Below are 57,671 nucleotides of genomic sequence, written 5' to 3'. Positions count from 1 at the left end.
CCGTGGACGGCGCGGGGTGGTGGTACACCTTCCGGCGCCTGACGCTGCCGATGCTGTGGCCCTATGTGCTGGTCGCGGTGATCTTCCGGTTCATGGACTCGCTGAAGGTGTTCGACATCATCTACGCCCTCACCGAGGGCGGGCCGGGCGACTCGACGGTGGTGCTCCAGATCCGGGCGTACCTCGAAGCCATCCGCTTCCAGAGGTACTCCTTCGGGATCAGCTACACGATCGTGCTGTGGGCCGTGGTCTACCTGGCCGCGATGGTGCTGGTGAAGCACCTGGGGAAGATCCAGCGGAAGGCCGCGGAGGTGACCACATGAGGAAACGCCTGGTGGGGTGGCTGTGCGACACCGCCCTGATCCTCTACTTCGTCTTCGCGCTGTTCCCGATCGCCTGGATGGTGATCCTGTCGCTGAAGCCGGCCGACCAGCTCTTCTCCACGTACTTCTCCTTCTCCCCCACCCTCGACGGCTACCGGACGGTCCTCGGCGACAGCGAGGGCATCCCGTTCGTACGGTTCTTCGTCAACAGCCTGGTGGTGTCGGTCGGGGCGGTCGTGCTGTCGCTGGTGGTGGGGCTGCCGGCCGCCTACGCCTCGGCCGGCTGGCGGTTCAAGGGCTCCGAGAACCTGATGTTCACGCTGCTGTCGTTCCGCTTCGCACCCGAACTGACCGTGATCATCCCGCTGTTCGTGCTCTACCAGAAGCTCGGTCTGTTCGACACGTACGTCGGCATGGTGTGGGTGCTGCAACTCGTCACCCTGCCGCTCATCGTGTGGATCATGCGGTCCTACTTCGCCGACCTCACACCCGAGCTGGAGCAGGCCGCCCTGCTCGACGGCTACACCCGCAAGCAGGCGTTCTTCAAGGTGGCGCTCCCGCTGGTCAAGCCGGGCATCGCGGCCGTGTCGCTGCTGGCGTTCATCTTCGCCTGGAACAACTTCGTCTTCCCGCTGATCCTCACCTCCAACGAGGCCCAGACGGTGACCGTGGGCGCGCTGTCGTTCCTCGGCGGGGACCGGCCCAAGTACAACCTCACGGCCGCCGCAGCGCTGGTGTCCGTCGTACCGCCACTGCTGCTGGCGCTGACGATCCAGCGGTACCTGGTGCGGGGCCTGTCGTTCGGGGCGGTGAAGTCGTGATCAGGCTCAGCGGGATCCGGAAGGCGTACGGGAAGACCGTCGCGCTCGACGAGCTCGAACTGGAGGTGCGGGAGGGCGAGTTCTTCTGCCTGCTCGGCCCGTCGGGCGCGGGGAAGACCACGACTTTGAAAACCGTCGCCGGGCTCGAACAGCCCGACTCCGGCACGGTCGTGCTCGACGGCGAGGACATGCGGGGGGTCGAGCCGTACGACCGGGGTGTGGCGATGTGCTTCGAGAGCTACGCCCTCTATCCGCACCGCTCGGCCTACGACAACCTGGCCTCGCCGCTGCGCTCGCCCCGGCACCGGCTGCCCGCCGCCGAGGCCCGGCAGCGGATCGGCGCGATCGCCGAACTGCTCGGCATCTCCGGGCTGCTGGACCGGCCCGTCGGTCAGCTGTCCAACGGCCAGCGACAGCGCGTCGCCCTCGGCCGGGTCCTGGTCCGTCCCGCCCGGGCCTTCCTGCTGGACGAGCCGCTCTCCCACCTCGACGCCAAGCTCCGCCAGCAGATGCGGGCGGAACTGAAGGCGATCGGGGCCGTGCAGCACACCACCACCCTCTACGTCACCCACGACTCGGTCGAGGCACTGGCGCTCGGCGACCGGATCGGGGTCATCCGTCAGGGCCGGATCGTGCAGACGGGCACGCGGGAGGAGATCTGGTACGAGCCGTACGACACGGAGGTCGCGCGGGCCTTCGGCCGGCCCCGGATCAATCTGCTGCCGGGCGTGGTGACGGAGAGCGGCGTGCGCGCGGACGGCGGTGTGGAACTGCCGGTCCGGGCGCAGGCCGCACCGGGCACGGAGGTACTGGTGGGCCTGCGTCCCCGGGACATCGCCCTGCACGCAGACGAGGGCCACGGGCTGACCGGGGCCGTGTACGTCACGGAAGTGCTCGGCCGGTCCGTGGAGGTCACCGTCCGGCTCGGGACCGGGGAGCAGCGGGTGTCGCTGGTGGCCCCGCGGGCGGACGCGGCGCGCCTTCGTCCGGACGATCCGGTACGGCTCGTCGTCCGGCCTGAGAACCTGCTGCTGTTCGAGGCCGACCGGCCGGAGCGACCGGGACGACGGATAGAGACGCAGTCATGAGCAACAGCAGTGGTGGACAGCAGGGGCCCGCGGCACGGCAGGCGGCCATGGCCGAGCAGGTGCTGGCCGACGGCTCGGCGACGGCGGCGGAGCTCGCCGAGCGGTTCGGGGTGAGCCTGATGACCATCCACCGTGACCTCGACGAGCTCGAACGGCAGGGCATCGTACGGAAGTTCCGCGGCGGGGTGACCGCGCAGCCGTCCGGGGTCTTCGAGTCGAACGTGCAGTACCGGCTGAAGACCATGCGCGCCGAGAAGGCCGCCGTCGCCGAGCACGCGCTGCGGTGGGTGGAGCCCGGGATGGCGATCCTGCTGGACGACTCGACGTCCACACTGGAGATAGCCAGGCGGCTGCGCACGGCCGAGATCACACCGCTGACGGTCGTCACCAACTTCCTGGAGGCGATCAACCTGCTGTCCGGCCAGCGGGGCATCCACCTGATGGCGCTCGGCGGCGACTACGACCCGCTGCACTCCTCGTTCCTCGGGGTGTCGTGCGTGGAGGCGGTCGAGCAGCTGCGGGTGGACGTGTGCTTCGCGTCGACGTCGGCCGTGCACGGGGGTTACGCCTACCACCAGGAGCAGCACATCGTGTCGGTGAAGCGGGCGATGCTCGACGCGGCGGCACGGAACGTCCTGCTGATCGACCACACCAAGCTCGGCCGGGTCGCCCTGCACCGGGTCGTCCCGCTGTCCCGCTTCGACACGCTCCTCGTCGACGACGGGGCGTCGCCGGAGGCACTGCGGGATCTGGACGAACACAAGGTCCGTTACGAGGTTTGCGCGATGAAGGGCGGCCATGACGGGACTGGAGCTACGTGAGCTGCGGAAGACCTATCGGTCGCGGGGGCGGCCAGGGGTGGAGGCCGTCCGCGGAATCGATCTGACGTTGCGGTCCGGGGAGCTGCTCGGGCTGCTCGGGCCGTCCGGATGCGGCAAGTCGACCACCTTACGGATGATCGCCGGTCTGGAGTCCGTCACCGGCGGGGACATCCTCGTCGGTGGGGCGTCGGTCGTCGAACGGCCCGCCCAGCAGCGGAACATCGGGGTGGCGTTCGAGAACTACGCGCTGTATCCGCCGCTGTCGGTCGCGGAGAACCTTGCGTTCGGGCTGAAGGCCCGGCGGGGGGCCGCCCGCCGTTCCAGGGGCGACGTCGAGCGCAAGGTGAAGGACATCGCCGAGCGGGTGGGCCTGACCGACCTGCTCGACGCCCGCCCGGCCGGCCTGTCCAGCGGCCAGAAGCAGCGCGTCTCCCTGGCCCGGGCCCTGATCCGCGAACCCGACGTCCTGCTCCTCGACGAGCCGCTCTCCCACCTGGACGCGGCCCAGCGTGACTCCACCCGCCGCGAACTCAAACGCATCCAGAAGGACTTGGGCCACACCACCATCCTGGTCACCCACGACCAGGAGGAGGCCCTCTCGCTCGCCGACCGGATCGCCGTGATGAAGGACGGCGTCATCCAGCAGCTCGGCACCCCCTACGAGATCTACGACAGCCCGGCCAACGTGTTCGTCGCGGACTTCGTCGGTGAACCCGCGATCACCCTGCTGCCCGGCATCTCCGGCGGCGACGGCCACGCCCGCCTCTCCGACACGGTGCGGGTCGCCCTGCCCGTGCCGGTGGACCGGGGGCGGGAGGTGGTGGTCGGCATCCGCCCCGAGGACGTCCGGCTCACCGCCGAAGACGGCCTGCCCGCCCGGGTCGTCGCCCATGAACCACTCCTGGAGTCGGGCCTGGCGACCCTCGCCCTGGACGGCGTCGAACGGCATCTGGTCGTCCTCACCGACCCCGAGGTGCGGCTCGCCCACGACGACCGGGTCCGGGTGACCGCCGACCCGCAGCACACCCATGTCTTCGACGCCGAGTCAGGGGAGGCCCTGCGATGACTGACGGAAACAGCGTGCGTGTCGTGGCCGCCGGCGACCACTTCGTCCTGCCGTCCCTGATCACGCGGGCGGTGGAGCACGAGGTGGAGCGGGCCGACGTCCGCGAAGTGCGGCTCGGGTGGCCGCTGGAGCCGTTCGGGCCGGTCGCCGAGGTGCAGGAGGCCAGTGACGCCGAGGACGAGCTGATCGAGGCGCTGGCCGGGGCGCAGGTGCTGGTCACCCAGATGGGACCGGTCACCGGGAAAGTCCTCGCCGCCTGCCCGGACCTGAGGCTGGTCGTGGTCTGCCGGGGCGGGCCGGTCAACGTCAACCTGGACGCGGCGAAGAACCGTGACGTGCGGGTGTGCTTCGCGCCGGGCCGCAACGCCGCTGCCACCGCCGAGTTCACCGTCGGCATGATGCTGGCGGCCCTGCGCCGCATCCCCCAGGCCCACGCACCGCTCGCCGGGCGGGGCAGCTGGGAGGGGGCGACGTACTACACGTACGAGCGCAGCGGACTGGAGCTGGAGGACCTGCCTGTCGGCCTGGTCGGGTACGGGGCCGTCGGCAGCCGGGTCGCGCGCGTGCTGTGCGCCTTCGGGGCCCGGGTGATGGTCTACGACCCGTATGTGCACGGCGAGATCCACGGCCTGCGCGTGACCTCGCTCGACGACCTCCTGCGCCGCTCCCGGGTGATCACCCTGCACGCCCGGCTCACACCCGAGACGCGGGGGCTGATCGGCGCCCGTGAGCTGGGGCTGCTGCCGTCCGGCGCGGTGGTGGTGAACGTGGCCCGGGGACCGCTGGTGGACGAGGGCGCGCTGTGCGACGCGCTGGAGAGCGGCCGGGTGTCGGCGGCGGCGCTGGACACCTACGAACGCGAACCGCTGCCGGCGCAGTCCCGGCTGCTGGGACTCGCCGACCACGTGGTCCTCACCCCCCACCTGGGCGGGGCGTCGCGCGCGGTCGCGGAGAAGGCCGCCCGGATCGCCGCCGAAGAGGTGGGCCGCTGGGTGCGCGGGGAGCCGCTCGCGCACTGCCTGACCTGAGACCGGGAGGAAAGCCGCATGTACGTGGGGATCGACGTGGGCACGTCCATGGTCAAGGCGGCGGCCTTCGACGCCATGGGCCGCCAACTGGCGGTGGAGTCACGCCCGGTGGGCCTGGAACTGCACGGCGGGCTGGTCGAACAGGACATGGAGGAGGTGTACGGGGAGGTCGTCGCGGTGCTCGAAGCGCTGACCTCCGCCGTGGCGGAGCCCGTCGAGCTGGCCGGGCTCACGGGGCAGGGCGACGGGGTGTGGCTGGTCGACGGCGAGGGGCGGCCGGTGCGGCCGGCCGCCTCCTGGATGGACGGGCGGGCGCACCAACTGGTCGACCGGTGGCTGGCGGACGGCACCTTCGAGACGGTGTTCCGGCGGACCGGCGGCGCGATGTTCCCGGGCTCCCCGGGCCCGCTGCTGGCGTGGCTCGAACGTCACGAACCGAAGGCCCTGGATGCCGCGAAGGCCGCCCTGTACTGCAAGGACATGGTGTTCCAGCGGCTGACCGGCGCCGGCCCGACGACGGATGTGTCGGACGCGTCGATGCCGTTCCTGGACCCGCGGACCCGGACGTACGACAACCGGGTCGTCGAACTGCTGGGGCTGGCGCACCGCAGGGGGCTGCTCGCCCCGGTCAGCGACCCGGTCGCGACGGCCGGGGCGCGAGGCGAGGGCCTGCCGCCCGGGACCCGGATCGCGAACGGGCCCTACGACCTGCCGGCCTGCGCGCTGGGCGCCGGGGTGACGTCCCCGGGGGACGGTCTGCTGATCGTCGGCACCTGTCTGGCCAGTCTGGTCGCCACCACCGAGCTCGACCTGACCGGCGAACCGGCCGGCCTGTACATCTCCACGGACCGGCCCGGGCACTGGCTGCGCGCCATGCCCGCCATGGTCGGCACGGCAGCGCTGGACTGGGTGCTGTCGACGACGGGCGTGCGGCACGACGAGGTGGACGGCCTGCTGGCCGGGACGCCGCCGGGCGCGAACGGCGTCCGGGTGCTGCCGTACTTCGCGCCCTCCGGTGAACGCGCCCCCTTCGTCGAACCGCGCCTGCGCGCCGAACTCACGGGCGTGTCCCTGGAGTCGGGCCGGGGTGATCTGGTCCGCGCCACCTGCGAGGGCATCGGGTACGCGGCCCGGCACTGCCTGGCGGCGGCGGGCCTCACCGGGAGCCTGGCCGTGTGCGGCGGCGGCACCCGCAGCTCCGCCTGGATGCGGCTGCTGGCCGATGTGCTCGGGCGGCCGTTGCGGGTCGTGGAGGGCGAGGTGGGCGCGCGGGGCGCGGTCCTGGCGGCGGCCGAGCGGTACGGGGTGCCGCTGGACGCGGAGGAGTGGACGCGACCGACGGCGGTCGTCGAGCCGGACCCGGAGCGGGCCGCGTTCTACACCAGGGGCTACGAGGAGCACCTGGACCGGCTGGCCGGGGCACGGGCCCGGGCACGGAAGTGAACCTGGTGTCGACGAAGAGGAGTCCTATGCAACTCGGACGGAGATCCCTCCTGCTCGCGGCGGCCGCGGGAACCGGCGCAGCCGCCACGGCGGGCCCGGCGGCGGCCGGGCCCCGCACGGGCGGCGGCCCGGTCGTCATCGGCCACCGCGGTGCGGCCGGCTGGCGCCCGGAGCACACGGCCCCCTCCTACACGTACGCCGTGCAGACGGGCGCCGACTGGATCGAACCGGACCTGGTGCCGACGAAGGACCATGTGCTGGTGGTCCGGCACGAGAACGAGATTTCCCAGACGACCGACGTGGCCCGCCACCCGGAGTTCGCGGACCGCCGGACGACGAAGACGGTCGACGGGCGGCAGGTGACCGGCTGGTTCACGGAGGACTTCACGCTGGCCGAGCTGAAGACGCTGCGGGCGGTGGAGCGGCTGCCCGCGGTCCGCAACCGCAACACCGTCTTCGACGGGCGTGCGGAAATCATGACCTTCCAGGAGGTCGTGGACCTGGCGCGGAAGCTGTCGCGGGAGCACGGCCGCACGATCGCGGTCTTCCCGGAGACCAAGCACCCCACGTACTTCCGCTCGATCGGACTGCCGTTGGAGCCGAAGCTGGCGGCCGCGATCCGCCGCAACCGGCTGGGGCGGCGCGAGTGCGTCGTGCAGTCCTTCGAACCGACGAGCCTGCGGCGCATGACGGATCTGGACGTGCCCCTGTGGCAGGCGCTGGGGACGACGGGCGGACCCTACGACCTGCCCTCGGTGACCTACCGGGACATGATGACGCCGGCGGGGCTGGCGGGGATCGCTCAGTACGCGGACTGGATCGGGCCTGACAAGTCCTCGGTGGCGGGCACGACGCTCGTCGCGGACGCGCATGCGGCGGGGCTGCGGATCGGGCCGTACACCTTCCGCGCGGAGAACCAGTTCCTGCCGGAGCGGTTCCGGCGCGGGAGCGGAGCGAACGATTTCGGGGACGCGTTCGCGGAATACGCGCTGTACTACCGCATGGGGGTCGATGCGGTCGTAACCGACTTCCCGGACTTGGCGGTGATCGCGAGGAGGAGCTGATGACGGTGAGCCGGGCGTGCCGGACCTGCGGCACCATGCAGGAGTTCCGGATGTTCAACGCCGCCGAGCGGGCGGCGGTCCGGGCGGAGAAGGGGCACGGGCACTTCGTGGACGACTACTGGCGCTGCACCGCGGTCGGCTGCCGGTGGTACCAGCGCTACCTCAACCGCGGTGAGGACGGCCTGCTCCCGGAGGAACTCAAGATCCAGGCCGTCCCCGCCGAGTGAGCCCTACAGGTTGGAGAAGTCCGGGCCCTTGGTGCGGGAGCGCTTGATCTCGTAGAAGCCGGGGACCGAGGCCACGGCGAGGGTGCCGTCCCAGAGGCGGCCGGCCTCCTCGCCCTGCGGGGCCGGGGTGACGACCGGGCCGAAGAAGGCGATCTGCTCGCCGTCGGAGCCGGGCACGGCGATGACCGGGGTGCCGACGTCCTGGCCGACCTTGTCGATGCCCTCCTTGTGGGAGGCGCGCAGCTCGGCCTCGTACGGGGTGGCGTCCCAGTGCTCCAGGAGCGACTCGGGCAGGCCCGCGTCCTTCAGGGCGGCGGCGACCGTCTCCTTGCCGGGGCCCTCGGACCGGTTGTGGATGCGCGTGCCGAGCGCGGTGTAGAAGTCGCCGAGGACCTCGGGGCCGTGCTCCTGCTGCGCGGCTATGACGACCCGGACGGGGCCCCACGCCTTGGTCTCCAGCAGTTCGCGGTACTCCTCGGGCAGTTCGTCCAGCTTGTCCTCGTTCAGGACGGCGAGACTCATGACATGCCAGCGGACCTCGATGTCCCTGACCTTCTCCACCTCCAGGACCCAGCGGGAGGTCATCCAGGCCCAGGGGCACAGCGGGTCGAACCAGAAGTCGACGGGTGTCTTGTCCGGCATGTCTCTCCTCACGAGGAAACCGTTTCTCCGGCAACGCCGGTGTGCGCTCCCGTCATTCCCGGCTGCCCCGTGTCAGGGGCACGTGGCAGGATCAGTCCTGTTCAGCCGTGCCCCACGACATCCGAGGAGTGCCGCCCGTGCCCGGTGAGAATCTGTCCCGCGACGAGGCCCGGGAGCGGGCCGCCCTGCTGAGCGTCGACGGGTACGAGGTGTCCCTCGACCTGCGGTCCGCGGTCGGTGAGGACCCGGGGGACGGGCCCCGCACCTTCCGCTCCGTCACGACGGTCCGCTTCCGCTGCAACGAGCCCGGGGCGAGCAGCTTCGCCGACCTGATCGCGCCGAGTGTGGCGGCCGTCTCGCTCAACGGCCGTGATCTGAACCCCGGCGAGGTATTCGACGGCTCCCGGATCACGCTGGAGGACCTGGCCGCGGACAACGAGCTGGTGGTCGACGCCCGGTGCGCCTACTCGCGCACCGGCGAGGGCCTGCACCGCTTCGTCGACCCCGAGGACGGCGAGGTGTACCTGTACACGCAGTACGAGCCGGCCGACGCGCGCCGGGTCTTCGCCAACTTCGAGCAGCCCGACCTGAAGGCCCCGTACCGCTTCGAGGTGCGGGCGCCGGAGGGCTGGACGGTGTGGAGCAACGGGCCCGGTGAACAGACCGACGGGGTGTGGCGGTTCGCCGAGACCAAGCCGGTCTCGACGTACATCACCTGTGTGGTGGCGGGCCCGTACCACTACGTGACGGACTCCTACTCGCGTACGTTCTCCGACGGCACGACCCTGGAGATCCCGCTCGGCGCCCTGTGCCGCAAGGGCCTCGCGCCCTACTTCGACGCCGACGACGTGTTCCTCGTCACCAAGCAGGGCCTGGACTTCTTCCACGACCACTTCGACTACCCGTACCCGTTCGGGAAGTACGACCAGGCGTTCGTGCCCGAGTACAACCTGGGCGCGATGGAGAACCCGGGTCTTGTGACGTTCCGGGAGGAGTTCATCTTCCGCGGGAAGGTGACGCAGGCGTCCTACGAGGGCCGGGCCAACGTCATCCTGCACGAGATGGCGCACATGTGGTTCGGCGACCTGGTCACCATGGAGTGGTGGGACGACCTGTGGCTGAAGGAGTCCTTCGCGGACTTCATGGGCGCGTTCTCGCTCGTCGGCGCGACCCGCTTCGCGGGCGGCTGGATCACCTTCGCCAACCGCCGCAAGGCCTGGGCCTACCGCGCCGACCAGCTGCCCTCCACGCACCCGATCACGGCGGACATCCGCGACCTCCAGGACGCCAAGCTCAACTTCGACGGCATCACGTACGCCAAGGGCGCGTCGGTGCTGAAGCAGCTCGTGGCGTACGTCGGCGAGGAGGCGTTCCTGGAGGGCGCCCGGCGCTACTTCAAGCGGCACGCCTACGGCAACACCCGCCTCGGTGACCTGCTGTCGGCACTGGAGGAGACAAGCGGCCGGGACATGAGCGCCTGGTCGCGGTCCTGGCTCCAGACGGCCGGGGTGAACGCGCTGACGCCGCAGGTGCTCCTGGGCGCGGACGGCCGCGTCGAGGAGCTGGCGGTGGTGCAGGAGGCGGCGGAGGCGTACCCCGAACTGCGCCCGCACCGGGTCGCGGTGGGCCTGTACCGCGTCACGGACGAAGGGACGCTGGAGCGCTACGCACGCGTGGAGAGCGACGTCGACGGCCCTCGGACGGTCGTGGCGGATCTGGCCGGAGCCGAGGCACCGGACCTGGTCCTGGTCAACGACGACGACCTGACGTACTGCAAGACCCGCTTCGACACGACGTCGCTGGCGACCCTGCGCGACCACCTCGGCTCGGTCACCGACCCGCTCGCGCGCGCCCTGTGCTGGTCGGCGCTGTGGAACATGACGCGGGACGCACTGCTCCCGGCGCGGGACTTCGTGGACCTGGTGCTGCGCTTCGGCGGGCGCGAGTCCGAGATCGGCGTGGTGCAGATGCTGCACGCCTGGGCCGAGTCGGCAATCACCCACTACACGGCGCCCGCCCGGCGTGAGACGGCCGCCGCGCTGCTCGCCGAGGGCGCCCGGCGCGAGCTGTACGCGGCCGGACCGGGCAGCGAGCATCAGCTCGCCTGGGCGCGCTTCTTCGCCCGGACGGCCACCACCGAGGCCGACTTCGAGCTGCTGCGGGACCTGCTCGCGGGCACGGCGACGGTCGAGGGCCTCGACGTGGACCAGGAGCTGCGCTGGGTGTTCCTGGAGCCGCTGGCCGCGCACGGGGTGGTGGACGAGAAGGCCCTGGCCGAGGAGCTGGCCCGGGACGACACGGCCTCCGGCAAGCGCCACCAGGTGCGCTGCCTGGCCGCCCGCCCGTCCGAGGCGGTGAAGGCGCAGGCATGGGCGCAGGTCGTGGAGTCGGACGCGCTGTCCAACGCCATGGTCGAGGCGACCATCGCGGGCTTCTCCCAGGGCTCGCAGCGGGAGCTGATCGCGCCGTACGCCGAGAAGTACTTCGCGGCGATCGAGCGGATCTGGGCCGAGCGGTCGATCCAGATCGGCATGCACGTGGTGCAGGGCCTGTTCCCCTCGCTCCAGCAGTCGAAGGAGACGCTGGACGCCACGGACGCCTGGCTGGACGCCCACAAGGAGGCGGCCCCGGCGCTGCGCCGGCTGGTGCTGGAGTCCCGTGACGATCTGGCACGGGCGTTGCGTGGACAGGCGTGCGACGAGGCCGCTGACCAGTAGCTTTGGCCTGAGATCCAGGCGTTCCGCCTTCGTTACGAGACGATCGCCCCGTGAGCCGTAACCCCTGGCCCGCACCCGAACGGACCAGGGGCTTTCGGCATCCGAACATCCGTCCTTTAGTGCCGGATTGTCCGTATGTGTCGACGGACCTGTAACAGCGGTTCAAAGAGGGCCGGAGCGCGGGAAATTGCGGGGCATGACCCACAACGCCCCGCTCTCCCCCCGCCCGCTGCACGACCTGTCCGGCGGCGGCCGCCCCCGTGTGACGACCACGGCCCGGCTCCGTTCGCACGGCGTCTCCACGGCCGAGACGAACGAGCAGTGCCGCGCGGGCGGCCCCTGGCAACAGCTCCTCCCGGGCGTCGTCCTGCTCCACCCGGGCCCGCCGACCAGCGAGGAGCGGCTGCACGCGGTGCTGATGTACGCGGCGCGGGAGCGCGGCACCGGGGTCCCCGCCCAGCCGGGCGGGAGCCGGCCGCACGCCCCCGCCTACCCCGAGGCGATGATCACGGGCCTGGCCGCGCTGACCCTGCACGGCTTCTCCTCCACTCCCCCGCTGCCGTCCCTGGACACCATCGACGTCCTGGTCCCGCGGCTGCGGAGGCTGCGCTCCACGGGCTGCGCGCGGATCGTCCGCACGCCCGTCATGCCCGACCCCGAGCAGGTCACCGGGGTGCCGGTGGCGCCGGTCGCCCGCGCGCTGGCCGACGCGGTGGCCGGACTCGCGGACGCCGGCACCGTCCGCCGGCTGCTCACGGAGGCGGTCCGCGGCGGCCACTGCGACCCGGCTGCGGTGGTCCGGGAACTGAACCAGGCACGGCTGCTGAGCCGCCCGCACGTCGTGGACGCGGTGGATTCCCTGCTCGCCGAGGGCCGGGCCCGGGCGGAGGACCGCCTGTACCGGATGGTCCGCGAGTACGGCCTGCCCGACCCGGCCTGGAACGTCGACCTGCGCCTGCCCGGCGGCCCCTACCTCGGCGGCCTCGACGCGTACTGGCCGGACCAGGCGGTGGCGGTGGAACTCGACACCCGGGCTCCCCGGCAGGACGACGACGCCCTGTGGTCCGAGTACGCCCGCAAGCGCGAGCACCTGGAACGGCTCGGCATCACGGTCGTGCACATCACGCCGAGGAAGCTCCGCGACGCCCCGGAGCAGCAGGCGACGGTGCTCCGCACGGCCCTGATGGCCTCGGCCGACCGCGAACCGGCGGCGTATGTCGTGGTCCTGCCCCGGTAGTGACGGACCGGGCGCAGGACCAGGAGGGGGGGAGGAGGGGCCGCCGGGACACCCCGGCGGCCCCTCCTCGCGCTGTGCGTGGCTACCGGCCGCAGAACTCCGCCTCGATGATCGCGTCGGTGCTCCCCGACCAGTCGCCGTTGAAGTTGACGGCGAGGGAGTGCCGGCCGTCCTCGCTGGTCACCGCGTCCGAGTTCGAGCCGTAGATCCCGCCGTCGTGGCCCCAGACGTGCACGCCGCAACAGAGCTTGCGGTCGACGAGCCCCAGGCCGTAGCGGCTGGTGTCCCGGCTGGACGGGACGGTGGTCTTCATCTCTTTCAGCTGCTCGGGCGGGAGCAGCCTGCCCCGGAGCAGGGCCGAGTAGAAGCGGTTCAGGTCGGCGGAGCTGGAGACCATCTGCCCGGAGCCGTAGGCCAGGCGCGGGTTCAGTTCCGTGACGTCGTACGTCGGGCCGGTGTCCGTCCTGGCCAGCTTGGAGTAGGCGCGGCTGCCGGGCCGGGGCAGGGTGACCCGGGCGGTGGGGACCGACGTCGAGGTCAGGTGCAGGGGGCCGATGATCCGGCGGTCGATCTCGTCGCCGTAGTCGTTGCCGGTGGCCTTCTCGATCACCCGGGCGGCCAGGAGGTAGTTGGTGTTGGAGTAGGCGAACGACGCGCCGGGCTCGAAGTACGGCTCGTTCTTCGTCGCGATGGCGAGCATGTCCTCGGGGGCCGCCTCGTCGAAGCGGTGCTTCAGGAAGCCCTTGGCGGTCATGTACGTCTGCTGGAAGCCCGGGTCCTCCAGGTAGTCGAAGATGCCGCTGGTGTGGTTCAGGAGCTGCCGGATCGTGATGCGCCGGCCGTCGTGGCCATCGCCCCGGACCGCGCCCGGCAGCCACTGCTCCACGGTGTCGTCGAGCGACAGCCGCCCTTGCGCCTCCAGTTGGAGGACGACCGTGGCGACGAACGTCTTGGTGATGCTGGCGATCCGGTAGTGGTCCCGGGCCGAACGCGGCGTTCCCTTCTTCAGGTCGCCGACCCCGGCCGTGGCCGCCCAGGTGCCGTGGCCCCGCCGGAGCCGCCAGGGCCGCCGACAGCGCCATCGCCGTCGCCGCCGTCAGGGCCGCCGTGCGCACGCGTCTGTTCATGTCCCCGTTCCCCCTGTCACGTCATGTCGAGTCGTGCCGGGAGGCGGGACTCCGGTGGCGGGGGCGGGGGTTGACCGCCGCCGGGCGGTTGAGCGGGTATCAGCCCTTCTTGAGCACCAGTTCGGTGTTGCGGTCGTTCGGGTCGCCGCCGAGGGTCGTGCTCGCGCCGGGCGCGTTGAGGGACAGCTCGCGGTAGAGGGCCGCGAGGCCGGTCTGGGAGAGGTCGGAGAAGTCCGTGCGGGACGGGGCCGAGGACTCCACCAGCGTCGTGAACAGGGAGATCGTGCCGTCCTTGTTGTCGGTCAGTTCGATGACCCGGGCCAGCTGCGGGAAGTCGACGTGGGAGGCGGTGGAGATCTCCCAGAAGGAGCCGCCGCTCGCCAGGGCGTGCGGGGTGATGACGTTCTTGTGGATGTGGCCGTTCACCCACGCAAGCACCCTGGGGTGGTTGCCGAGCAGGGCGAGGACCTCCTGGCCGTCGTGGCGGCGCTCGGTGGGGCGGGCCGGGTCGCGGCGGAGGTTCGTCATCGTCTTGCTGGTGTGGTGGCTGAAGATCACCGCGTAGGAGTCCTTGTTGTCCCGCAGTGTCTTGTCGAGCCACTTGAGCTGGGCCGTGCCGACGGACCCCTCGTAGTGGCCGCCGGAGTCGGTGGTGTCCAGGCTGATGCCGATGACGTCGTCGGAGATGCGGAAGGCGTAGTACTGGGTGCCCGCGTCCAGGTTGGCGGAGGAGTAGCCGTGACCGGCCGGTCCGACGCCGCGGTGGGCCGGGTCCAGGTGGGCCTTCAGGTACTCGGCCTGGGTGAAGGGGGCGCGCCGCTCGTCGGGGGTGACCGAACGCATGCGGCGGGCCTGGGAGGTGAGGAAGTCGTGGTAGCGGACGCCCTGCGGGTCGCGGGCCTTCTTGATCTGCGCCTGGAGCCGCTGCGCCTCGGCCGCGGAGACGTCCATCAGCTTCTTGCCGCCGACGGCGAGTTCGGTGAGGTACGAGTCACCGTGCGAGGCGTAGCAGCCCATCGGCAGCGAGTCGTGGTTGCCGACCGTCGAGTACCAGGGGAGGTTGAGGCCGGGGCTGCGCACCTCGCGGATCGCGGCCTTCAGGAAGCCGTCGAGGTGGGGGAAGCCCGCTTGCTTGTCGCTGTCGCGGACCGCGGCGTCGGGCTGCCAGTACTGCTTGAGGCCGCTGTTCTGGACACCCTCGTACCGGCGCGGGTCACCCGTGTTGGGCGTGATGCGTCCCCCGCTCATGATCTTCAGGAACCAGTCCAGCTCGGACTTGGCGTTGTTGTCCGTGTTGTCGCCGGTGGTCATGGCGAAGTGCAGCGGGGCGCCGGTGACGGGGGCGCCGCGCAGCGCGTTGATCCGCTCCACCAGCGCGATCGCGCCCTGCACGGTCAGCGCCTCGTGCGGCCGCCAGGCGTGGATGTCGGCCGAGCGCAGGTACTCCAGACGCAACGGGTGCTGGGCGTCGATGATGTGCAGGTCGGTGAGCTGCACGAACGCGGCGAGCGGGGTACGGCGGCCGGCCCGGCCGGGCTTGGGCGCGGCCAGGTCGGAGCGGACGACCCGCTGCCAGCCGGGCCCGTCGTTCAGACGCCGGTAGCCGGAGCTGCCGCGCGGGGCGGCGACGGACGCCAGGGTGGTGCCCTTGGTGTAGGGGGCCAGCGGCGCGGCCGGTGCCCGGCGCGAGGAGGCCGCGACGGCGGCGTCGGTGCTCTCCTTGACCGTGGCGGCCTGGCTGTCGCTGGGCCGCAGGGCGTAGCCGACGCCCCCGGAGAGGGCGACCGCGCCGGTGGCGGCGAGGACGGAACGACGGTGGATGCCCCGGCCGGAGCCGGCGACTGAGCGTGTGCGCGACATGCGCTTCTCTCCCCGAGTGCGAACGCGTCGGCAGTGGTCGCGGGGCGTTCACGTCTGAACACCCCGCTCGTACTGGATCGTTGGCATCGGGAATGACCTGCGCGTAAACGAGGCGGCAACGCGCAGCGCAGATCACCGTACGTGGATCTTGGACCACCCTGCGCGTCGTCGCCTGCTCCGGATACGGCCCGGAGCCGGTCACGCCGCGTTCACCTTCCGGGGTAGCGCACCGGGGGCGTGCTACGCCGGGGCGTCGGCCAGCCGTCCGGTGACCGGGCGTTCGCGCCACATCCGCAGGGCGATGTCGACCAGCGAGATCCGCACAAGACCGGGCACCGCGTCCAGGTCGTGCCAGGCGGCGAGGTCGGTGGAGCCGTTCACCTCGTTGCGCAGTTCGCCGCCGGTGATGCGGCCCTCGTAGACGAACCGGACGCCGTGATGGTCGACGGCGGGTCCGAAGCCGTTGCGGAAGACGCGGTGGGAGGAGTCCACGCCGAGCAGGCCGGTCACCTCGATGCGGTAGCCGGTCTCCTCCTCCACCTCCCGCCGGACGGTGTCGTAGGGGTCCTCGCCGTGCTCCATGCCGCCGCCCGGCACGACCCACTCGGGCGTGCCGTCCTGGGCGGGCGAGCGGGCGAGCAGGATCTGTCCGTCCCGGACGCATATGGCGTAGGCCGCCACCCTCAACTTCTGTCGCACTCCGGGACGTTAACCGATTTCTTTGCCACCTTCAGGACTGATGCTCACAAATCGCATCGCGGGTTTTCCCCATACATCCATCTCGTTTCGGTCAACGCTCCCCAAAGGACTTCACCTTGCGTAAGGCTGTGCGATCGTCCGGGCTTGCCGTTCGGACCATCTGCGACCAGGACCGATCGGGCCCCGGTCGCTTCCCGCTCGTTCCTTTACCTACAAGGGATGCCGATGACCCCTCCCACCCCGCGCGATCAGATATCGGGCCCGAGACGTGTGGCACGCATCGCCGTGGCCGCCGGTCTCGTCGCCGCGCTCTCCGCGGCCGGGCCCATCCCCCTGGCGTTCTCCGCCGACGGCCCGGGCGCTGACGCCCCGGCCGAGCCGAGCGTCAAGTCCGCGCACGCCAAGCTCGGTTCGGACGACGCGGACCTGCTCGCGGAGGCCAAGGCCGACGGCGACAAGACCGTCACGATGATGATCGCCACCGCGCCCGGGAAGACCGAGCAGGTCGCCGGGCAGCTGGACGCGGTCAAGGGCGGCTCGGTCGGCCGGGCCGACGACAGGCTCGGCTACGTCCGCGCCACCGTCCCGACGGCCAAGGCCGACTCGGCGATCGCCGCCGCCGCCAAGCTGTCCTCCGTGCACGGCATCGACCTGCGCGAGGAGATCCCGCTGGACGACCCGGCACCGAGCGCGGACACCGCCAAGGGCGCCAAGGCCGCGCAGGGGACGTACCCGGCGCCGGGGAAGAAGACCCCGGCCGAGAACCCGTACAACCCGTCCTTCGAGACGGGCGCGGTCGACTTCGTCGAGGACCACCCGAAGGCCGACGGCCGCGGCGTCACCATCGGCATCCTGGACTCCGGCGTGGACCTCGGCCACCCGGCGCTGCAGAAGACGACGACCGGTGAGCGGAAGATCGTCGACTGGGTGACGGCGACCGACCCGATCATCGACAACGACAACACCTGGCGCCCGATGGTCTCGGCCGTGTCCGGCCCGGCCTTCACCTACCAGGGCCAGTCGTACAAGGCGCCGGCGGGCTCGTACGCCGTCAGCCTGTTCAAGGAGTCGTACACCACCGGCGGCGACGCGGCGGGCGACGCCAACCGGGACGGCGACACCACCGACGCCTGGGGCGTGCTGTACGACGCCAAGGCCGGCACGGTCCGGGTCGACCTGAACAACAACAACGACTTCGGCGACGACGCCCCGATGAAGCCGTACAAGGACGGCCACCAGGTCGGGTACTTCGGCACCGACAACCCGGCCACCGACGTCGCCGAGCGGCAGCCGTTCGTCGTGGAGATCCGCAAGGACGTCCCGATGGACCCGCTGGGCGGCACCTGGGTCGGCAAGAAGTCCGACTTCGTCAACATCGGTGTCATCGAGTCCGAGCACGGCACGCACGTCGCCGGCATCACCGCCGCCAACGGCCTGTTCGGCGGGAAGATGGACGGTGCCGCTCCGGGCGCCAAGCTGGTCTCCTCGCGCGCCTGCACCTGGTCCGGCGGCTGCACCAACGTGGCGCTCACCGAGGGCATGATCGACCTCGTCACCAAGCGCGGTGTCGACATCGTCAACATGTCCATCGGCGGCCTGCCGGCGCTGAACGACGGCAACAACGCGCGCGCCGAGCTGTACACGCGGCTCATCGACACCTACGGCGTCCAGCTGGTGATCTCCGCGGGCAACTCCGGCCCCGGCGCCAACACCATCGGCGACCCGGCCCTGGCCGAGAAGGTCATCTCGGTCGGCGCGTCCGTCTCCAAGGAGACCTGGGCCGCCAACTACGGCTCGGTCGTGGAGAAGAAGTACGCGATGATGCCGTTCTCCTCGCGCGGCCCGCGTGAGGACGGCGGCTTCACGCCGACCCTGGTCGCCCCCGGTGCGGCGATCAACACCATCCAGACCTGGATGCCGGGCCAGCCGGTCGCCGAGGCGGGCTACTCCCTGCCGGCCGGCTACGGCATGCTCCAGGGCACCTCGATGGCCTCCCCGCAGGCCGCGGGTGCCTCGGCGCTGCTGATCTCGGCCGCCAAGCAGAAGAAGATCGACCTCACGCCGGCGACCCTGCGCACGGCCCTCACCTCCACCGCCGACCACATCAAGGGTGTGCAGGCGTACGAGGAGGGCGCGGGCCTCATGAACATCGAGGACGCCTGGGACGCCATTCGCGACGACGCCACCTCGCACTCCTACGCGGTCAAGGCGCCGGTCGACACCGCGATCGACCAGTTCCTGAAGACCCCGGGCTTCGGCACGGGCCTGTACGACCGTGAGGGCGGCCTGAAGGCCGGCCAGAAGAAGACGTACGAGATCACCATCACCCGTACGTCCGGCGCCGACAAGGCGATCCGGCACGAGCTGCACTTCGAGAACAACGCGGGCGGCACGTTCCGCATCGTCGGCTCCGACGAGGTGAAGCTGCCGCTGAACAAGCCGGTGACCGTCAAGGTCCAGGCCGCGCCGAAGTCCGCGGGCATCAAGAGCGCGATCCTCGAGGTCGACGACCCGAAGACCGAGGGCATCGACCGCCAGGTCCTGAACACCGTGGTCGTCGCGGCGCCGCTGAAGTACACCTTCTCCGCGAAGGACTCGGTGCAGCGCAACAGCTCGCACCACTACTTCGTCACCCTCCCGGAGGGCGCCAAGACCCTTGAGGTCGCGATGAGCGGGCTGAAGGACAAGAGCCAGACCCGGTTCATCTCCATCCACCCGTACGGCGTCCCGTCCGACCCGACGTCGACGATCAACTGCTACCCGAACTACTCCAACCCGGCCAACACCTGCCGCCCCGACCTGCGGTCGTACGCGGACCCGCAGCCGGGCGTGTGGGAGATCGAGGTCGAGTCGCGCCGTACGTCGCCGCTGCTCGACAACCCGTACAAGCTGGACGTCGCCGTCCTCGGCGCGGCCTTCGACCCGGAGACCGTGACCGTGCCCGAGGCGAAGGTCGGCACCCCGGCCGCCGCCTCCTGGAAGGTGACGAACGGCTTCGCCGCGCTCGACGGCAAGCTGGTGGGCGGCCCGCTGGGCTCGGCCAAGGCGACCCGCCCCTCGATCAAGCAGGGTGAGACGCAGACCACGACGGTCGAGGTGCCCGCGGGCGCGAAGTCGCTGGACGTCGCCATCGGCAAGGTTTCGGACAACGCCGCGGACCTGGACCTCGCCGTGTACGACGCGTCGGGCGCGCAGGTCGGCAGCTCCGCCGACGGCGACTCGGAGGAGTCGGTCTCGATCCCCTCCCCGGCCGCCGGGAAGTACTCGATCGAGGTCGTCGGCTACTCGGTGCCGGCCGGCACCACGGAGTACGACTACCAGGACGTGTTCTTCTCCCCCTCCCTCGGCAGCGTCAGCGTCGAGGGGTCGGCGCCGGTGAAGCTCGGCACGGGCGACTCCGCGACGGTCTCGGGCAGCGTCACCGCCGCGGCCGCCGCTCCCGAGGGGCGTGAGTTCTTCGGCCAGGTCCAGCTGGTCAACGCGCGCGGCACGGTCGCGGGCCTGGGCAGCGTGAAGATCGAGAAGGTTCTGCCGTAGCGGTATCGCGGCAGCTGTGGGGCGGGCGTCCGTTTGGGCGCCCGCCCTTCTTGCTGTTCCTCACGGGCACGGGAGGGTGCGCGAGGCGGGCAGCGCGTCGGTGATCCACGCCCGTTCGCGGGCGATCTCCTTCTCCCCGGTCGCCCACGTGTCCGGGTGGGCCTGATCGCCGGAGATGCCGACGAGCATGTGTTCACCGGACCGGAGCGAGGGGACGGCGCCGGTCTCCAGGGGGAAGGTGATCCGCGCCCGGCCCTTGTCGGGCTTGTAGTAGCGCGTCACGTCCAGGGTGATCCGGTCCTGGCCCGTGCCGGGAACGGCCTCGACCTCGGTGACGATGCCCTCGGCGACGATCCGGGCGCAGGCGAGATACCCGGCGTGGCTGAGCTTGGCGTCCTCTTGGGCGTGCTCCCGGCCGGCGGAACCGTCGGCGGCGGACGACGCGCCCTGATCGCTCCCGGTGTCCGTGCCGCCGCTCTGGACGACGAGCCAGCCCATGCCGATCACGAAACCGGCACCGACGGCCGCGACGAGGCCCTTCAGGGCCAGGTCCCAGGGCTTGCGCCGGTCGCGGCGCGCGGACAGGGAGGTCACGGAGGCGCCGCCTCCTGCCGCCGGTCCGGGCTCGGAGTGCTGCTCAGGGGTCTCTTCAAGGACCCGTTCGGGCCCGGCGAGTGCCTGTCCGATGAGGCCCAGCTGCTCGCGCAGCAACGCCACGTCGGCGGCCGCGGACCGGTACTCCGCCTGGAAGGCGTCGTCCGCGAGGGCATCGTCCGGTGGCGCCTCACCGGTGATCACCGCCATGAGCGCGACCTCGCTGTGCCCGTCCTTGCCATGCTCGGCGGTCACGTCACACCACCTCGTCCTCGTGCAGGCGGGCGCGCAGAGCCCGTACCGCCGTGTGCAGCCGGCTCTTGACCGTGCCCTCCGGGACGCCCAGCTGCTCGGCGATGGACCGGACCGGCAGGTCGGCGTAGAAGCGCAGGACGACGACCTGCCGCTGGGCGTCGGGCAGCTCGTCCAGGCCCTGGGCGACGGCGACGGACAGCACGCTGCTGTCCTCGCCGGAGGGGTGCTCCGCCGGCTGGCGCAGGGCGGCCAGCCGCTCCCCGAGCCGTTCCTGGCGGCGCTTGGCCCGGTGCCAGTCCATGGCGAGGTTGGAGGCGACGACCGCCGCCCACGCCGAGACGTCCCGCGGTGCCTCCCGGCCGCTCGCGGCCCGCTCCAGCAGCCGCAGGCGGACCTGCTGCACCCCGTCCGGCAGGTCCGCCTGCGGCACCCCGCCGAGCGCGAGCACCGCCCGCACCCGGCGCTCCTGCGCCACGTCCAGCGGATCGGCCTCACCCAGCGGATCAGCCGCGCCCGCCGCACCGGCCTCGCCCAGCGAACCGGCCTCGCCCGACCGACCGGCCCCGCCCAACGGACCGGCACCGGCCGCGCTCGACGTACCGGCCCCGCCCGGCCCACCGGCACCGCCAGGCCAGCCGGCCTCGCCCGCCGGACCGGCCTCGCTAGACGTACCGGACCCGCCCGACCGACCGGCCCCGCCCAGCGGACCCGCCTCGCCCGCCGGACCGACCCCGCCCGACCGACCAGCCGCGCTCGACGTACCGGCCCCGCCCGACCGACCAGCCGCGCTCGACATATCGGCCCCGCCCAGCGGATCGGCCGCGTCCCGCGGACCGTCGCCGGTCGCGGTGTGCGCCTCCCGGGCGCGCCGGGCCCTCCCGCGCAGCAGCACAAGCCACCCCCCTCGCCGTGTTTCTCCTACGACGCCGGTACGGCCCGGAACGTTCGGCACGTTCGGCCGTTTTCCCGGCGCGGGCCGGCCGGGCCGCAGAGGCATACATCACACTTCCGTGTGGCCGAGACCGACAGGGGCAGGCGAGCTTGCGGCGCACGACCCCGGCCGGATGAATTCCTCCAGCTCAGCGGGGTCGACACCGCAGGTCCGCAACCGTGGGGCGGGACACGCCGTCCCACTTCCTGGGCAGTGCGGGGAAAGAAGTGGACAGGCGGGCCGTGGTCGGCCGCATGATGGAAAAGCCTCGGCCAAGCAACGAGCACGTGAAGAGACGCAGGAGAGGGAGTCACCGTGAGGGTCGGAATCGTCGGAGCCACCGGACAGGTCGGCACGGTCATGCGCAGGATCCTCACGGAGCGGAACTTCCCGGTCACGGAGCTGCGCCTGTTCGCCTCGGCCCGTTCCGCGGGCACGGAGCTGGACGGCGTGACGGTGGAGGACGCGGCGACCGCCGACTACACCGGCCTTGACATCGTGCTGTTCTCCGCGGGCGGCGCGACCTCCAAGGCGCTGGCCGAGAAGGTCGCCTCCCAGGGCGCGGTCGTGATCGACAACTCCTCCGCGTGGCGCAAGCACCCGGAGGTCCCCCTGGTCGTCTCCGAGGTCAACCCGCACGCGATCAAGGACCGCCCCAAGGGCATCATCGCCAACCCGAACTGCACGACGATGGCCGCGATGCCGGTCCTGCGTCCGCTGCACGACGAGGCGGGCCTGGAAGCCCTGGTCGTCGCCACGTACCAGGCGGTCTCCGGTTCCGGCCTCGCGGGCGTCGCCGAGCTGCACGGCCAGACGCAGAAGGTCGTCGCCGAGGCCGAGAAGCTCACCCACGACGGTGAGGCGGTGGACTTCCCGGAGCCGGGCGTCTACAAGCGCCCCATCGCCTTCAACGTACTGCCGCTGGCGGGCAGCATCGTCGACGACGGCCTGAACGAGACCGACGAGGAGCAGAAGCTCCGCAACGAGTCCCGCAAGATCCTGGAGATCCCGGGCCTGAAGGTCTCCGGCACCTGCGTGCGCGTCCCGGTCTTCTCCGGCCACTCCCTCCAGATCAACGCCCGCTTCGCCCGCCCGATCTCCCCGGAGCGCGCGACGGAGCTCCTGAAGGACGCCCCCGGCGTCGAGCTCTCCGACATCCCGACCCCCCTCCAGGCCGCCGGCAACGACCCGTCCTACGTCGGCCGCATCCGCAGTGACGAGACGGTGGACAACGGCCTGGCCCTCTTCGTCTCCAACGACAACCTCCGCAAGGGCGCGGCGCTGAACGCCGTACAGATCGCGGAGCTGGTGGCGGCGGAGCTCAAGGGCTGACCCCTCCCGCCCCGTAGTCCCGGCGCACCTCGTAGAGGAAGCAGCCGTACTCGACGGCCCGGACGTGGACCAGTGCCACGGCCGGGTCGTCGAACGCTTCTGTGAAGGCCTCACCGAAACCGGTGGGGTCCTCGACCAGCCGGCCGCCCAGGATGTGCCCCTCGGCCGAGTAGCGGCGGACCGTGCGACGGCTGCCGGTGAACGGGAGGCCGCCGGTCTCCGGTCCCTCGCACTCCTCGGCGTGGATGAAGACCGGGCCCTGTTCGTCGTAGGGGCCCGGGGCGGCGCCCGTCTCCGACGCCCAGCGGCGGAGCGGGGCGTAGGAGACCAGGGCCAGGCGTTCGCCCGGCTCGCTGTGGCGCAGGCAGCAGCGCAACGGGCTGCCGCCCTCGGTGTCGGTGAAGCCGTCGGTCCGGCGGCCCGCGTCGTCCGTCGTGCGCAGTTCCTTCAGGGCGCGCGGGGAGATGGGGCGTGCGGTGTACGCGGTGGTCGTCATGGTCACCAGGCTCACTCGCGCGATCCGCGCTCACCGGCGGAATCCGGACGTCGCGCTCGCCCCGGAAGGCCCCTGCCCGAGGGGTATCCCTAGGACTCGCCCGGGTCGTCGCACGACGCCGATCCTCCGTGGAAAGATGGCGCAACCCACCCATAACGAGGAGATGACCGCGTGCCTGGCACAAACCTGACCCGCGAAGAGGCGCAGCAGCGGGCGCAGCTGCTCGCCGTTGAGTCGTACGGGATCGAGCTCGATCTCTCCGGCGCGCAGGAGGGCGGCACCTACCGGTCCGTGACCACGGTGCGCTTCGACGTGACGGCCGAGAACGGCGCGGAGTCGTTCATCGACCTGGTGGCGCCGGCCGTGCACGAGGTGACCCTGAACGGGGACTCCCTCGACCCGGCCGAGGTCTTCGCGGACTCGCGGATCGCCCTGCCCGGTCTGCTCCAGGGCCGCAACATCCTCCGGGTCGTCGCCGACTGCGCGTACACCAACACGGGTGAGGGCCTGCACCGGTTCGTCGACCCGGTCGACGACCAGGCGTACCTCTACACCCAGTTCGAGGTGCCGGACGCCCGCCGGGTGTTCGCGAGCTTCGAGCAGCCGGACCTCAAGGCGACCTTCCAGTTCACGGTGAAGGCGCCCGAGGGCTGGACGGTCATCTCCAACTCGCCGACGCCCGAACCGCAGGACAACGTCTGGGAGTTCGAGCCGACGCCGCGCATCTCGACGTACATCACGGCGCTGATCGTCGGCCCGTACCATTCCGTGCACAGCGTGTACGAGAAGGACGGCCAGTCCGTCCCGCTCGGCATCTACTGCCGTCCCTCGCTCGCCGAGTACCTCGACTCGGACGCGATCTTCGAGGTGACCCGGCAGGGCTTCGAGTGGTTCCAGGAGAAGTTCGACTACGCGTACCCGTTCACGAAGTACGACCAGCTGTTCGTGCCGGAGTTCAACGCGGGCGCGATGGAGAACGCGGGCGCGGTGACCATCCGCGACCAGTACGTGTTCCGCTCGAAGGTGACGGACGCGGCGTACGAGACGCGCGCGGAGACCATCCTGCACGAGCTGGCCCACATGTGGTTCGGCGACCTCGTGACGATGGAGTGGTGGAACGACCTGTGGCTGAACGAGTCGTTCGCCACGTACACCTCGATCGCCTGCCAGGCTGCGCACCCCGCGTCGCGCTGGCCGCACTCCTGGACGACGTTCGCCAACTCCATGAAGACGTGGGCGTACCGGCAGGACCAGCTGCCGTCGACGCACCCGATCATGGCCGAGATCAACGACCTGGACGACGTGCTCGTCAACTTCGACGGCATCACGTACGCGAAGGGGGCTTCTGTCCTGAAGCAGCTCGTCGCGTACGTCGGCGAGGACGAGTTCTTCCGCGGCGTGCAGGCGTACTTCAAGGCGCACGCCTACGGCAACACGCGCCTGTCCGATCTGCTGGGCGCTCTGGAGACGACCTCCGGCCGTGATCTGAAGGCCTGGTCGAAGGCGTGGCTGGAGACGGCGGGCATCAACGTCCTGCGTCCCGAGATCGAGACGGACGGGAACGGCGTCGTCACCTCCTTCTCGATCCGCCAGGAGGCCCCGGCCCTGCCCGCCGGCGCCAAGGGCGAGCCGACGCTGCGGCCGCACCGGATCGCCGTCGGGCTGTACGAGCTGGACGACGACAGCGGCAAGCTGGTCCGCGACGAGCGCATCGAGCTGGACGTGGACGGCGAGCTGACGGCCGTACCGCAGCTGGTGGGAAGGCGCCGCCCGGCCGTGATCCTGCTCAACGACGACGACCTGTCGTACGCGAAGGTCCGCCTGGACGAGCAGTCGCTGGCCTTCGTCACGGAGCACCTGGGCGACTTCGAGTCGTCCCTGCCGCGCGCCCTGTGCTGGGCGTCGGCCTGGGACATGACGCGTGACGCGCAGCTCGCGGCCCGCGACTACCTGTCCCTGGTGCTGTCCGGCATCGGCAAGGAGTCGGACATCGGCGTGGTGCAGTCGCTCCAGCGCCAGGTGAAGCTGGCGATCGACCTGTACGCCGACCCGGCCGCCCGCGAGGCGCTGCTGGCCCGCTGGACCGACGCGACGCTGGCGCACCTGCGGGCGGCGGCGCCGGGCAGCGACCACCAGCTGGCGTGGGCGCGCGCGTTCGCGGCGACGGCCCGCACGCCCGAGCAGCTGGATGTGCTGGACGCGCTGCTGGACGGCTCGCAGACCGTGGACGGCCTGGTCGTCGACACGGAGCTGCGGTGGGCGTTCGTGCAGCGGCTCGCCGCGGTCGGCCGGTTCGACGAGGCGGAGATCGCGGGCGAGTACGAGCGCGACCGCACGGCCGCCGGTGAGCGGCACGCGGCCACGGCCCGGGCGGCCCGTCCCACCGAGGAGGCCAAGGCGGAGGCGTGGGCGTCGGTCGTGGACTCCGACAAGCTGCCGAACGCCGTGCAGGAGGCGGTCATCGGGGGCTTCGTCCAGACCGACCAGCGCGAGGTGCTCGCCCCGTACGCGGACCGGTACTTCGAGGTGGTCAAGGACATCTGGGAGTCGCGCTCCCACGAGATGGCCCAGCAGATCGCCGTCGGCCTCTACCCGACGGTCCAGGTCTCCCAGGAGACCCTGGACAAGACGGACGCCTGGCTGGCCTCGGCCGAGCCGAACGCGGCCCTGCGCCGGCTGGTCTCGGAGTCCCGCGCGGGCGTCGAGCGTGCCCTGCGGGCGCAGCGGGCGGACGCGGCGGCCGGGGAGTAACCGGCCCAGCACCAGCGATCGGGGCGCCCGGCTCATGCCGGGCGCCCTTCGCCTGCCCTCGGCCCACCCGGGTTGCCGCTTCGGTCGTTGTCGCGGCGGAAGCCCCCACGGTCTCCGCCGCGGCTCCCGCGCTGACCGCCGCGGTCGTTCCGGTCGCTCCGGTCCCCCTCCCAAGCGGGCAAGCGGGCCCTGCGGGCGCAGCAGGCGGACGCGGCGGCCGGAGAATAGCCGGCCACGCACCAGCGGCTGGGGCGCCCGGCCGATGCCGGGCGCCCCTGCGTCTGCCCTCGGCCGACCCGAGAGCGGCTCCGGCCGACCCCACCCACCCCGGCCTACGGGCGAGCGGGCGAGCGGGCGAGCGGGCGAGCGGGCGAGCGGGCGAGCGGGCGAGCGGGCGAGCCGACCGGTAGCCGGCCCGCCGATGGGCAGTCGAGCCGACCGGTACCGCCGCAGCGCTCCTCCGGGCCGGGGATTCGCGAGGGCCGGGCGAGACCGGCCCGGGGGCCACTCCGGCCGGAGACCCCCGGCTACCGCCGCAACGCCCGTCGCCCCGCACCCCCACCGCAGCACCCCGGACATTCCCCCCGGCCACGCCGGTCGGCCGCGAGAGCCGGACGACGCCGGCCAGGAGCTGATACGGCGCGACACCCACCCCTACCGCCGCAACACCCCGCCCCGCACCCCCACCGCACCACCGCGGACGTTCCCCCCGGCCAGGCCGGGCTTTCGCGGCGGCCGGGTGACGAACTGCCCCGCCACCGTCGCCCCGAACGCCAGCCCCATGCCGACCAGCTGCACCGGCGTCAGCGCCTGCCCGAGCGCCGCCCAGCCGACGACGGCCGCGGTCAGCGGGGAGAGCGGGCCGAGGAAGGTGACCTGGGTGGCGGTCATGCGGCCGATGCCGCGGAACCACAGCCAGTACGCGAGGGCGGTGTTCGCGACGGCGAGGTAGAGGTAGCCGCCGAGCGCCGGGCCGTCCAGCGCCGGGGGCGCGCCTTCCACCAGGAAGGCGAGCGGCGCGATCAGCAGGCCTCCGGCGGTCAGCTGCCAGCCGGTGAGGGCCAGCGGCCCGACGCCCTCGGGGCGGCCCCAGCGCTGGGTGAGCACGGTGCCGGTCGACATCGACGCCGTGGAGGCGACGGCCGCCAGCAGACCGAGCGTGTCCAGCGACCCGGCCGCCTTCAGGACGACGAGGCTGACGCCGAACGCGGCCACGGCCCCGGTCACCAGCGTGCGCGCCGACGGCCGCTGCCCGAGCAGCAGGACCGAGAGGCCGGCCACGAACAGCGGCCCGGCCGAGCCGACGACCGCCGCGAGGCCGCCGGGCAGCCGGTACGCGGAGAGGAACAGCAGCGGGAAGAAGGCGCCGATGTTCAGCGCGCCGAGCACGGCCGCCTTCCACCACCAGGCGCCGCGCGGCAGCACCCGGGCGAGGGTGAGCAGCAGCAGCCCGGCGGGCAGGGCGCGCACCAGGGCGGTGAACAGGGGGCGGTCGGGCGGGAGGAACTGGGTGGTGACCGCGTAGGTCGTGCCCCAGGAGACGGGCGCGAGGGCGGTGAGGGTGATGAGGGCCGGTCGGGAAATGGCCATGGGAAGCACCCTTCGAAGTAGGTCGGCAGAAAGTAGCTTACCGCTAAGCAACTCTCAGTCAAGCTACTTTCTTGCAGGTCACCGAGAGGCGGCCGATACTCGTGGCATGAGCGAACGCCCGGAGCAGCGCAAGGACCCCGTCGACGCGATCATCGGCCAGTGGGCGACGGTCCGGCCCGACCTCGACACCACCGCCATGGAGGTCTTCGGCCGGATCAACCGGCTCTCGCACGCGATCGGCGAGCGGGTGGGCCAGGCCTACGCGAAATTCGGCATCTCACGCGGGGAGTTCGACGTCCTGGCCACCCTGCGCCGCTCCGGCGAGCCCTTTACGCTCTCGCCCCGGCACCTCTCCGCGACGCTGATGCTCACCACCGGCGGCATGACGGGACGGCTGGACAAGCTGGAGCGGGCGGGGCTGCTGCGCCGCTCCCCCGACCCGCACGACCGGCGCGGGTTGCAGGTCACGCTCACCGATGAGGGCCTCGCGCTGGTCGACGAGGCGGTCGGGGCGGGGCTCGCGGTGCAGACGGAGGCCCTGTCCGCCCTGGGCGCGGAACGGGCCGGGCAGCTGGCCGGTCTGCTGCGGGACCTGCTGGCCGGGGCGGACCGGCGCTAACGCGACGAGGGCGCCGTCGCGGATGTCGCAACGGCGCCCTCGAAGAGGAAAGCGGATCAGGCCTTGACTTCGCTCTTCGCCTCGGCCTTGGTGGCGATGTTGGAGCTGGTCGGGTCCTTCTTCTTGTGCGACTTGTCGCCGATCACCACCAGTGCGTGGATGACCAGGTACAGCGCGATCGGGGCCACGACGAAGAGGCCCAGCGTCTCGATGACGCTCAGGCCCGGGCCGGGGTCGTCACCGTCGTCGCGGGTCAGCGCGCTCGCGGGGGACGACATGAGCAGCATCATCAGCGTCGTACCGGCTGCCAGGGCGCCGGCGCGCAGGGCGTTCTTCTTGTCCACGGTGTCAAAATATCCAACGCCGACCGGGGCCGCGCGCCCGGGGTGCCGTAAGAGGCCCTCGCCTCACGGCCCACCCTCCCCGGCCTCGTGCTCCCCGGCCTCGTGCCCGTCGCCCCTGAGCACCTCCATCAGCGCGCGCAGCCGCGGCGAGGCCGCCAGGTCCTCCAGCGTCACCGGACGCCCCTGCGCGTCCGCGATCGGCAGGCGCCAGTTCGGGTACTGGTCCCAGGTGCCGGGCAGGTTCTGCGGGCGGCGGTCGCCGACGCCGTCCGGGAGCCAGACGCCGACCATGCGGGCCGGGGTGCGCAGCAGGAAGCGGTGGACGGCCTGGATCTGGGCCTCCTCCGACGACGGGTCGCCACCGCCGCCCGTGCCGTGCAGCAGGCCGAGCCGGGAGAGCGCGGACAGCCACTCCCCCACGTCGGCGGCGGCCTCGGCGCGCTCCTCCTCCAGGGGCCTGGTCAGCAGACCCAGGCTGTCGCGCAGTTCGACGTGCTCGCCGGTGAGACGGGCGGCCGTGGAGGGCAGGTCGTGGGTGGTGGCCGTGGCCAGGCAGTCGGCGCGCCAGCCGTCGGGGGGCAGGGGGCGGCCGTCGCCGTCCCAGTCGCGTTCGAACCAGAGCACGGACGTGCCGAGCACCCCGCGCTCGCGCAGGGCCTCGCGCACCCCCGGTTCGACGGTGCCGAGGTCCTCGCCGATCACCAGTGCCCCGGCCCGGGAGGCCTCAAGGACGAGGACGGCGAGCATGGCCTCGGCGTCGTAGCGGACGTAGGTGCCCTCGGTGGGCGGGTGGCCCTGCGGGACCCACCAGAGGCGGAACAGGCCCATGACGTGGTCGATGCGCAGCGCTCCGGCGTAGCGGAACAGGGCGCGCAGCAGCTCGCGGAACGGGGCGTAGCCGGACGCGGCCAGGCGGTCGGGCCGCCAGGGCGGCAGGCCCCAGTCCTGGCCGCGGGCGTTGAAGGCGTCCGGCGGGGCGCCCACGGACATGCCGGCGGCGAAGTACTCCTGCTGTGCCCAGGCGTCGGCGCCGCCGGGGTGGACGCCGACGGCGAGGTCGTGCACGATCCCGACCGGCATCCCGGCCTCGCGCCCGGCGCGCTGCGCGGCGGTCAGCTGGGTGTCGGTGAGCCAGGCGAGCCGGGACCAGAAGTCGACCCGGTCCATGAGGCCGTTGCGGGCCCGGGCCGTCTCGGCCGAGCGCGGGTCGCGCAGGCCGGTCGGCCAGCGGTGCCAGTCGGAGCCGTGCACCTCGGCGAGCGCGCACCAGGTGGCGTGGTCCTCCAGGGCCTGGCCCTGCCCGGCGAGGAAGTCGCAGTAGGCGGCGCGCCGGCCGGGGCCGAGCGGGACCTCGCCGAGCAGCTCCAGTGCCTCCCGCTTGAGCTCCCACACGGCGTCCCGGTCGATCAACGCGCCCTGGTGCAGCACCGCTTCGCGCAGCCGTCCGGATCTCTCCAGCAGGGCGCGCAGGCGTCCGGGATCCTCGACGTACGCGGCTTCCGGGACGTCCTCGATGCGCAGGTGTACGGGGTCGGGGAAGCGGCGCGAGGAGGGGCGGTACGGAGAGGGGTCGGTGGGGGCTCCGGGAACGGCCGCGTGCAGCGGGTTGACCTGGACGAATCCGGCGCCGAGCGACCGTCCGGCCCACCCGGCCAGCTCGGCGAGGTCACCGAGGTCCCCCATGCCCCAGGAGCGGCGGGACAGCAGCGAGTAGAGCTGGACGAGGAGTCCGTAGGAGCGTCCGGCGGGGGCGGGCAGGCGGGGCGGTGCGACGATCAGGTGGGCGGTGGCGGTGCGGCCGTCGGGGGTGGTCGCGGTCAGCCGGTGGACGCCGGGCGGGAGCCCGTCCGCCGAGGCGCGGCTCTCGCCCTGCTCGGTGTCGATCCGCAGCCGGGTTCCTCCGGGAAGCGCGGCCAGGGCGGCCGGGGGGCTGCCGCTCCAGCCGACGACGGTCGGGGGCAGCAGCCGTTCGCCCAGTTCCCCCTCGCGGGCCGCGAGCGCGGCGCGTACGGCGCCGGGCGTGCTCGCGTCCACGCCGAGGGCGGCCAGGGCCAGGGTGACCGCGGTGGCCGAGGCCGCGACCGAGCGGTCCGGGGACGGGCTGTAGGAGGTGGCGACGCCGTGCAGAGCGGCGAGGCGGGACAGGTCCTCGGAGGGCGGGTCGGCCGGCCGGGGTGCGGTCATCTACATCCTCGTGAGGTCCGGGACGAAGGCCGGGGGCTCGCTGGTCAGGGGAGCGGCTTCGGCGAGCGGCGGCTCACTGGTGAGGGGCTCGGCGTCGGGCAGCGGGGGCTCGCTGGTCAGCGGCAGTTCGGTGTGGGTGCTCTCGGAGCTGAAAACGCAGTAGCGGGGGTCGGCATGGTGGGGGTCGTCGAGGTCGGCGGACTGGTCCGCCACGGGTTTGGACGGGGCCGGGAGCGGAAGGAAAGTCATCGCAGCCACGGGGGCCTCCTTGTCGGGTACGGCTTTCAACGGGTCATCGCAGCCCTACCCAGTCGAGGCGAAGGCAGACGCCCCGGGCCGAACATCGTGCCTTTGCTCACATCCCACTCCCCTCCACATACTCCAGATTCCGGCATTTCCCCCACAATGGCCACTCTCGTTGACACCGTCACCGGGCGGGTGGTGGGCTCGTCGTGCCGGTCGGAACGCATCTGGAGGGGGCCTGTGGGACTGCGGCGTGGGAAGCGGGCCGCGGCCCTCGCGGTCGCCGTCGTCGCCGGGAGCCTCGCGGCCCCGCCCGCCGCGATGTCGGCTCCGCCCGGCCCCGCTGCGACCGCCAGGACGGCCCCCGACACAGCCGGACCGGACCTCTCCGTCTGGCCGCGCCCGCAGTCACTGCGCTCGAACGGCGCCCCGGTGACGGTGCCGGACGAGGTCGCCCTGATCACCGGGCCGGATGCGGACCCCCATGTCGTCGCAGCCCTGCGGGAGCTGCTGCGCCAGGCCGGGGCGCGCCGGATCACGGACACGCCCGGGCCGGGCGCCCTGGTCGTGCGCGCCCGTACGGAACCCGTCCGCCCGGGCGACCGGCACGCCCTCCCCGCCGGCGGATACGAACTGTCCGTGGGCGCGGACGGCGTCTCCCTCACCGGCACCGGCGAGGACGGCCTCTTCCACGCCGTGCAGACGCTGCGACAGCTCCTGCGCCCCGACAGTACGATCGCGTCGGCCGTCGTCCGCGACTGGCCCGGCACCGCCGTACGCGGCATCACCGAGGGCTTCTACGGCACCGCCTGGACGCACCGGCAGCGGCTGGCCCAGCTGGACTTCATGGGCCGCACCAAGCAGAACCGCTACCTGTACGCCCCCGGCGACGACCTCTACCGGCAGGCTCGCTGGCGTGAGCCCTACCCGGCGCGGCAGCGGGCCGGGTTCCGGGAGCTGGCCGAGCGGGCGCGCCGCAACCACGTCACGCTCGGCTGGGCGGTGGCCCCGGGCCAGGCGATGTGCTTCGCGTCGGACGACGACGTACGGGCGCTGACGCGCAAGCTGGACGCGATGTGGGCGCTGGGCTTCCGGGCGTTCCAGCTCCAGTTCCAGGACGTCAGCTACAGCGAGTGGCACTGCGGGGCGGACGGCGACCGGTTCGGCTCCGGCCCCGAGGCGGCGGCGCGGGCGCAGGCCCGGGTGGCGAACGCGGTGGCCCGGCACCTGGCGCAGCGGCACCCCGGCGCCGCGCGCCTGTCCCTGATGCCGACCGAGTACTACGAGGACGGCGCGACCGACTACCGGCGGGCGCTGGCGAGCGAGCTGGCCGCGGGCGTCGAGGTGGCGTGGACGGGTGTCGGGGTGGTGCCCCGCACCATCACGGGCCGCGAACTGGCCGACGCGCGCAGGGCCTTCGGGCACCCGCTCGTCACCATGGACAACTACCCGGTCAACGACTACGCCCCCGGCCGCATCTTCCTCGGCCCCTACCAGGGCCGTGAGCCGGCCGTCGCGACCGGTTCGGCCGCCCTGCTCGCCAACGCGATGCAGCAGCCGGAGGCGTCCCGCATCCCGCTGTTCACCGCCGCTGACTACGCCTGGAACCCGCGCGCGTACCGCCCCGGGGAGTCCTGGCGCGCCGCGATCGCCGACCTCGCGGGCGGGGACCGGCGCCGGGAGCAGGCCCTGGCCGCGCTCGCCGGCAACGACGCCTCGTCGGTCCTGGGCGACGAGGAGTCGGCGTATCTGCGGCCGCTGACCGAGGCGTACTGGCGGTCCCGCACGGCCGGCGGCGCGGACACCGGCGGTGACGCGGCGCGGCGGCTGCGCGAGGCCTTCACCGTGCTGCGCGAGCTGCCCCGGCGGCTGGCCGGCACCGCCCTCGGCTCCGAGGTGGGCCCCTGGTCCGAGCAGCTGGCGGACTACGGCGAGGCGGGCACGGCCGCGCTCGGCATGCTGGACGCCCAGCGCTCCGGGGACGCGGCGGCGGCCTGGGCGGCGTACCGCAGGGTCGGTGTGCTGCGGGCCCGGCTGGAGTCGGCGCCGGTCCAGGTCGGCAAGGACGTCCTGGACCCCTTCCTCCAGCGGGCGCAGAAGTCGTACACGGCCTGGTCGGGTATCGACCACGAGCCGCCCCGCAACCCCGGCGACGGCCGCACCCTCCGCCTCCCGCGGCCCCGGGCGCTGAGCGCCGTGACGGCCCTGACCGAGCCGGGCACCGAGGGCGGGGTCGAGGTGCACGTGCCGGGGCGGGGCTGGCGGGAGGCGGGCCGGCTGGACGGGTCCGGGGCGACCGAGGTGCGGCTCGGGGCCCGGGCCGACGCCCTGCGGATCACCGGAGCCGCCCCCTCCCACGTCCGCCACCTCATCCCCTGGTTCACCGACGCGCCCGCCGTCTCCCTCGGCCTGCCCCGGGACCGGGCGGACGTCGAGACCGGCCGGACCGAGCGGCTGACCGCGCGGCTCGGGTCGCTGCGCCCCGCCGACACCCGCGGCCGGCTCACGGCGAAGGCACCCGAGGGCGTCCGGGTCCGGGTGCCGGAGGGCGAGCTGACCGTGCGGCGCGGCACGACGGTGGAGGTCCCGGTCGAGGTGACCGTGGAACGCGGCACCCCGATGCGGTCCCACGACGTCCGGCTCGGGTTCGCGGGGGCGGACCGCACCCTCGCCGTGCGGGCCGTCCCGCCCACCGGCGGCCCCGACCTCGCCCGCTCCGGCACCGCTCGCTCCTCGGGCGACGAGACGCCCGACTTCCCCGCGCGGGCGGCGAACGACGGCGACCCGGAGACCCGCTGGTCGTCCCCGGCCGAGGACGGCGCGTGGTGGCAGGTCGAGCTGGCCCGCCCGGCGCGGCTCGGCCGGGTCGCGCTGCACTGGCAGGACGCCCACCCCTCGGCCTACCGCGTCCAGGTGTCCCCGGACGGCCGCCGCTGGCGCACCGCCGCCACGGTCGGGGACAGCCGGGGCGGCCGCGAGGACATCCGCATGGACGAGAGGGACGTGCGCTTCGTGCGCGTGCAGGGGGACAAGCGGGCCACCCCCTACGGGTATTCGCTGTGGTCGGCGGAGGCGTACGCCGTCGCGCCGTGAACCGGCGCCACCGAGGCCGTCGATAGACGGGGTGTGAGACTGTTCCGCCCCATGGGGGGCCACCGGGAGACGGACGAGGGGGACTCGGACGCGGCGCTGCTACGGGCGGTCGCGGGCGGGGACTCGGCGGCGATGGCCGCGCTGTACGACCGGCACGCGGGATGGCTGTACGCGCGGCTGACCCGGCGCTGCGCCGATCCGGAGGTCGTGCGCGAGGTGCTGCAAGACACATTCGTCACGGTGTGGCGGTCCGCGGACGCGCACCGCGGCGAGGACGCCGGCGGCTGGCTGTGGACGATCGCCGCGCGCCGCCTGGTCGACGCCTGGCGGGTGCAGCAGCGGACCGCGCGGCTGCGGACGGCGCCGATGGAGGAGGCGGGGGACGACTGCCGGCCGACGGCGTCCGCGCCGTCCGCGGAGGACCGGGTGCTGGCGGGGCTGGAGTACGGCGACGTGGGCACCGCCCTCGACAGGATCTCGCCCGAGCTGCGCGAAGTGCTGCGCGCCACGGTGGTCGACGGGCTGACCACCCGCGAAACCGCCCGGCTCCTCGGTATACCCGAGGGCACCGTCAAGTCCCGGGCGATGCGCGCCCGCGCCGAACTGCGCGCGGCCCTCGCCCAGGTGAGCCCGTCGCCGATGGGAGGCCCGGCATGACCGGCTGGCACGCGCCCGAGCACTTCGTCACCCGGTACGCGGACGGCTCCCTGCCGGAGTCGGACGCCTGGTCGCTGGAGAAGCACCTGGAGTGCTGCGGCACCTGCGCGGCCCGTGTGTCGCGGGCGGTGCGCGGGACGGCGGAGGGGGTGGTGCTGGCCGAGGTCCGGGAAGCGGTGCTGGGCGACGCGCGCCACGCGGTGCTCGGCGACACGCGCGAGGCAGTGCTCCCCGACCCGCGCAAGGCAGGGCCGGGTGCCTCGCACGCGGCGAAGGCGGCGCCCCGCGCACCGGCGGCGGCGCGGAAGGCGCACCGGGCCCGTCCGTGGGCGCCGGGCTCGCGCCCCGCCCGCATCTTGTGGGCGGCCGGCCCGGCCGTGCGCGGAGCGTGGCTGCCGGCCGTGCTGCTGGTGGCCGTGGGAGCCGTCGCCCTGGCCCATGCGGGCGGCCTCCCGGACGCGCGGCCCTGGCTGCTGGCCCTCGCCCCGGTCCTGCCGGTCGCCGGTGTCGCCCTGTCCTACGGGCCGCACGCCGACCCGCTGCACGAGATCGCCGCGGCCACCCCGTCGGCCGGGCTGCGGCTGGTGCTGACGCGGACCGCCGCCGTGCTGGCGGTGAGCCTGCCGCTGCTGACCCTCGCCGGGGCGCTGCTGCCGTCCTCGGACGCCCCGGGCGCCGCCGCCTGGCTGCTGCCGGGTCTCGCGCTGACGCTGGCCTCGCTGGCGCTGGCCGGCCACATCGGCGTCCGCACGGCCACGGCCGTGACCGGCGGCGGCTGGCTGTGCGCCGTGCTCGGTCCGGTGCTCGCCGCCCCGGGCGGACGGCTCACCGCACATCTGTCCGAGCGACTGTCGTCCTTCCTGGACGGCGCCCCGGCACAGGGCGGCTGGGCGGCGGCTGCCGTCCTGTGCGCCGCCGTGCTGGCCACGCGCCGCCCTGCCCACCACTTCCTGGAGATGCGTTGACCACGGCCTCCCACCCCTCACGTTCCCTGCCCGCGGAGCCGGTCGGCATCCGGGTCACCGGCCTGCGTGTCCGGCACCGCAGGACCGTCGCCCTGGACTCGGTGGACCTCGACTTCGGCCCGGGCGTGCACGGGCTGCTCGGCCCCAACGGCGCCGGCAAGACCTCGCTGATCCGCGTGCTCGCCACGGTCGCCGAACCGTCCGGCGGCCGGGTGGAGATCCTCGGCCACGACGCCGGCGACCAGCGGCGGCGCGGCGAGGTCCGCCGCCGGATGGGCTACCTGCCGCAGGAGTTCGGCTACTACCCGGGCTTCACTGTGCGGGAGTTCGTCGCGTACGTGGCCTGGCTCAAGGAGATGCCCGCGGCCGTCACCCCGAACGCCGTCGAGCGGGCCGTCGCCCGCGTCGGCCTCGCCGACCGCATCGACGCGAAGGTGCGCACGCTGTCCGGCGGCATGGTCCGCCGCGTCGGCATCGCGCAGGCCATCGTCAACGACCCCCGGGTGCTGCTCTTCGACGAGCCGACCGCGGGCCTGGACCCGGAGCAGCGCGTGGAGTTCCGTGAACTGCTGCGCGAACTGGGCGCCTCCTCGACCGTGATCGTCTCCACCCACCTGGTGGAGGACGTGGCGGCTGCCTGCACGGAGGTCACCCTCGTCGAGGGGGGCCGGGTCGCCTACCGGGGCACCCCGGATTCCCTCGCCGCGCTGGGCGACGCCACGGACTGCGTCGGCGACAACCCCATCGAGCGCGGGTACACGGCGGCGCTGCGCGCCCACCGCGCCCGGCCGCGCCAGGCAGCGGCCCTCGGGGAGGCGGCGCGATGACCCTCGTGTCGGAGCGGCGGACCACGCCGCGGCGCACGGGCCGCCCGCGCCGGGCGCCGCACCCGTTGCGCGCCGAAGCCGTCCACGGTTTCGCGCCCTGGGCCGGAGCGGCCGTCTTCCTGACCCTCGGTGTGCTGCTGGCGGGGTCGGCCGAGCAGTGGCAGGGCGGCTGGACGGAGACCCGGTCACGGCTGCACGAGGGGATGCTGATCGTCCTTCCCCTGGCCTCGGCCGCGGGCTGCTGGCAGGGCGGGCGGGAGCGCCGGCGTCGTACGGAGGAACTGTGGGGGACGGTGTCGCGCGCGCCGCTGGCCCGGTTCGTGGTGGCGGCGCTGCCGGTCGCGTTGTGGACGGCCGCCGGGTACGGGGCCGCCGCGGCGGGCGCGCTGCTGGCCACCTGGCCGTACGCCACCGGTGACCGGCCCTACTTCGATCTGCTGCCGGCGGACCTGGCGTCGGCGGCGGCGGCAGCGGTGGCAGGTCAGGTCGTGGGGCGGGTGGTCGCCTCGCGGCTGGCGACGCCGCTGCTGGCGTTGGCCGGGTATGTCGTCCTGGGCATATCGTCGACGGTCCGCGAGGGGGCCGGTCGCCTGCTGAACCCGGCGTTCCCGGTCCGCACGGACACGGTGCCGGTCGCGTGGCAGCCCGCGGCGGTGACGCTGTGGACCGCGGGTCTCGCGGCGGCCGTGGTGCTGGCCCACACCGCCCGGCGCCGGTACACGGCCCTGCTGCCACTGGCGGCGGCGACGGCGGCGGGCGCGCTGCTGGTGCAGGCCGGGGACGGGGTGTGGCGCACCAACCCCGCCGGGAGCCGTCAGGTGTGCGGCACCTCCACCAGCCCCCAGATCTGCGTCAACGCTCGGTACGAGAAGCTGTTGCCGCAGGTGACGGCCGCCCTGTCGGGGATCACCGGCCGCCTGGAGGGAGTGCGGAACGTGCCGGTGCGGTTCGAGGACCGGCCGGGCCGCCCGGGCCGGGACGAGGCGGAACTGCCGATGCTGGTGCCGCTGGGCTGGTCGGTGGTGCGGGGGCGGCTGACCGATCCGGGGCAGTACGCCTGGGAGGCCGTGCAGGCGCTGCAGGACCGGATGGACTGCGGGGCGGTTGACGCGCGGGTGCACACGGCCGACGACGCGGTGACCCACTATCTGGCGCCCAGCCCCATGGAGAAGACGTTCGACGAGCACGACGCCGCCGGTGACGAGGCCCAACGGGCGGAGTTGCGGCGGCGGCTGGCGGCGCGAGCCCGGCTGACGGCGATGGACGAGGACGAGCGGCGGGCGTGGCTGTCGGCGTACTTCGCAACGGCGGGCGACTGCGACGCGAGGGGGGTGCCGGCGCTGTGAGCAGTTTCGGAGGCTTCCTCTACGCCCGCTCCCGCACCGTTCCCCGCACCCTCGCCGCGCTCGCCGGGACCGTCGGGTTCGCGGTGTGGGCGGCGGAGCGGATGGACACCTACCTCGACACCGACCAGCGGGCGCCGATCGTGGCCCTGTCCCCACTGCTGGCCGCCGCGGTGATCGGAGTGAGCCTGCACACCCCCTCCGACGAGCTGGACCGGACGGCCGTACGTCCCTGGTGGCCGCGGCGGCTGACCCAGCTGCTGGCCCTCACCGCGCTCGCGGCGGCACTGCTGCCGCTCGCCGTGCTCGGGGACGCGACCACCTTCGGCCCTCCGGCCATGATCCGCAACACTCTGGGCTGCGTCGGCGTCACGGCCGCCGCGTCCGTCGTGCTGGGCGCCCGCCTGAGCTGGCTGCCGCCGTTCTGCTATGTCGGCTCGGTGGTGCTGGCCTCGAGCGGGGTGCGCGGCCCCGCGGTCACGGTGTGGGCGTGGCCGATGCAGCCGGGCCCCCAGCCGGGAGCCTGGCTCGCGGCCGGCGCGGCCTTCGTGGCCGGCACCGCCCTCTACGCCGTGCGCGGGGCGCGGCCGGAGGGGCCCCGGACCTGACCGGCCGCACCCCGGGCATGCGAAGGCCCGGATCGTCAGGCGGAAATGCCGTCGATCCGGGCCATGGCGTCCTCCGCGCCGTACGGCTGCAAGTACGGCAGCCAGCGCGGATCCCTGTGGCCGGTCCCGATGATGCGCCAGGCCAGGCCGGACGGCGGGGCGGGTTTGTGGCGCAGCCGCCAGCCGATCTCGAAGAGGTGCCGGTCGGCCTTCACGTGGTTGCAGCGACGGCAGGACGCCACCACGTTGTCCCAGACGTGCTTGCCCCCGCGGCTGCGCGGGATGACGTGGTCGACGCTGGTTGCGACGCCACCGCAGTACATGCACCGGCCCCCGTCGCGGGCGAACAGCGCCCGGCGGGTCAGAGGAACGGGCCCCCGATAGGGAACCCGGACGAATCGCTTGAGCCGGACCACGCTGGGTGCGGGGACTGTGACGGTCGCGCTGTGCAGATAGGCGCCGGACTCCTCGAGGCATACGGCCTTGTTCTCGAGGACGAGGACGAGCGCGCGGCGGAGCGGTACGACACCTAGTGGCTCGTACGACGCGTTGAGGACCAGGACATGCGGCACGGATGCCTCCTTGGACGCCGGCGGCGCGTGGCTCGCGCCGGGACGATTCGTAGCCAGTCTCCCCTCATGCCTGGTGGAAGCGCCACCATGTCCCCGTAACGGGCTGGGAGTGTTTTCGACCACATCTGATTCATCCCCCGGACCATGGCCTGTTCAAGCCCAGGTGAGCACGGTCTCTCCTTCACACATCCTGCCGAAGCACACACAATGCCCCGTTAGTGTGGTGGTTCTGCCCCTTCGGTGACCCAGCCGTGACCTTGACCCCGCGAACCACCGCACCGGGGCAGACCGCTGCACCTGGAGGTACCTGCCGTGTCCTTGTCCCCTGCGGACGCCGTCCTGCTCGCCGCCGGTCCGTCGCCGTCGCCGACCCCCTCGGACTCGCAGACTCCGAGAGTGCCCTCGCTCCAGGACGCCCAGGAGAGCGCGACGAACGCCGCCGGCTGGGTCGAGCAGAACTGGTCGACGTGGCTCGCGATCGGCCTCAGGGTCCTGCTCATCGTGGTGATAGCCGCGGTGCTGAGGGTTTTCGTGCGCCGGGCGATCACCAAGCTGATCGACCGCATGAACCGGACCGTGCAGTCCGTGGACGGCAGCGCGCTGGGCGGGCTGCTGGTCAACGTCGAACGCCGCCGGCAGCGCTCGCAGGCCATCGGCTCCGTACTGCGCTCGGTGGCGTCGTTCCTGATCATCGGCACCGCCGCGCTGATGATCCTGGGCACCTTCCAGATCAACCTCGCCCCGCTGCTGGCCTCGGCCGGTGTCGCCGGTGTGGCGATCGGTTTCGGCGCCCGCAACCTCGTCACGGACTTCCTGTCCGGCGTCTTCATGATCCTGGAGGACCAGTACGGCGTCGGCGACACGGTCGACGCGGGCGTCGCCTCCGGCGAGGTGATCGAGGTGGGCCTGCGCGTGACCAAGCTGCGCGGCGAGGGCGGCGAGATCTGGTACGTCCGCAACGGCGAGGTCAAGCGCATCGGCAACCTCTCGCAGGGCTGGGCGACGGCCAACGTCGACGTCACGGTCCACTCCGGCGAGGACCTGGACCGGGTGAAGGCGACCCTGGACGAGGTCGCCGAGAAGATGGGCGCCGAGGAGCCCTGGAACGAGCTGCTGTGGGGCCCGATCGAGGTCCTCGGCCTGGACAGCGTGCTGCTGGACTCCATGGTCGTGCGCGTCACGGCCAAGACGATGCCCGGCAAGTCCCTGACCGTGGAGCGCGAGCTGCGCTGGCGCATCAAGCGGGCCTTCGACGCGGCGGGCATCCGGATCGTCGGCGGCGCCACGGCCCCGGTGGAGGAGCAGCCCGCCGACCCGACGGCGGGGATGGCCGCCCCGTCGGTGTACGCGAACGCGACGTCCCCGCAGTCGGCGGCGGCGTCCCCGCTCGCACCGCCCGCGCCGACGAGCACCACGAAGTAGCGGCACCGCCTCACGCACAGGGCGGCATCCGGTTCTCCGGGTGCCGCCCTCTGGCATGTCCGGATGACGACAGGGCGTCCCCTATTGACGGCCGTGCGGCACCGGGCTTACCTTCCTCCCCACCGGTAGGAAACTTTCCTAACAGTGATCCGGGAACGGCCGTCCGATGGACTTCCCCGCCTGATCACTGAGAAGCTGAACAGCCGAAGGGCAGGTGTGGACACGCATGGCAGGAACCGCCGGCACGCCGGGCACCCCGCGCGTCCTGCGCGCCATGAACGACCGGGCCGCCCTGGACCTGCTGCTGGAGCACGGACCGCTGTCCCGCACCCGGATCGGCAAGCTCACCGGCCTGTCCAAGCCGACCGCCTCCCAGCTGCTGTCCCGGCTGGAGGCGGCGGGTCTCGTCCTGGCCACCGGCACCACCGAAGGCCGACCGGGCCCGAGTGCCCAGCTCTACGAGGTCAATCCGGCGGCCGGCCACGCCGCCGGGCTCGACGTCACCCCCCAGCGGATCCTCGCCGCGGTCGCCGACATCACCGGCCGCACGGTCGGCCGCTTCGAACTGCCCACCCCCGGCAGGCGCACCGGCACCCCGGTCGTCCAGCAGGTCACCGACGCCCTCGACGGAGCCCTGAAGGCGGCCGGTCTCGCCCGGGACGACGTCCACCGCCTCGTCATCGGCACCCCCGGCGCCTTCGACCCCACCACCGGACGGCTGCGCTACGCCTCCCACCTCCCCGGCTGGCACTCCCCCACCCTGCTGGAGGAGCTCGCCGCCGCCCTGCCGATGCCGTTCGAGTACGAGAACGACGTCAACCTGGTCGCGCTCGCCGAGCAGCGCCTCGGGGCGGCCCGGGGCCACGCGGATTTCGTGCTGCTGTGGAACGAGGAGGGCCTGGGCGCCGCCCTGGTGCTCGGCGGCCGGCTGCACCGCGGCTGGACCGGCGGCGCCGGCGAGGTCGGCTTCCTGCCGGTGCCGGGCACCCCTCTGGTCCGCCAGGTCACCAAGGCCAACAGCGGCGGCTACCAGGAGCTGGCCGGCTCCCAGGCCGTCCCGCGCCTGGCCCGCGAACTCGGCATCGAGGACATCCCGCAGGGCCCGTACGCCGAGGCCGCCGCCCGGTTGCTGGCCCGGGCGGCACAGGCCGACGACGACGCCCACCGGCACCTCCTGCGGACCTACGCGACCCGGCTGGCCACCGGTCTGGCCTCCCTGGTCTCGGTCCTCGACCCCGAGCTCGTCGTGCTGAGCGGCGCGTCCCTCACCTCGGGCGGCGAGCCGCTGCGCGCCCTCGTGCAGGCCGAGCTGGAAGAGCTGGCCGCGTCCCGCCCGCGCCTGGTCGTGGGCGACGTCCGTGAACACCCCGTGCTGCGCGGCGCGCTGGAGAGCGCGCTCGCGACGACACGCGACGAGGTCTTCGACACCTCCCGCTGACCCCACCCCCCTCCCGCCTTTCCCTTCCTCTCCTCTTCCCCCGTGTCTCAGGGAGCCCAGCCATGCCCGGAATCTCCAGAAAAGCCGCCATCGCTCTCACCGCCTCCGCCTCCATCGCCCTCCTCGCCACGTCCTGCACCGGCCGGCCGCAGGCCGGCGCGAGCGACGACGCCTCCAAGGAGACGACCGTCACCTTCTGGCACGCCTGGAGCGCGCCGTCGGAGGTGAAGGCCGTCAAGGACCTGGTCACCGGATTCGAGAAGGCGCACCCCAACATCCACGTCGACGTCGTCGGCAACATGACGGACGACAAGATGAACCAGGCCCTGCGCGCCGGCGGCGCCAAGGCCCCGGACGTGATCTCGTCGTTCACCACGAACAGCGTCGGCAAGTTCTGCTCCTCGGGCGCCCTGGTGGATCTCAACCCCTTCTTCGAGAAGTCGGGCATCGACCCTCGGAAGACCTTCCCGAAGGCCATGAACGAGTACACCCAGTTCGAGGGCAACCGCTGCGCGGTCCCCCTCCTCGGTGACGCCTACGGCCTCTACTACAACAAGACGGCGTTCAAGAAGGCGGGCATCACCGCCCCGCCGAAGACCTGGTCCGCATTCGAGCGGGTCGCCCAGAAGCTGACGATCCCCCAGGGCGACACGTACAAGCAGCTCGGCTTCATGCCGAACTACCACGGCTGGGAGACCACCACCGAGCACTACCTCGGCCAGTTCTCCCCCACGTACTTCGACAAGGACGGCAAGTCGAACGTCGCCAAGGACCCGGCCTTCGAGGCCGCTTTCACGCTGCAGAAGAAGCTGGTCGACGCACTCGGCGGCTACCGCAAGCTGGAGACCTACCGCTCCGGCCTGGGCGACGAGTGGGGCCCCAGGCACCCCTTCCACACCGGCCAGGTCGCCATGCAGCTCGACGGCGAGTGGCGTCTGGGCATGGCCCTGGACGCCAAGCCGAAGTTCGACATCGGTGTGGCCCCGCTGCCCGTCCCCGACGATCAGGCCGACCAGTACGGCAAGGGCTACATCACCGGCACCATCGCCGGTATCGCCGCGACCAGCAAGAAGCAGAACGCGGCCTGGGAGCTGGTGAAGTACATGACCACGAACACGGACGCGGTGGTGAACTTCTCCAACGCCATCCACAACGTGCCCTCGACGCTGGCGGCCCTGAAGTCCCCGAAGCTGACGTACGACCCGCGCTTCAAGACGTTCCTGGAGATCGCCGCCAACCCGGACTCCACCACGGCCCCGGCCTCCGTCAACGGCGGCGTCTACCTCACCACGATCCAGCAGTTCGGCTACGACTACGAAAGCGGCAAGGCGACCGATCTCAAGGCCGGTCTGAAGAAGACGGCGGCACAGATCGACACGGACATCGCGCAGGCGAAGTAGGTGACGGGCACCATGAGCACCTACACGCTGCGGGCGAAACACCGCCGCTCGGCCCTGCGCACCCTCGCCTTCCTCTCCCCCTGGCTGATCGGCTTCACGGTCTTCTTCGCCTACCCCCTGGTCTCCACCGTCTACTTCTCCTTCATGCGGTACGACGGCTTCAGGCCACCGGTGTGGAGCGGCGCGAAGAACTGGACGTACGTCTTCGAGCACTACCCCCTGTTCTGGCCCGCCCTGCGCAACACCCTGTGGCTGGTCGCCATCATGGTCACGCTCCGGGTCGCCTTCGGCCTGGGCGTGGGCCTGCTGATCACCAAGATCAAGACGGCCACGGGCGTCTTCCGCACCCTCTTCTACCTGCCGTACCTGGCCCCGCCCGTGGCGGCCACCATGGCCTTCGCCTTCCTCCTCAACCCCGGCACGGGCCCGGTCAACTCCCTCCTGGAGAAGACCGGGCTGCCGGCCCCGGGCTGGTTCAACGACCCGGCCTGGTCGAAGCCGGCCCTGACCCTCCTGGCCCTGTGGGGCATCGGCGACCTGATGGTCATCTTCATGGCCGCCCTGCTCGACGTGCCCAAGGAGCAGTACGAGGCGGCGGAACTGGACGGCGCGACGGCCTGGCAGCGCTTCCGCTACGTGACGCTCCCGAACATCTCGCCGATCGTCATGTTCGCGGTAGTCACCGGCGTGATCCAGACCATGCAGTACTACACGCAGCCCCTGATCGCCGGGAAGGTCGCCTCGGGTGTGATCCAGGGCGCGGGCACGCTGTTCGAGCCCGGCTACCCCGACAAGTCCACCCTCACCCTCCCCCAACTCGTCTACAACCTGGGCTTCCAGCGTTTCGACTACGGCTCGGCCTGTGTGGTCGCCCTGGTCCTCTTCGCCCTCTCCATGGCCTTCACGGCACTCCTGATGCGCCGCAAGGGCGGACTGATCCAGGCAGGTGAACGATGACGCAGGTACTCGCCAAGCCCCTGGAGCTGAAGGCGCCGCCTTCCCCCGCCAAACGCACGGCCCACCGAAGGGCGTTGCTGGAATGGATCGCGATCCACTCCCTGGGCATCGCGGCCGCCCTCTTCTTCACCCTCCCCTTCGTCTTCGTCTTCCTCACCTCCCTCATGAGCGACAGCCAGGCGCTCAGCCGCGACCTGATCCCGCACACCTGGGAGTGGGACAACTACCGGAGGGTCTTCGACACCCCGGGCTTCCTCACCTGGTGGCGGAACACCCTGCTCTACGCGTTCCTGGGCACGGCGCTCACGGTGATCTCCTCGATCCCGGTGGCCTACGCCCTGGCCAAGTTCCGCTTCCGCGGCCGCAATCTGGCCCTGATGCTGGTCATCTCGATGATGATGCTGCCGCCGCAGGTGATCATCATCCCGATGTACCTGTTCTGGGCGAAGCAGCTGGACCTGTCCGGCTCGCTCTGGCCGCTGATCATCCCCATGGCGTTCGGCGACGCGTTCTCCATCTTCCTGCTGCGCCAGTTCCTGACGACGATCCCCGACGAGTACGTGGACGCCGCCAAGGTGGACGGCTGCGGCGACCTGCGCACCCTGCTGAAGGTCGTCCTCCCGATGGCCAAACCGGGCATCGCCGCCGTCGCCCTCTTCCAGTTCTTCTACGCCTGGAACGACTACTTCGGCCCCCAGATCTACGCCTCGGAGAACCCGGGCGCCTGGACGCTCTCCTACGGCCTGGAGTCGTTCAAGGGCGCACACCACACCGACTGGAACCTCACCATGGCCGCCACGGTGCTGGTCATGGCCCCCGTGATCCTCGTGTTCTTCTTCGCCCAGAAGGCGTTCGTCGAGGGCGTCACGCTCACCGGAGTAAAGGGTTAGACGTACATGCAGCATCTCCCCGGGGGCCAACCCCCGGACCCCCGGCCGATGATCGTCGTCCCGGGCGCCTGGAAGCGAGGGACCCCTCAGTGAAACTCACCGTGGTCGGCGGAGGCTCGACCTACACCCCCGAACTCGTGGACGGCTTCGCCCGCTTGAGGGACACCCTGCCCATCGAGGAACTGGTCCTGATGGACCCCGCCCAGGACCGCCTGGAACTGGTGGGCGGCCTGGCCCGCCGCATCTTCACCCGCCAGGACCACACGGGCCGCATCACCACGACGGACAACCTCGACGAGGCGGTCGACGGCGCGGACGCGGTGCTCCTCCAACTCCGCGTCGGCGGCCAGGCGGCCCGTCAGCAGGACGAGACCTGGCCCCTCGAATGCGGCTGCGTGGGCCAGGAGACCACGGGCGCCGGCGGCCTGGCGAAGGCCCTGCGCACGGTCCCGGTCGTCCTGGACATCGCGGACCGCGTCCGCCGCACCAACCCCCACGCCTGGATCATCGACTTCACCAACCCGGTCGGCATCGTGACCCGCGCCCTGCTCCGGGCGGGCCACAAGGCGGTGGGCCTGTGCAACGTGGCGATCGGCCTGCAGCGCAAGTTCGCTGCGCTGCTGTCGGTCGCGCCCTGCGAGATCCACCTGGACCACGTGGGCCTCAACCACCTGACCTGGGAGACGGCGGTACGCCTGGGCGGCCCGGAGGGCGAGGACGTCCTGCCGCAGCTGCTCGGCGAACACGGCGACCGGATCGCGGCCGACCTCCGCCTGCCCCGCCCCCTGCTCGACACCCTGGGCGTGGTCCCCTCCTACTACCTGCGCTACTACTACGCGCACGACGAAGTCGTACGGGAGCTGCGGACCAAGCCGTCCCGGGCGGCCGAAGTGGCGGCCATGGAACGCGAGTTGCTGGCCCTGTACGCCGACCCGGCGCTGGACGAGAAGCCGGAGCTGCTGGCCGGGCGGGGCGGTGCCTTCTACTCGGAGGCGGCGGTGGACCTGGCCGCGGCCCTGCTGGGCGGCGGCGGCACGCCGTACCAGGTGGTGAACACGTACAACCGGGGCACGCTCCCCTTCCTGCCCGACGACGCGGTGATCGAGGTCCAGGCGGCCGTGGGCGCCAAGGGCGCAACCCCCCTCCCCGTACACCCGGTCGACCCCCTCTACGCGGGCCTGATGGCCGACGTCACCGCCTACGAGCACCTGGCCCTCGAAGCCGCCCTGAACGGCGGCAGGGACCGCGTCTTCCGCGCCCTCCTCTCCCACCCCCTCATCGGCCAGTACGCGTACGCCGAGACGCTCACCGACCGGCTGATCGCACACAACCGGGAGCACCTCGCGTGGGCCTGACCGTCCTCGCCATCGACGCGGGCAACAGCAAGACCGATGTCGCCATCGTGACGGCGGACGGAGAGGTCCTGGCCACGGCACGCGGGGGCGGCTTCCGTCCGCCGGCCGTGGGCGTGGACAGGGCGATGGACGACCTGGCCGAGACGGTGACACGGGCCCTCACCACCGCCGGGCTCACCTCGGTCACCCACGTCTCGGCGTGCCTGGCGAACGCCGACTTCCCCGTCGAGGAGGAGCAACTGGCCACGGCGCTGCACGCCCGCTCATGGGGCACGACGGTGACCGTCCGCAACGACACCTTCGCGATCCTGCGGGCCGGTGTCACCGAACCTCGGGGCGTGGCGGTCGTCTGCGGCGCGGGCATCAACTGCGTGGGGATGCGCCCCGACGGCCGCACCGCCCGCTTCCCGGCCCTCGGCCGGGTCTCGGGCGACTGGGGCGGTGGCTGGGGCCTGTCCGAGGAGGCCCTCTGGCACGCCTCCCGGGCGGAGGACGGCCGCGGCGCCCCCACCGCCCTCGCCCGCACCCTCCCCGCCCACTTCGGCCTGCCCACCGTGTACGCCCTGATCGAGGCCCTGCACCTGGAGGACATCCCGCCCCTCCGGCGCCACGAGCTGACCCCGGTCCTCTTCACGACGGCCTCCGGCGGTGACCCGGTCGCCCGGGCGGTCGTGGAACGCCAGGCCGAGGAGGTGGTCGCCATGGCCGTCGTCGCCCTGACCCGCCTGGACCTCCTGTCCGAGGAGACCCCGGTCCTCCTGGGCGGCGGCGTCCTGGCGGCCCGTCATCCCCAATTGAACGACCACATCACCCACTTGCTCACGGAGCGCGCTCCCAAGGCGGTCCCCCAGGTGGTGACGGCGAGCCCGGTGCTGGGGGCGGCGCTGCTGGGCCTGGACAGAGTGGGCACGCGCGAGGGAGCACACGCATGCCCGCAGGCGGCGCGGACCCGCACCCGCGTACGGCGAGCAGGGGACGTGTCGGGGGGTGTCCGCCCGCAGCGGTTGGCGCGTCAACGCCAGTCAGTCGGTATGGGGGCCCATCGCGCCGTTCCGAGGACGGACACCCCCCGGCGCGGCCCCGGCCCAACCACCCGGCGGAAGGCGAAGGCGCGCCCCCACCCACGGGAACCGAACCACCTCCCCGCACGTGTTCCTGAGCAAGGGGTGGTGCAAGGGGGCGCGAGGCACGCTCCACGCTGCGATCCGATCAAGATCAGGGCAAGGCCGGTGCGGATGTCAGTCCCGGCAGCGATACTTGCGGCGACGGATGACCATGGGGGAGGTCACAGTGACGTACACGCCGAAGAGCAGCCCGCCACCACCAGGCCCGGGCCTGCCCGTCCTGCCGGCGGTCCCGGCCCAGGCGGCACCCCCGGCCCGGCCCCCCGAGAACACCCCGGTGCCCTCTGCGCCCCCGGCCGCGCCCCGCCGCACCGCCTTCGCCGAAGGCCTCGACCAGCTCCGTGCCGCCGCCACCACCGAACCCGGCCGCCTGCGCATCATCGGCGCCCTCCTCGCCCTCCTGGTCATCGCCTTCGGCGCCGTCACCGCCTGGCAGATGACCGACCGCGCGGCCGCCGCCGACGACGTCCTCACCCGCAGCCAGCCCCTCAGTTCGGACGCCGCCGACATCTACCGCTCGCTCGCGGACGCCAACACCGCCGCCTCCAGCGGCTTCCTCGCCGGCGGCCAGGAGTCGGCCGCCACCCGCGACCGCTACGAGCGGGACATCCGCACGGCCGCCGAGAAGCTCGTCAACGCCGCCGCCAACGCCGAACCGGGCTCCCCGTCCACGGCGACGATCGCCGAACTCAACAGACTCCTCCCGGAGTACAAGGGCCTGGTGGAGCGCGCCCGCACGTACAACCGCCAGGGATTCCCCGTCGGCGGCGCCTACCTGCGCTACGCCAACGAAAAGATGCAGAAGGAGATGCTCCCGGCGGCGGAGGACCTCTACAAGAAGGAGAACCAGCGCCTCAGCTCGGACTACGCGAGCGCCACTCCCTACCCCTGGGCCGCCATCGCCCTCGGCGTCGCCGCCCTGGCCGCCCTGGCATGGGCCCAGCACCGCAACTACCAGCGCACGAACAGGGTCCTGAACCACGGCCTGGTCGCCGCCACGGCCACGGCCACGGTCGTCCTCCTCTGGCTGGTCGTCGGCCACACCATCGCCCGCGCGAGCCTGGACGACTCCTACGACCACGGCGTCCGCTCCCTGAACGTCCTGCACGACGCGCGCATCGCCTCCCTCAAGGCCCGGGGCAACGAGAACCTGACCCTGGTGGCCCGCGGCGCCGAGACGAAGAAGATCGGCGAAGACACCTACGACGCCTACGACTACGACTTCGGCAGGGACATCAAGGCCCTGGCCGCACACCTGGCGGCAGCGGAGAAGCTCGCCGACGACACCTCGGGCGAGCGCCCCGTCACCGCCGCCGTGGGCAACATGACGGAGTGGAAGAAGCGCCACACCGCGGCCCGCGAGCAGGACGAGAACGGCAACTACCAGCAGGCGCTGGACAGGGTCATCGGCACCAAGGGCGCGACGGGCGAGTGCTTCGACAGCGTCGACGAGAACCTGCGCACGGCACTGGCGCACGAGGAGACGGAGTTCAAGCGCGCGGCCGGCGACGGCCTCGACGCGCTGACGGGCATGCCGGCCGGCGCGGCCGTCCTGGCGGTGCTGGGCGCCGCCGGCTCGGTCCTGGGCATCGGCCGCAGGCTCTCGGAGTACCGGTGAACGGGCCGGGGGCGAAGGGAGGAACGACCGTGCGAGACGCGCTCAGGGGCTGGGGCGGAGTGACCGCGATGGCAGTCGTGTGCGCCCTGGTGGCGCTGGTGGCCCTCTGCCTGCCGCTCACCACGGACACGACGTCCGCCCAGAACACCACCGCGACCACCCAGACCGCCCGGACGGCGGCGGAAGAGGACTGCGAGGCCCCCGAGAAGCAGACCCTCTCCCCCTCCTCCGCCGACGGCGACACCATCCGGGCGATCAAGAACCGCGAGGGCGAGAAGCGCAAACTGATCGTCGGCGTCGACCAGAACAGCTACCGCTGGGGCTACCGCAACCCCAACAGCGGCAAGACCGCCGAGCTCGAAGGCTTCGACATCGACCTGGTCCACCGCATCGCCGAGGACATACTCGGTGACCCGGACGCCGTGCAGTTCAAGGCGATCCCCACCGACCAGCGCATCCCGGCCATCAAGGACGGCCGCGTGGACATGGTCGTCCGCACGATGACGATCAACTGCGACCGCATCGCCGACGTCGCCTTCTCCGCGCCCTACTTCAAGACGGGCCAGCAGGTCCTGGCCCCGAAGTCCTCCCCCGTCAAGGGCTACGACGACACGCTCGCCGGCCGCAGGATCTGCACGGCGGCGGGCTCCACCGCGTACTCCACGCTGGAGGCGGACAAGAAGGACGGCGGCCTCCCGGCCAGTACCGACATCTCCACCACCGTGCCGAACCAACTCGACTGCCTGGTGCGGCTCCAGCTCGGCGAGGTCGACGCCGTGGTCACCGACGGCGCGCTCGCGGCGAGCCAGGCGGCACAGGATCCGACGGTCCAGCTCAAGGGTGACGCCTTCACTGCCGAGTACTACGGCGTGGCGATGAAGAAGGACGCGGACGATCTGGTACGCCGGGTCAACCAGATCCTGGTGGACTACCGCAAGGACACGGGGAACGGCTGGCAGGCGTCGTACGACCAATGGCTGTCGGCCACACTGGGCAAGGATGCGAAGAAGTCGGAACCACCGGCACCGCAGTACCTCCGCACGAGCTGACGTCCGGCACCCGACCGGACAACGGCGAAGAACCCCCCGACGGGCACAACAGCAGCGAGAGGTGATCGATGGGCGTCACGGGACCCACCGGGCCGGTGATGGACCGGGACGAGGTGGACCGTGCGCTGGCGCGGCTCGGCGCGGAGCACGAGGCGATCGAGACCTCGCTCCTCGCCCTGCAGGACCACGCGGGCCGCAGACTCCTGGAGGGGGCCGAGCTCACCGGCGTCACCCAGGAGCGCTGGACGGCCACGGAGGCGTCGATCACGCTGCTGTGGACGTACTTCGACGCGTACACCGACGCGCTGCGCTCCGCCCGCGACATCCGCTCCCGCCGCCGCTGGTCCAGCCGCGAGGACCTGGTGGAGCTGACGGAACTGCTGAACGGCGACTCGGTCACCGTCGCCGGCAGCGCCACGGCGACGGCCAACGCCCCCACCCTGCACGGCAGTCCGACGAAACTCAGCGAGCGCTACTCGCTGACCACCCTCGTCGACCGGATGAACGAGCTGTACGCGACGAGCCTGGACATGGTGGTCGCGGCGGACGCGGTCTGGTCGGCGCTGCCGGCCCGGATCGACCTGCTCGCGGCGGAACTCCAGCGAACCCGGCGGCTGGCGCACTCGGTCGGCGTCCGCCCCGGCGAGCACCCCGCGGGCGACGACCTGGAGCGCATCACGCGGATACTGACGAAGCTGCGCGAGCAGGTCGTCTCGGACCCGCTGGCGTTCTGGGTGGCCGCGGAGGGCAGTTCGGCGCCGGGCGGCGGCCGGCCGGACACGACGGTGTACGACCGCGAGGCGCGTGCCCTGGACGACGTGCGCCGTGAGATCGACGCCGTACTGACCGTCCGGCAGGACGCCGAGAAGCGGATCGTGAAGCTGCGGGACCTCCTCAGCCGCGCGGACCGCACGCTGGCCGAGGCGCGCACGGCACGCGGCGAGGTGCTGGCGAAGATCGCGGCGACGGAGGTGCCGGTCGTCAGCGGCCCGCCGACGGTGCTCCAGGAGCAGCTGGCGGCGGCCGCGGAGTACCGCAGGCAGGCGCAGTGGCACCGGCTGTCCCCGCTGCTGGAGTCGCTGGAGCAGAAGGCCGAGGACGAACTGCTCCGTGCCCGCGAGTCGTTGACCGCGGTCACCGCCCCACTGGCGGTCCGCGCCGAGCTGCGCGGCCGGCTGGACGCGTACAAGGCGAAGGTCGCCCGGCACGGCCTCGCCGAGGACACGCTGCTGGTGGAGCGGTACGAGAAGGCGCGCCGCATGCTGTGGAGCGCCCCGTGCGACCTGCGCGCCGCCGAGCAGGCGGTGCTGCGGTACCAGCACGCGGCCGCAGAGCTGCTGGGCGGCCCGCGGGTGCCGGGGCAAGGCGTGCCGGGGCAGAGCGTGCCGGAGGACGACCGGAGGGGGCCGGGCGCATGAGCGACGAGGGGGAGTCCATGAGTCAGGCACCGCAGGAGCCGCCCGGCGCGCCGCCGCGCACCTGTCAGCGCCCCGCCTGCGAGGGCACGTACGAGGACGTGGGCGGCGGCGAGCTGTACTGCGACACCTGTGGTCTGGCCCCGGTCGTCGCCGCGAACGGCGAGGTCGGTTCGCCTCCCACCGGCATCACCGCCGGCGGCAGGGGCGGCTCCCGAGGGTCGGCCGGCAGCGGCAGTTCCCGCTCCAGCGGCCGCAGTTCGCGGACGTCGTCGCAGTCGTCGAAGTCGCGCCGCTCGGTGTCGGGGCGCCTGTCGCGGTCCCTGTCGGGCAAGTCGACGGGCCGCTCGGTGTCGGTGCGCAGCTCCGGTTCGACCGCGGGTTCCGGGTCGCGGGGCCGGCTGGGCGCGGGTCTGGTGCAGGTGCCGCCGATCCCGCGGCCCGACCCGCGCGAGATGGTCCTGGACAACCCCGAGGTGCCCGAGCGGAAGCGGTTCTGCTCGCGCTCCGACTGCGGCGCCCCGGTGGGCCGGGCGCGCGGCGACCGGCCGGGCCGTACGGAGGGTTTCTGCACGAAGTGCGGCCATCCGTACTCGTTCGTGCCGAAGCTGAGGGCCGGGGACGTGGTGCACGGCCAGTACGAGGTGGTCGGCTGCCTGGCGCACGGCGGGCTGGGCTGGATCTACCTCGCCGTCGACCGGGCGGTCTCGGACCGCTGGGTGGTTCTCAAGGGCCTGCTGGACACGGGCGACCAGGACGCGATGGCGGCGGCGATCTCCGAGCGGCGCTTCCTCGCGGAGATCGAGCACGCCAACATCGTGCGGATCTACAACTTCGTGGAGCACCTGGACCAGCGCACGGGTTCGCTCGACGGCTACATCGTCATGGAGTACGTCGGCGGCAAGTCCCTGAAGGAGATCGCCAACGCCCGCCGCACCGCCCAGGGCAGGCGCGACCCGCTGCCGGTGGAGCAGGCCTGCGCGTACGGCATCGAGGCGCTGGAGGCGCTCGGGCACCTGCACAGCCGGAACCTGCTGTACTGCGACTTCAAGGTCGACAACGCGATCCAGACCGAGGACCAGCTGAAGCTGATCGACATGGGCGCGGTGCGCAGGATGGACGACGAGGAGTCGGCCATCTACGGCACGGTCGGCTACCAGGCCCCCGAGGTGGCCGAGGCGGGCCCGTCGGTGGCGAGCGACCTGTACACGGTCGCGCGCACCCTCGCCGTCCTGACCTTCGACTTCCAGGGCTACACGAACGTCTACGCCGACTCCCTGCCCGACCCGGACCACATCGAGGTGTTCCGGCAGTACGAGTCGTTCTACCGGCTCCTGGTCCGTGCCACGGACCCCGACCCGGCCCGCCGGTTCGCCTCCGCGCAGGAGATGACCGAGCAGCTGACGGGTGTGCTGCGGGAGGTCGTCTCCCTCCAGACGGGCCGCGCCCGCCCGGCCCTGTCCACGCTGTTCGGCCCGGAACTACGGGTGACGGACACGGAGTTGTTCCCGAGGCTGGACGGCGAGGTGTCCCGCCTGGGGGCCCGGGTGGTGCGGGCCCGGGCTCGTGCCGGCGCTCCCGCCGTCTTGCCCGACCCGCAGCGGCCCGGGCCGGCGCACAGCCTCGTCAAGGCCGTGGACACCGCCTCCGCCGCGTTCGCCCTGCCCGTTCCGCGTGTCGACCCGACCGACCCCAACGCCGGTTTCCTGGCGGGGCTGATGACCTCGGCGCCCGCGGAACTGCTCGGCGCCCTGGCCGCCGCTCCGGCCCCGTCGATCGAGACCCGGCTGCGGCAGATCCGAGCCTGGCTGGAGACCGGCGATCCGGCCGCCGCACTGCAGGCGCTGGTCGCGCTGGAGGGCGAGCGGCCCGACGACTGGCGGGTGGTCTGGTACCGGGGCGTGGCCGCGCTGGTCACGGGCGACGACGAGGGCGCCGCGCTGGCTTTCGACGCGATCTACGACGCCTTCCCGGGTGAGATCGCGCCCAAGCTGGCGCTGGGCCTGTGCGCCGAAGTGCTGGGCCAGCTCGACAACGCCGCCGAGTACTACCGGCTGGTGTGGTCGGCCGACCCGAGCTATGTGAGCGCCGCGTTCGGCCTGGCCCGCGTCCAGCTGGCGACCGGGGACCGGCACGGCGCCGTACGGACGCTGGAGTCGGTCCCGGAGTCCTCCATCCACTACACGGCCGCCCGGGTGGCGGCCGTGCGGGCGCGACTGCGGCAGCGCACGGCGAGCGCCAACGACGCGGCCTTCCTGGGGGACCTCACGGCGGCCGCCGCGCAGGTCGAGGCGCTGGAGGCGTACGGTCTGGATCCGGCGCGGCGGGAACAGTTGTCGGCCGAAGTCCTCGGTTGCGCGCTGGACTGGGTACTCTCCGGGGGCCAGGGTTCCGCCCCTCCCGCCGCCGGGGGACGGACGCTGCTCGGCAGCGGCCTGGACGAGCGGGGCCTGCGTTTCGGCCTGGAACGCTCGTACCGCACGCTGGCCCGGCTGGCGCGGGGCGGCGAGGAGAGGATCGACCTGGTGGAACGTGCCAATCGTTACCGCCCCCGGACGTGGGTGTAGTTGATGTCGCAGATGCCCCAGTTGTCCGCCTGCCCGAGTTGCGAGGAACCCCTCGAATCGGGTGACCGTTTCTGCGGCGCGTGCGGATACGACCTGTCCGCCGTGCCGGAGCGGCCGCAGGACAACCCGACCATCACCATGAACGGCTCGGTGCCCGGCCAGGGTGCTCCGGCCGGCGGGTATCCCGAGCCCCCGGCGGCGCCCCCCGGCGGCGCGGCCTGGCCCGCCCCCGGGCCGGACGGCACGGGAGCCCCGGAGGCGGTGCACCTGCCGACGGACCTGCCGGGCACGGACTCGGGCGGCTCGGCCCTGCCGCCTCAGCCGCCCCCGCCACCGAGTGCCCCGCCGGCCGCGGCCGCGGGCGTGCGGTTCGACCGGCCGCGGCAGCCCGACGGGGCCGCGGTGTCGCCGGAGATCTATCAGACACAGCCCGACGAGTACCTCCTCCAGGCGCCGGACCCACGGGTGTCCGCCGAGCCGGCGGCCCAGGCCGCGGGCGCCGGCGGCAAGGTCTGCGTCGCCTGCCGGGCCGGCCGCGTGGACGACGACGGCTACTGCGAGAACTGCGGCCACGCCCAGCCGCGCGAACGGGACCACATGGAGCAGGAGTCCGGCCCCCTGGCCGCGGTCAGCGACCGCGGTCTGCGCCACCACCGCAACGAGGACGCGTTCGCCATCGGCACCACCACGCTGCCCGACGGCTCCCCCGCCTCCGTCGCGATCGTCTGCGACGGCGTCTCCTCGGCGACCCGCCCCGACGACGCCTCAGCGGCGGCGTCGAAGGCGGCGGGCGAGACGCTGCTGGCGGCCCTGCCGCGCGGCACCCACCCGCAGCAGGCGATGCACGACGCGATCCTGGCCGCCTCGCGCGCGGTCAACTCGCTCGCCGCGGAGCCCGCCACGGCCCTGGAGCAGGCCCCCCACCAGAACGCGCCCGCCTGCACCATCGTCGGCGCCGTGGTGACGTCGGGGCTGCTGATCGTCGGCTGGGTCGGCGACAGCCGCGCCTACTGGGTCCCGGTCGACCGGAGCGCTCCCCCGGCCCGGCTCACCGAGGACGACTCCTGGGCCGCGCAGATGGTCGCCGCGGGCCTGATGAACGAGGCCGAGGCCTACGCCGACGAGCGCGCCCACGCGATCACCGGCTGGCTCGGCGCGGACGCCTACGAACTGGAACCGCACACCGCCGCGTTCAAGCCGGACCGGCCCGGCGTGGTCGTCGTCTGCACCGACGGCCTGTGGAACTACGCGGAGGCGGCCGAGGAGATGGCCCGCGTCGTCCCGCTCGACGCGGCCACGCATCCGCTGCACAGCGCCCGGGTGCTCGTCGGCCACGCCCTGGACGGCGGGGGCCACGACAACGTAACAGTGGCGCTCGTGCCGTTCCCGGCCGTGCCCCAGGGGGCAGGATCGGCCTGAGGCCACGTACGCCGGACGCCTCGGCGGACCGGAGGGGACCGGTCCGCCTACCGTCATCACCCCGCCGCGGCGGGGGCTTTGGAGGGGGATCGAAGCAGGCATGGCCAATTTCTCGAAGTCGAACGTGCCCCAGTTCTCGGTGGACGTGTACCAGAACGAGTACCTGCCGGAGGGCGCCGGCGAGGTCAACGCCATCGTCACGGTGACGGCGACCGGCGGCGGCACGATCGGCAGCGCGGTCGCGGCGCCCCACCTCTACTCGCCCGGCCAGGGCCCGTCCGCGGCCGTGGCGATCATGGTCGACTGCTCCGGGTCGATGGACTACCCGCCGACCAAGATGCGCAACGCTCGCGACGCCACGGCCGCGGCGATCGACACCCTGCGCGACGGCGTGCACTTCGCGGTGATCGGCGGGACCCACGTGGCGAAGGAGATCTACCCGGGCGGCGGGCGCGTCGCGGTCGCCGACGCCACCACCCGCGAGCAGGCCAAGCATGCGCTGCGCTCGCTCAGCGCGGGCGGCGGCACGGCCATCGGCACCTGGCTGAAACTGGCCGACCGCCTGCTGTCCTCCGCTGACGTCGCGATCCGGCACGGCATCCTGCTCACCGACGGCCGCAACGAGCACGAATCGCCCCAGGACCTGAAGGCCGCGCTCGACGCGTGCGCCGGGCGCTTCACGTGTGACGCGCGCGGCGTGGGCACGGACTGGGAAGTGAAAGAAGTCACAGGGATCGCCTCCGCCCTGCTCGGCACCGCCGACATCGTCGCCGATCCGGCCGCGCTCGCCGCCGACTTCACGCGGATGATGGAGACGGCGATGGGCAAGGAGGTCGCGGACGTCTCGCTGCGGCTGTGGACCCCGGTCGACACGACCGTGAAGTTCGTCAAGCAGGTCGCGCCGACGGTCGAGGACCTGACCGGCCGGCGCACCGAGGCGGGCCCGCGCGCCGGCGACTACCCCCTCGGTTCCTGGGGAGATGAGTCCCGTGACTACCACGTCTGCGTCGAGGTCCCGGTCGCGGGCATCGGGCGGGAGATGCTGGCGGGCCGGATCTCCCTGGTCATTCCGCAGCCCGACGGCAGCGTCCAGAACCTCGGCGCGCAGGGTCTGGTGCGGGCCGTGTGGACGGACGACATGGTCGCCTCGACGTCGATCAATCCTCAGGTCGCCCACTACACCGGGCAGGCCGAACTGGCACAAGTCATCCAACAAGGGCTGGATCTTCGTAAGTCAGGCGATATGGACGGAGCAACGGCCAAACTGGGCCGGGCCGTTCAGCTCGCGAGTGCCTCCGGGAACGCGGATACTGCGAAACTGCTTGCGAAGGTGGTGGACGTGGTCGATGCCGCGACCGGTACTGTGCGACTGAAGGCGAAGGTCGCGGAGGCTGACGAGATGACGCTCGAAACCCGGTCCACCAAGACTGTTCGCGTGAAGAAGTGACCTGGAAGAGATCGAAGGAGGGACGCGCCGACATGCCGACCTGCCCGAACGGACACCAGTCGGGTTCCGACGACTGGTGCGAGGTCTGCGGTCACCGCATGGCGGGTGCCGTGCCTCCGCCTCCTCCCCCGCCGCCGCCCGGTGGCTACGGCTTCCCGCCCCCGCCCGGCCAGGGCGGCCCGCAGGGCCCCGGCGGCCAGCCCGGTGGACGCCCGCCGCACCTGTCCGCCGTACCGAACGCCGAGCCGGAGCTCTGCCCGCAGTGCCGCACGCCCCGTGAGGGCGGCGCCCCGTTCTGCGAAGAGTGCCGGTGGAACTTCCTTACGAACACGGCGACGTCGTACACCCCCGCGGCCCCGCCGCCCGGCCCCGGCGTGCGTTTCCAGCCACCGGGCCGGCAGGGCCCGCCCGGCCCGTCGTACGGCGGCGGTGACTCCTACGAGTACCAGGGCTCCCGCCCGTCGCA

General features: G+C 72.6%; 45 protein-coding genes and 2 pseudogenes (2 of these 47 running past the window's edge). 35 read left to right on the top strand and 12 right to left on the bottom strand.

The window, feature by feature from the left end; genetic code table 11:
* The 9 genes in view from OO68_RS39080 to OO68_RS39040 are tightly spaced (at most 26 nt apart) and all read left to right on the top strand, a layout consistent with a single transcriptional unit that may run on beyond the window.
* Positions 1 to 323 carry the final stretch of a carbohydrate ABC transporter permease gene (locus tag OO68_RS39080; RefSeq protein ID WP_033314227.1) on the top strand. It extends 562 nt beyond the left edge of the window, so only the last 323 of its 885 coding nucleotides appear in the window; its start codon lies beyond the left edge, outside the window; its stop codon occupies positions 321 to 323.
* A complete protein-coding gene (locus OO68_RS39075) occupies positions 320 to 1,144 on the top strand; it encodes a carbohydrate ABC transporter permease (protein ID WP_033314226.1) in 825 nt (274 codons plus the stop codon). The genes OO68_RS39080 and OO68_RS39075 overlap by 4 nt, the downstream gene beginning before the upstream one ends.
* On the top strand, positions 1,141 to 2,232 hold the full coding sequence (locus OO68_RS39070) for an ABC transporter ATP-binding protein (protein WP_033314225.1): 1,092 nt from the start codon (positions 1,141 to 1,143) through the stop codon (positions 2,230 to 2,232). The genes OO68_RS39075 and OO68_RS39070 overlap by 4 nt, the downstream gene beginning before the upstream one ends.
* The gene (locus OO68_RS39065; RefSeq protein ID WP_033314224.1) at positions 2,229 to 3,053 is read left to right on the top strand and encodes a DeoR/GlpR family DNA-binding transcription regulator; all 825 of its coding nucleotides are present in this window, start codon (positions 2,229 to 2,231) and stop codon (positions 3,051 to 3,053) included. Before OO68_RS39070 ends, OO68_RS39065 begins: the two co-directional genes overlap by 4 nt.
* On the top strand, positions 3,031 to 4,119 hold the full coding sequence (locus tag OO68_RS39060) for an ABC transporter ATP-binding protein (protein ID WP_033314223.1): 1,089 nt from the start codon (positions 3,031 to 3,033) through the stop codon (positions 4,117 to 4,119). Before OO68_RS39065 ends, OO68_RS39060 begins: the two co-directional genes overlap by 23 nt.
* Complete coding sequence (locus tag OO68_RS39055) at positions 4,116 to 5,147, top strand: 2-hydroxyacid dehydrogenase (RefSeq protein ID WP_033314222.1); 1,032 nt, start codon at positions 4,116 to 4,118, stop codon at positions 5,145 to 5,147. The genes OO68_RS39060 and OO68_RS39055 overlap by 4 nt, the downstream gene beginning before the upstream one ends.
* A gap of 18 nt (positions 5,148 to 5,165) precedes the next feature.
* The gene (locus tag OO68_RS39050; RefSeq protein WP_033314221.1) at positions 5,166 to 6,590 is read left to right on the top strand and encodes an FGGY-family carbohydrate kinase; all 1,425 of its coding nucleotides are present in this window, start codon (positions 5,166 to 5,168) and stop codon (positions 6,588 to 6,590) included.
* 26 nt (positions 6,591 to 6,616) lie between these two features.
* Positions 6,617 to 7,654 (top strand): glycerophosphodiester phosphodiesterase family protein, encoded by a 1,038-nt coding sequence (locus OO68_RS39045; RefSeq protein ID WP_033314220.1) that lies wholly within the window; start codon positions 6,617 to 6,619, stop codon positions 7,652 to 7,654.
* A complete protein-coding gene (locus OO68_RS39040; protein WP_033314219.1) occupies positions 7,654 to 7,881 on the top strand; it encodes a hypothetical protein in 228 nt (75 codons plus the stop codon). Before OO68_RS39045 ends, OO68_RS39040 begins: the two co-directional genes overlap by 1 nt.
* Positions 7,882 to 7,884: 3 nt before the next feature.
* On the opposite strand, the gene OO68_RS39035 is transcribed toward OO68_RS39040, so the two are convergent.
* Positions 7,885 to 8,523: a mycothiol-dependent nitroreductase Rv2466c family protein gene (locus OO68_RS39035; RefSeq protein WP_033314218.1), complete on the bottom strand. Its 639-nt coding sequence runs from the start codon at positions 8,521 to 8,523 to the stop codon at positions 7,885 to 7,887.
* Positions 8,524 to 8,660: 137 nt separating this feature from the next.
* Here OO68_RS39035 and pepN (OO68_RS39030) point away from each other — a divergent pair, with 137 nt between their 5' ends.
* Both pepN (OO68_RS39030) and OO68_RS39025 read left to right on the top strand, forming a co-directional pair.
* Entirely contained in the window at positions 8,661 to 11,240 is a 2,580-nt protein-coding gene (gene pepN, locus OO68_RS39030; protein WP_033314217.1) for an aminopeptidase N, read from the top strand.
* A 196-nt stretch (positions 11,241 to 11,436) separates the two neighbouring features.
* Positions 11,437 to 12,477, top strand: a complete 1,041-nt coding sequence (locus tag OO68_RS39025) for a hypothetical protein (RefSeq protein WP_033314216.1) — start codon at positions 11,437 to 11,439, stop codon at positions 12,475 to 12,477.
* Positions 12,478 to 12,559: 82 nt separating this feature from the next.
* Here the strand turns inward: OO68_RS39025 and OO68_RS39020 are convergent.
* The 3 genes and pseudogenes from OO68_RS39020 to OO68_RS39010 form a co-directional block, all read right to left on the bottom strand.
* Positions 12,560 to 13,559, bottom strand: a pseudogene (locus OO68_RS39020) (serine hydrolase domain-containing protein).
* 144 nt (positions 13,560 to 13,703) lie between these two features.
* A complete protein-coding gene (locus tag OO68_RS39015) occupies positions 13,704 to 15,464 on the bottom strand; it encodes a TIGR03767 family metallophosphoesterase (protein WP_033314215.1) in 1,761 nt (586 codons plus the stop codon).
* Positions 15,465 to 15,704: 240 nt separating this feature from the next.
* Positions 15,705 to 16,163, bottom strand: a complete 459-nt coding sequence (locus tag OO68_RS39010) for an NUDIX hydrolase (RefSeq protein WP_245237394.1) — start codon at positions 16,161 to 16,163, stop codon at positions 15,705 to 15,707.
* Positions 16,164 to 16,388: 225 nt separating this feature from the next.
* Between OO68_RS39010 and OO68_RS39005 the strand changes: the two genes are divergently transcribed.
* The gene (locus OO68_RS39005; RefSeq protein WP_033314213.1) at positions 16,389 to 19,700 is read left to right on the top strand and encodes a S8 family serine peptidase; all 3,312 of its coding nucleotides are present in this window, start codon (positions 16,389 to 16,391) and stop codon (positions 19,698 to 19,700) included.
* Between the two features lie 60 nt (positions 19,701 to 19,760).
* Here OO68_RS39005 and OO68_RS39000 read toward each other — a convergent pair whose 3' ends face one another.
* Positions 19,761 to 20,549, bottom strand: a complete 789-nt coding sequence (locus OO68_RS39000; protein ID WP_033314212.1) for a hypothetical protein — start codon at positions 20,547 to 20,549, stop codon at positions 19,761 to 19,763.
* 1 nt (position 20,550) lies between these two features.
* Entirely contained in the window at positions 20,551 to 21,084 is a 534-nt protein-coding gene (locus OO68_RS38995; RefSeq protein ID WP_051814988.1) for a sigma-70 family RNA polymerase sigma factor, read from the bottom strand.
* A 711-nt stretch (positions 21,085 to 21,795) separates the two neighbouring features.
* Between OO68_RS38995 and OO68_RS38990 the strand changes: the two genes are divergently transcribed.
* Positions 21,796 to 22,812, top strand: coding sequence for an aspartate-semialdehyde dehydrogenase (locus OO68_RS38990; protein WP_033314211.1), 1,017 nt, complete (start codon positions 21,796 to 21,798; stop codon positions 22,810 to 22,812).
* Here the strand turns inward: OO68_RS38990 and OO68_RS38985 are convergent.
* Positions 22,802 to 23,308 carry a DUF1203 domain-containing protein gene (locus OO68_RS38985; RefSeq protein ID WP_033314256.1) on the bottom strand — a complete coding sequence of 169 codons (507 nt, stop codon included), beginning with the start codon at positions 23,306 to 23,308 and terminating at the stop codon, positions 22,802 to 22,804. The genes OO68_RS38990 and OO68_RS38985 overlap by 11 nt on opposite strands.
* A gap of 171 nt (positions 23,309 to 23,479) precedes the next feature.
* Between OO68_RS38985 and pepN (OO68_RS38980) the strand changes: the two genes are divergently transcribed.
* Positions 23,480 to 26,059, top strand: a complete 2,580-nt coding sequence (gene pepN / locus OO68_RS38980; protein WP_033314210.1) for an aminopeptidase N — start codon at positions 23,480 to 23,482, stop codon at positions 26,057 to 26,059.
* A gap of 654 nt (positions 26,060 to 26,713) precedes the next feature.
* Here pepN (OO68_RS38980) and OO68_RS38975 read toward each other — a convergent pair.
* Entirely contained in the window at positions 26,714 to 27,649 is a 936-nt protein-coding gene (locus OO68_RS38975; protein ID WP_033314209.1) for an EamA family transporter, read from the bottom strand.
* 106 nt (positions 27,650 to 27,755) lie between these two features.
* Here OO68_RS38975 and OO68_RS38970 point away from each other — a divergent pair, with 106 nt between their 5' ends.
* On the top strand, positions 27,756 to 28,268 hold the full coding sequence (locus OO68_RS38970) for a MarR family winged helix-turn-helix transcriptional regulator (protein ID WP_033314208.1): 513 nt from the start codon (positions 27,756 to 27,758) through the stop codon (positions 28,266 to 28,268).
* 56 nt (positions 28,269 to 28,324) lie between these two features.
* Here the strand turns inward: OO68_RS38970 and OO68_RS38965 are convergent, their stop codons facing one another.
* From OO68_RS38965 to OO68_RS38955, 3 genes are all read right to left on the bottom strand, one after another.
* On the bottom strand, positions 28,325 to 28,612 hold the full coding sequence (locus OO68_RS38965; RefSeq protein ID WP_033314207.1) for a hypothetical protein: 288 nt from the start codon (positions 28,610 to 28,612) through the stop codon (positions 28,325 to 28,327).
* A gap of 63 nt (positions 28,613 to 28,675) precedes the next feature.
* Positions 28,676 to 30,796, bottom strand: coding sequence for a 4-alpha-glucanotransferase (malQ, locus tag OO68_RS38960; RefSeq protein WP_033314206.1), 2,121 nt, complete (start codon positions 30,794 to 30,796; stop codon positions 28,676 to 28,678).
* Entirely contained in the window at positions 30,797 to 31,054 is a 258-nt protein-coding gene (locus OO68_RS38955) for a hypothetical protein (protein ID WP_033314205.1), read from the bottom strand.
* A gap of 225 nt (positions 31,055 to 31,279) precedes the next feature.
* Between OO68_RS38955 and OO68_RS38950 the strand changes: the two genes are divergently transcribed.
* From OO68_RS38950 to OO68_RS38925, 6 genes are read left to right on the top strand one after another with little or no spacing between them, the layout of a single operon-like run.
* Positions 31,280 to 34,132: a glycoside hydrolase family 84 protein gene (locus tag OO68_RS38950; protein WP_033314204.1), complete on the top strand. Its 2,853-nt coding sequence runs from the start codon at positions 31,280 to 31,282 to the stop codon at positions 34,130 to 34,132.
* A gap of 51 nt (positions 34,133 to 34,183) precedes the next feature.
* Entirely contained in the window at positions 34,184 to 34,789 is a 606-nt protein-coding gene (locus OO68_RS38945) for an RNA polymerase sigma factor (protein WP_033314203.1), read from the top strand.
* Positions 34,786 to 35,754 (top strand): zf-HC2 domain-containing protein, encoded by a 969-nt coding sequence (locus tag OO68_RS38940; protein ID WP_033314202.1) that lies wholly within the window; start codon positions 34,786 to 34,788, stop codon positions 35,752 to 35,754. The genes OO68_RS38945 and OO68_RS38940 overlap by 4 nt, the downstream gene beginning before the upstream one ends.
* Positions 35,751 to 36,581, top strand: a complete 831-nt coding sequence (locus OO68_RS38935; protein WP_245237393.1) for an ABC transporter ATP-binding protein — start codon at positions 35,751 to 35,753, stop codon at positions 36,579 to 36,581. The genes OO68_RS38940 and OO68_RS38935 overlap by 4 nt, the downstream gene beginning before the upstream one ends.
* Positions 36,578 to 37,927, top strand: coding sequence for a hypothetical protein (locus OO68_RS38930; RefSeq protein WP_033314201.1), 1,350 nt, complete (start codon positions 36,578 to 36,580; stop codon positions 37,925 to 37,927). The genes OO68_RS38935 and OO68_RS38930 overlap by 4 nt, the downstream gene beginning before the upstream one ends.
* Complete coding sequence (locus tag OO68_RS38925) at positions 37,924 to 38,532, top strand: hypothetical protein (RefSeq protein WP_033314200.1); 609 nt, start codon at positions 37,924 to 37,926, stop codon at positions 38,530 to 38,532. The genes OO68_RS38930 and OO68_RS38925 overlap by 4 nt, the downstream gene beginning before the upstream one ends.
* Before the next feature lie 35 nt (positions 38,533 to 38,567).
* On the opposite strand, the gene OO68_RS38920 is transcribed toward OO68_RS38925, so the two are convergent.
* Entirely contained in the window at positions 38,568 to 39,104 is a 537-nt protein-coding gene (locus OO68_RS38920; protein ID WP_033314199.1) for an HNH endonuclease, read from the bottom strand.
* 312 nt (positions 39,105 to 39,416) lie between these two features.
* On the opposite strand from OO68_RS38920, the gene OO68_RS38915 reads away from it, so the two are divergent.
* The 14 genes and pseudogenes from OO68_RS38915 to OO68_RS38850 all read left to right on the top strand — a co-directional run.
* Positions 39,417 to 40,526 carry a mechanosensitive ion channel family protein gene (locus OO68_RS38915; RefSeq protein ID WP_078625762.1) on the top strand — a complete coding sequence of 370 codons (1,110 nt, stop codon included), beginning with the start codon at positions 39,417 to 39,419 and terminating at the stop codon, positions 40,524 to 40,526.
* A gap of 226 nt (positions 40,527 to 40,752) precedes the next feature.
* Entirely contained in the window at positions 40,753 to 41,964 is a 1,212-nt protein-coding gene (locus OO68_RS38910) for an ROK family transcriptional regulator (RefSeq protein ID WP_033314198.1), read from the top strand.
* A 62-nt stretch (positions 41,965 to 42,026) separates the two neighbouring features.
* On the top strand, positions 42,027 to 43,364 hold the full coding sequence (locus OO68_RS38905) for an ABC transporter substrate-binding protein (protein WP_033314197.1): 1,338 nt from the start codon (positions 42,027 to 42,029) through the stop codon (positions 43,362 to 43,364).
* 12 nt (positions 43,365 to 43,376) lie between these two features.
* Complete coding sequence (locus OO68_RS38900; RefSeq protein WP_033314253.1) at positions 43,377 to 44,321, top strand: carbohydrate ABC transporter permease; 945 nt, start codon at positions 43,377 to 43,379, stop codon at positions 44,319 to 44,321.
* Positions 44,318 to 45,211: a carbohydrate ABC transporter permease gene (locus OO68_RS38895; RefSeq protein WP_033314196.1), complete on the top strand. Its 894-nt coding sequence runs from the start codon at positions 44,318 to 44,320 to the stop codon at positions 45,209 to 45,211. The genes OO68_RS38900 and OO68_RS38895 overlap by 4 nt, the downstream gene beginning before the upstream one ends.
* Positions 45,212 to 45,300: 89 nt before the next feature.
* Positions 45,301 to 46,566 carry a 6-phospho-beta-glucosidase gene (locus tag OO68_RS38890; RefSeq protein WP_033314195.1) on the top strand — a complete coding sequence of 422 codons (1,266 nt, stop codon included), beginning with the start codon at positions 45,301 to 45,303 and terminating at the stop codon, positions 46,564 to 46,566.
* A pseudogene (locus OO68_RS44945) lies at positions 46,557 to 47,492 on the top strand (N-acetylglucosamine kinase); the annotation flags it as partial. The gene OO68_RS38890 and the pseudogene OO68_RS44945, both read left to right, overlap by 10 nt.
* Before the next feature lie 364 nt (positions 47,493 to 47,856).
* Positions 47,857 to 49,308 carry a GlnX family signal transduction membrane protein gene (locus OO68_RS38880; RefSeq protein WP_033314193.1) on the top strand — a complete coding sequence of 484 codons (1,452 nt, stop codon included), beginning with the start codon at positions 47,857 to 47,859 and terminating at the stop codon, positions 49,306 to 49,308.
* A 68-nt stretch (positions 49,309 to 49,376) separates the two neighbouring features.
* On the top strand, positions 49,377 to 50,357 hold the full coding sequence (locus tag OO68_RS38875) for a glutamate ABC transporter substrate-binding protein (RefSeq protein ID WP_051814985.1): 981 nt from the start codon (positions 49,377 to 49,379) through the stop codon (positions 50,355 to 50,357).
* Between the two features lie 68 nt (positions 50,358 to 50,425).
* On the top strand, positions 50,426 to 51,775 hold the full coding sequence (locus OO68_RS38870; RefSeq protein WP_033314191.1) for a coiled-coil domain-containing protein: 1,350 nt from the start codon (positions 50,426 to 50,428) through the stop codon (positions 51,773 to 51,775).
* A 17-nt stretch (positions 51,776 to 51,792) separates the two neighbouring features.
* On the top strand, positions 51,793 to 54,339 hold the full coding sequence (locus OO68_RS38865) for a serine/threonine-protein kinase (RefSeq protein WP_033314252.1): 2,547 nt from the start codon (positions 51,793 to 51,795) through the stop codon (positions 54,337 to 54,339).
* A gap of 3 nt (positions 54,340 to 54,342) precedes the next feature.
* A complete protein-coding gene (locus OO68_RS38860; protein WP_106974531.1) occupies positions 54,343 to 55,758 on the top strand; it encodes a PP2C family protein-serine/threonine phosphatase in 1,416 nt (471 codons plus the stop codon).
* 100 nt (positions 55,759 to 55,858) lie between these two features.
* The gene (locus OO68_RS38855; RefSeq protein WP_033314189.1) at positions 55,859 to 57,205 is read left to right on the top strand and encodes a vWA domain-containing protein; all 1,347 of its coding nucleotides are present in this window, start codon (positions 55,859 to 55,861) and stop codon (positions 57,203 to 57,205) included.
* Between the two features lie 32 nt (positions 57,206 to 57,237).
* Positions 57,238 to 57,671 carry the 5' end (the start) of an FHA domain-containing protein gene (locus OO68_RS38850; RefSeq protein ID WP_033314188.1) on the top strand. It continues 907 nt past the right edge of the window, so the window shows 434 of its 1,341 coding nt (coding positions 1–434); its start codon is at positions 57,238 to 57,240; the stop codon falls past the right edge of the window.

The sequence above is a fragment of the Streptomyces iakyrus genome, from assembly GCF_000717055.1.
In the GTDB taxonomy this organism is placed as follows: Bacteria; Actinomycetota; Actinomycetes; order Streptomycetales; family Streptomycetaceae; genus Streptomyces; species Streptomyces iakyrus.
This window is presented reverse-complemented; position numbering and strand designations above follow the sequence as displayed.

Excerpts from the sequence above, each read along its gene's own strand:
- OO68_RS39050 (WP_033314221.1), top strand. The coding sequence starts at position 5,166 with ATGTACGTGGGGATCGACGTGGGCACGTCCATGGTCAAGGCGGCGGCC.
- OO68_RS39025 (WP_033314216.1), top strand. The coding sequence starts at position 11,437 with ATGACCCACAACGCCCCGCTCTCCCCCCGCCCGCTGCACGACCTGTCC.
- OO68_RS39040 (WP_033314219.1), top strand. The coding sequence starts at position 7,654 with ATGACGGTGAGCCGGGCGTGCCGGACCTGCGGCACCATGCAGGAGTTC.
- OO68_RS38975 (WP_033314209.1), bottom strand. The coding sequence starts at position 27,649 with ATGGCCATTTCCCGACCGGCCCTCATCACCCTCACCGCCCTCGCGCCC.
- OO68_RS38900 (WP_033314253.1), top strand. The coding sequence starts at position 43,377 with ATGAGCACCTACACGCTGCGGGCGAAACACCGCCGCTCGGCCCTGCGC.
- OO68_RS39075 (WP_033314226.1), top strand. The coding sequence starts at position 320 with ATGAGGAAACGCCTGGTGGGGTGGCTGTGCGACACCGCCCTGATCCTC.
- OO68_RS38930 (WP_033314201.1), top strand. The coding sequence starts at position 36,578 with ATGACCCTCGTGTCGGAGCGGCGGACCACGCCGCGGCGCACGGGCCGC.
- OO68_RS39055 (WP_033314222.1), top strand. The coding sequence starts at position 4,116 with ATGACTGACGGAAACAGCGTGCGTGTCGTGGCCGCCGGCGACCACTTC.
- OO68_RS38865 (WP_033314252.1), top strand. The coding sequence starts at position 51,793 with ATGAGTCAGGCACCGCAGGAGCCGCCCGGCGCGCCGCCGCGCACCTGT.
- OO68_RS38985 (WP_033314256.1), bottom strand. The coding sequence starts at position 23,308 with ATGACGACCACCGCGTACACCGCACGCCCCATCTCCCCGCGCGCCCTG.
- OO68_RS39060 (WP_033314223.1), top strand. The coding sequence starts at position 3,031 with ATGACGGGACTGGAGCTACGTGAGCTGCGGAAGACCTATCGGTCGCGG.
- OO68_RS38870 (WP_033314191.1), top strand. The coding sequence starts at position 50,426 with ATGGGCGTCACGGGACCCACCGGGCCGGTGATGGACCGGGACGAGGTG.
- OO68_RS39045 (WP_033314220.1), top strand. The coding sequence starts at position 6,617 with ATGCAACTCGGACGGAGATCCCTCCTGCTCGCGGCGGCCGCGGGAACC.
- OO68_RS38945 (WP_033314203.1), top strand. The coding sequence starts at position 34,184 with ATGGGGGGCCACCGGGAGACGGACGAGGGGGACTCGGACGCGGCGCTG.
- malQ (WP_033314206.1), bottom strand. The coding sequence starts at position 30,796 with ATGACCGCACCCCGGCCGGCCGACCCGCCCTCCGAGGACCTGTCCCGC.
- OO68_RS39005 (WP_033314213.1), top strand. The coding sequence starts at position 16,389 with ATGACCCCTCCCACCCCGCGCGATCAGATATCGGGCCCGAGACGTGTG.
- OO68_RS38855 (WP_033314189.1), top strand. The coding sequence starts at position 55,859 with ATGGCCAATTTCTCGAAGTCGAACGTGCCCCAGTTCTCGGTGGACGTG.
- OO68_RS38970 (WP_033314208.1), top strand. The coding sequence starts at position 27,756 with ATGAGCGAACGCCCGGAGCAGCGCAAGGACCCCGTCGACGCGATCATC.
- OO68_RS39015 (WP_033314215.1), bottom strand. The coding sequence starts at position 15,464 with ATGTCGCGCACACGCTCAGTCGCCGGCTCCGGCCGGGGCATCCACCGT.
- OO68_RS38905 (WP_033314197.1), top strand. The coding sequence starts at position 42,027 with ATGCCCGGAATCTCCAGAAAAGCCGCCATCGCTCTCACCGCCTCCGCC.
- OO68_RS38940 (WP_033314202.1), top strand. The coding sequence starts at position 34,786 with ATGACCGGCTGGCACGCGCCCGAGCACTTCGTCACCCGGTACGCGGAC.
- OO68_RS38910 (WP_033314198.1), top strand. The coding sequence starts at position 40,753 with ATGGCAGGAACCGCCGGCACGCCGGGCACCCCGCGCGTCCTGCGCGCC.
- OO68_RS39065 (WP_033314224.1), top strand. The coding sequence starts at position 2,229 with ATGAGCAACAGCAGTGGTGGACAGCAGGGGCCCGCGGCACGGCAGGCG.
- OO68_RS38875 (WP_051814985.1), top strand. The coding sequence starts at position 49,377 with ATGGCAGTCGTGTGCGCCCTGGTGGCGCTGGTGGCCCTCTGCCTGCCG.
- OO68_RS38895 (WP_033314196.1), top strand. The coding sequence starts at position 44,318 with ATGACGCAGGTACTCGCCAAGCCCCTGGAGCTGAAGGCGCCGCCTTCC.
- OO68_RS38860 (WP_106974531.1), top strand. The coding sequence starts at position 54,343 with ATGTCGCAGATGCCCCAGTTGTCCGCCTGCCCGAGTTGCGAGGAACCC.
- OO68_RS39035 (WP_033314218.1), bottom strand. The coding sequence starts at position 8,523 with ATGCCGGACAAGACACCCGTCGACTTCTGGTTCGACCCGCTGTGCCCC.